Source organism: Streptomyces sp. NPDC047453 (assembly GCF_040643155.1).
GTDB lineage: Bacteria > Actinomycetota > Actinomycetes > Streptomycetales > Streptomycetaceae > Streptomyces.
Genome location: NZ_JBEYTS010000004.1, coordinates 227,214 through 271,473, shown reverse-complemented (window position 1 = coordinate 271,473; position 44,260 = coordinate 227,214). Strand labels below are relative to the sequence as shown.

Genomic DNA, 44,260 nt, shown 5'->3' with positions numbered 1-44,260 from the left:
GCGGCTGAAGCGGTTGCGGCGGATCCAGAGCGAGATGCTGAGCGCGGCGCGGCACGAGGTACTGGCGGCGCGCCGGGAGCCGGGGGCCGACCCGGAGATCGTGGACCGGGTACTGCGCCACCTGGACGTACGTAGTCTGCGGTGAGCCGCGCTCGGCGTACGGGACCGGCCGGTGCCGTCTCGGTACGCTCGTGACCATGAGTCGCAACGTCGTCATCAGCGGGGGCGGAACGGGGATCGGACTCGCCGCGGCGCGGACCTTCGCGGCCGACGGGGACCGGGTGCTGCTGCTCGGGCGGCGGGGCGAGGTGCTGCACAGGGCCGGGGTGCCGGGCGCGCTGACGTTCGCCGCGGACGTGGGCGACGTGGCCGGGGTGCGGTCGGTCGCCCGGTTCGTGGCCGACGAGCTCGGGGCGGTGGACGTGCTGATCCACAGCGCCGGAGGGTCGGGGCGGCTGGAGCCGCGGGTGGAGCGGGAGGATCCGCTCGACCTCGTCGCCGACAACTGGTTGGTCAACTTCCGGATCAACACCCTGACCGCCGTGCTGCTCACGGAGGCCCTCAAGGAGCGGCTCGCCGAACCGGGCGGCCGGGTGCTGTTCCTCAGCTCCATCGCCGCCTACCGGGGTTCGGGCAGCGGCGCCTACGCCGCCTCCAAGGCCGCCCTGCATCCCTACGCCCACGATCTGGCCCGCCAGTTGGGTCCGCGCGGGATCACGGTGAACCTGGTCGCGCCCGGGTACGTCGAGGACACCGACTTCTTCGGCGACGCGATGGACGACGCCCGCCGCGAACGGCTCGTCGCCGAGACCTCCACCGGCCGCCCCGGCACCCCGGGCGACGTCGCGGCCACCCTCCACTGGCTCGCCTCCCCGTCCGCCGCCCACATCACCTCCCAGATCATCCAGGTGAACGGCGGCGCAGAACGCGGCCACTGACCCCGCGGTGCGGCCACGGCCCGTCCCACCCGGCGGCAGACGATCAACACGACCGCTCCGCGGCGCCCGAACCCGCTCCCGGCAGCGCACACCTACCGACCGGGGGAGCCCGCGACCCGGACGCCGGACCGGCCCACCCGGTCTGCGCGGGCCGGGTGATCAGCCGGAGGCTGTTTGGGAATTGTTGAAGGCGGGGTGGGGCGTGCCGTCGTGGGGTGGTGCGGCGTTGGCCGTGGTGACGCGGGGGAGGGCGTAGGGGTGGTGCTCGGAGAGCCAGCGGAGCATCTGCTCGCGGACCACGACCCGTACCGTCCAGATGTCGTCGGCGTCCTTCGCCGTCACCAGCGCCCGTACCTGCATCGTGGTCGGCGTCGTGTCCGTGACCACCAGGTTGTAGGCGCGGCCGTCCCAGGCCGGGCACTCGCGCAGGATGTCGCGCAGCTTCTCGCGCATCGCGTCCATCGGCGCGCGGTGGTCGAGGTGGAAGAAGACGGTGCCGGTCATCTGCGGGGTGCCGCGCGACCAGTTCTCGAACGGGTTGGACGTGAAGTACGACACCGGCATGGTGATCCGGCGCTCGTCCCAGGTCCGTACCGTCAGGAAGGTCAGCGTGATCTCCTCGACCGAGCCCCACTCGCCGTTGACGACCACGGTGTCGCCGATCCGCACCATGTCGCCGAAGGCGATCTGCAGCCCCGCGAACATGTTGCTCAGCGTGGACTGCGCGGCGACACCGGCGACGATGCCGAGGAGGCCGGCCGAGGCCAGCAGCGAGGCACCGGCCGCGCGCATCGCCGGGAAGGTCAGCAGCATCGAGGCCGCCGCCACCACGATGACCACCGCCGAGACCACGCGCATGATCAGCTCGACCTGGGTGCGCACCCGCCGCACCCGGGCCGGATCCCGGTGCGCCCGGGCGTTGGCGTAGCGCGTGTACGAGGTCTCGACGATGGCCCCCGCGATCCGGATCACCAGCCAGGCCGCCGAGCCGATCAGCACCAGGGTCAGCGTCCGTCCGACGCCGACCCGGTGCTGCTCCAGCAACTGGGTCTGGTCGTAGGAGCCGCGCAGCAGGGCGGCGCACAGCACGAGCTGGTAGGGGACGCGGGCACGGCGCAGCAGGCCCCACAACGGTTTGTCGGGGTGCCGTTCGTCGGCCTTGCGCAGCAGCAGGTCGATGGCCCAGCCGATGACCAGTGTGAGGACGACCGAGCCGCCGACAACGATCAGAGGGCGGAGTACGTTCTCCATGCCTGCGAACCTAACCTGCGACGCGCGGTGTGAACATGTGTGGACGTGAAGATCGCGGGTAGGGCGGGGGTGGTGTGACGAGACTCTCTTCGGGCGGACGCGCATCGCGGTGGGCCGACGCCGTCCTGCCCGGCTGGCACCATGGGCCCATGAACATCGTGCTCTTCCACTCGACCTACGGCCTCAGACCCGCGGTACGCCAGGCCGCGGACCGGCTGCGTGCCTCCGGGCACGAGGTGTGGACGCCGGATCTCTTCGAGGGCCGTACGTTCGACACCGTCGAGGAGGGCAGGGCCTGCCAGGAATCGATCGGCAAGGACGAGCTGCTCAAGCGGGCGGTACTGGCCGCGGCGCCCTACTCTGAGCGGGGCCTGGTCTACGCCGGGTTCTCGTTCGGGGCCGCCACCGCGCAGACGCTCGCCCTCGGCGACGACAAGGCCCGCGGACTGCTCCTGCTGCACGGCACCTCGGACGTCGCGCCGAACGCGAGCGCCGAGGGCCTGCCCGTCCAGCTGCACGTGGCCGAGCCCGACCCGTTCGAGCCGGACGACTGGCTGAGCGCCTGGTACCTCCAGATGGGCCGGACCGGCGCCGACGTGGAGGTCTACCGCTACGCCGGGGCCGGTCACCTCTACACCGACCCCGACCTGCCGGACTACGACGAGGATGCCGCCGAGGCCACCTGGCGGGTGGCGCTCGGCTTCCTCGCCGAGCTCGAAGCCGACTAGGGCTGTCGGCCAGGGCTGCCGACCAGGGCTCAGACCGGATCGTAGGTGCGCTCGACCTTCTGCGTGCCGCTGCGTGTGCGGTACGAACGGGTCCAGGCCGAGGTCGCGTTCGGGCTGGTGCGGTCGGACAGCACGTAGTAGTCCATCTGCGCGCGGTCGGCGGTCAGGTCCAGCACGCCGTAGCCGTGGCGGTCGGTGTCGACCCAGTGGACGTGCCGGTTGGCGGCGCGGATCACCGGTGCGGCGATCGCCGAGACCGTGCCCTCGGGAACCTTGACGAAGTCGTCGAGGTTGTCGGAGGTCACCGAGGTGACCACGAACTCCGTGGCGGCGGACGCCGACAGCGGGTACGTGCCGGCGTCCACCGGGACGTCGTTGGCCCACGCCATGTGGATGTCGCCGGTCAGGAAGACGGTGTTGCGGATGGCGTTCGCGCGCAGATGGGCCAGCAGTTCGCGGCGGTCGTCGGTGTAGCCGTCCCACTGGTCGGTGTTGACGGCCAGGCCCTCCCGCGGCAGCCCGAGCAGCTCGGCCAGCGGCCTCAGCAGGTCCGCGGAGAGCGCGCCGATGGCGAACGGCGCGATCATCACCGAGTTGCCGACCAGCCGCCAGGTGGTGTCCGACGCCTTCAAACCGGCCTTGAGCCAGTCGAGTTGGGGGCGGCCGGTGATCGTGCGGTCCGGATTGTCGACCGAGCCGCTGCCCGTGGCGGCCTGCTGCGAGCGGAAGGAACGCAGGTCCAGCAGGGACAGATCGGCCAGCTTGCCGAAGCGCAGCCGCCGGTAGGTGGTGCCCTCGACCGCCGTGCGCACCGGCATCCACTCGAAGTAGGCCTGCCGGGCGGCCGCCGCGCGGGCGGTCCAGGTCCCCTCGGCGCCCTCGGTGTGGTTGACCGCGCCGCCCGACCAGGCGTTGTCCGCGAACTCGTGGTCGTCCCAGATGGCGATGACCGGGGCGCTGTGGTGCAGCGCCCGCAGATCGGGGTCGGTCTTGTACGTCGCGTGCCGGGTGCGGTAGTCGGCGAGGGTGAGGATCTCGTGCGCGGGGACGTGCGGCCGCACCGCCCTGCCGCGGGCCGCGAACTCCCCGGACTCGTACTCGTAGATGTAGTCGCCGAGGTGCAGCCAGGCGTCGAGGTCCCTACGGGCCGCGAGGTGGCGGTAGGCCGCGAAGTGGCCGGCCTCCCAGTTGGCACAGGAGACCACGCCGAAGCGAAGGTTGGCGTCGGCGGCGTCGGCGGCGGGCGCGGTGCGGGTGCGGGCGATGGGGGAGTCGGTGCCCCCGGCCGAGAAGCGGAACCAGTAGTCGGTGGCCGGGCGCAGCCCTCGGACGTCGGCCTTGACGGTGTGGTCGGAGGCGGCCGTCGCGGTGGTCGAGCCCTCGGCGACGACGTCGGTGAACCCCCTGTCCCTGGCGACCGCCCAGCGCACCTCGGTGTCCGGGCCGAGCCCGGAGCCGGGTTCCGCCTCGGGGACGGGGGTCACCCGCGTCCACAGCAGGATGCCGTCCGGCAGCGGATCGCCGGAGGCGACGCCGTGCAGGAAGGCGGGCGCACCGGTGGCGGCGCGTGCGGGCAGCGCGGCGGCGAGCGGGCCCGCCAGCACGGCGCCTGCCGCCGCGGCCTTGACGAACGTACGGCGGCGCGCGACCGGTGGGTCGGCGCTCTCGGGGTGGTTCTGTCGACTGGTCACGGGCGATCAGATTACTGACCGGTAAGTGCGAAGAGCGGGCGAACCGGAAAAGGTTCGCCCGCTCTTCGCACGGGATTTACGGCGGCGGCGCTGCCGCCCGCCCGGGGATCAGCCCTTGAGGGCCGCGTCCACCGCCGCGTTGAACTCGTCCACCGTCATCGGCGGGTTCTGGGTGCCGGGCGTGGTCACCTTCTTGCCGTCCATGACCAGGCTCGGGGTGCCGTCCACACCGTCCTTGTTGGTGTCGAAGGTCTTCGACATCGCGACGGCCCAGGCGTCGTACTTGCCGCTCTTGACGTCGTTGCGGAACGACGCGTTGCCCTTCAGGGCCGGCACGGTGTCCGCCACCTTGATGAGGTAGTCGTCGCTCTTGAACTTGTCGTCGGTCTCCTCCGGGTGCCACTGCTTCGAGTACAGCGCGGCCTTGTACTCGAGGAACGCCTCGGGGCTGACGTTGAGCGCGGCGCCCATCGCGCTCATCGAGTTCTTGGAGCCCTCGCCGTTGTCGTGGTTGTCGATGAAGGTGCCGCCGATGTACTGGAGCTTGAACTTGCCGTCGTCGACGTCCTTCTTGACGGTCGCGCCGACGGTCTCCTCGAACTGGCCGCAGATCGGGCAGCGCGGGTCCTCGTAGATCTTGAGGGTCTTCTGGGCCGAGCTCTTGCCGATGACCACGGTCGTGCCGTCGGTGCCGGTGGTGTTGGCCGGGGCGACGACCTTCTCGTCCTTCACGGCCTCCCAGTGGCTGGGCTTGTTGGCCTGGACGACGGCGTAGCCGATGCCGCCGGCCGCCGCCAGCACGACCACGACCGCGGCGGCCACGGTTATCTGCCGCTTGACCTTGGCTCGCTTGGCGTCGCGCTCGCGCTCGGCGCGCAGCCGCTCCCGGGCCGCCGTCTTCGCCGACTGGCTGTTCCGCTTGCTCATGATGGTGTTCTCCTGTGGGACGCGCAGCTTCGTGCGCGGGGTGCGAATGAGGGACTGGTCGTGCTCGGGGCGCCCGGGGGAGTCGCTCAGACGAGCGCGAGGGCGTCCGGGCACGGCGGTCCGCGCCGTCCCAGGGAGTGCACGAGGATGCGGGCGCGCAGCGCGGCGATCCGCGGCGCGGGACGCGTCGGCCGGCCCACCGAGCGGGCGCCGCGCACCGTGACCGCCGCCACCGCGAGCAGCAGCGGCCGGAAGGTCGTGGCGGCCACCGCGCACAGCAACTGGGCGAGCGCCCGCTCGCCGCGGCGCAGCCAGCCGGCCGCGACCAGGCCGACGCCGACGTGCGCGGCCAGCAGCAGCCAGGCCGTGGCCGGGTCGGCGTGTGCGAGCAGGGCGGTCAGCCTGCCGGTGTCGGTGCCGGTCATCTGGGCCAGCGGGGTGCCGACGTCGGTGTGCCCGCCGCACAGCACGTCGAAGCCGACCGAGCGCAGGGGACCGGCGACCGGGCCGCCCGCGGGGCCGTAGCAGAGGTGCTGGCCGGTGGTGAAGACGGTGTCGGCGGCCAGCTCCAGCGGGACCAGCAGGGCAGCGATCCGCCCGAAGCCGCGCTCGCGGCCGGCCAGGGCGTAGGAGAGCAGGAACACGGCGACCGCGACCGCGGCCACCGTGTTCAGCGGCAGCGGGATCCGTGACAGCAGCACGTGCGACGCGGTGCTGAGCGTCACGACCACGGCCGTGAACAGCGCCGCGCGCACGGCTCTGAGTTTGGTCCCGGATATGTCCATAGCGAGACAAGAGTCTGTCATGTGGGCCGGTAAGGGACCCCTAAAGGGTTCCTGTGTGCGGCCCATCCGTCACAGACCCGGAATCCCTCCGTTGCGGAGCAGGTCCACGAAGATGCGGTGGTCGTCACGCGCGCGTGCGCCGTAGGCGTGCGCGAAGTCGACGAGCAGCGGCGCGAAGCCCTCCTCGTCGCCCGCGATCGCCGCGTCGATGGCCCGCTCGGTGGAGAACGGCACCAGCGACTCGCCCGAGGTGTCGTCCGCCGCCGCGTGCATGGCGGCCGTGGCCCGGCCCAGGTCGGCGACCACCTGCGCGATCTCCTCCGGGTCGTCGACGTGGTCCCAGTCCAGGTCCACGGCGTACGGCGAGACCTCGGTGACCAGCCGGCCCGCGCCGTCCAGCTCGGTCCAGCCCAGCCACGGGTCGGTGTGCGCCTGGAGGGCGCGCCGGCAGACCACCGTGCGGTGGCCCTCGTGCCGGAAGTGGTCGTGGATCGCCTGGTCCGTGATGTGCCGGGCGGCCGCCGCGGTTCCGGCCCGCTGGATGGAGATCACCACGTCGTGCTCCAGGGCGTCGCTGTGGCCCTCCAGGAGGATGTCGTACGACAGTCCGGCCGGGCCGATTCCGTGGCGGCCGACGACGTCCTTGACGCGGTAGGACTCCGGGCGGGCCAGCGACGCCTCCGGCAGGGTCTCCAGATAGCCGTCGAAGGCCGCGAGGACCTTGTAGCGGGTGGCGGCGTCCAGCTCGACCGTGCCACCGCCGGGCGCGAAGCGGCGCTCGAAGTCGCGGATCTCGGTCATCGACTCCAGCAGTCCGGCACGGGTCAGCGAACGGGCGTCACGCAGCGTGTCCAGAAGGGGGCCGTCGGCGGTGTCCAGCGTGAAGGGCGGCACCTCGTCGCTCTTGGCGCCGGTGGCCAGGGCGTGGATCCGGTCGCGGTAGGCGGTCGCGTAGAGCGTCACCAGCTCGGTGATCCGGTCGTCACTGAGCGCCTTGGCGTACCCGACGAGGGCGAGGGAGGCGGCGAACCGCTTGAGGTCCCGGGTGAAGGGGCCGACGTAGGCCTCGTCGAAGCCGGTGGCGCTGAAGACCAGCCGGCCGTCGGCGTCCATGTAGGTGCCGAAGCTCTCCGTGTGCAGGTCGCCGTGGATCCACACGCGCGAGGTGCGGTCGTCCAGGTAGGGTCCGCCGCGCCGGTCGGCGTCCAGGTCGTGGTGGAAGAGACAGGCCGTGCCCCGGTGGAACGCGAGGGCCGAGGCCGCCATCCTCCGCAGCCTCATGCCGTACCCGGCCGGATCGTCGGCCAGGAGCTCGCCGAAGGCGGTGTCGAGGACGGCGATGATCTCCTTGCCGCGCTGCTCGTCGCTGAGCTGGGGGACCGACATCGCGGAGTGCCTCCTGGTGCAGGTGGTGCATGACGTGTGGAGTGGGTCCGGCTTGGGCGTTCCACCACACCAACGTCCGGCGGTGCGGTGGAGTGCCCGTGCTGACCCGCCTGAAGGTACGGCGCAAACACGGCCGCGTGTCAGTGCCGGGGCATAGACTTCGACGCTGTCCCCCGGACTGTCCGCAGCACGTCGTCTATGTTGTCCATGGAGGCCGAACCGTGTCGAAGCCGCCGTTCACGCACCTGCACGTCCATACCCAGTACTCGCTGCTGGACGGTGCCGCGCGGCTGAAGGACATGTTCAACGCCTGTAACGAGATGGGCATGACGCACATCGCCATGTCCGACCACGGCAACCTCCACGGGGCGTACGACTTCTTCCACTCCGCGAAGAAGGCCGGAGTCACCCCGATCATCGGGATCGAGGCGTATGTCGCCCCTGAGTCCCGGCGCAACAAGCGCAAGATCCTATGGGGTCAGCCGCACCAGAAGCGGGACGACATCTCCGGTTCCGGCGGTTACACCCACAAGACGATGTGGGCGGTGAACAGGACCGGCCTGCACAACATCTTCCGCCTCTCCTCGGACGCCTACGCCGAGGGCTGGCTCCAGAAGTGGCCCCGGATGGACAAGGAGACGATCGCCCAGTGGTCCGAGGGCATCGTCGCCTCCACCGGCTGCCCCTCCGGCGAGGTCCAGACCCGGCTGCGCCTCGGCCACTTCGACGAGGCCCTGAAGGCCGCCGCCGACTACCAGGACATCTTCGGCAAGGACCGTTACTTCCTGGAGCTGATGGACCACGGCATCGACATCGAGCGCAAGGTCCGCGACGGCCTCCTGGAGATCGGCAAGAAGCTCGGCATCCCGCCCCTGGTCACCAACGACTCGCACTACACCTACGCGCACGAGGCCGGCGCCCACGACGCCCTGCTGTGCATCCAGACCGGCAAGAACCTCTCCGACCCCGACCGCTTCAAGTTCGACGGCACCGGCTACTACCTGAAGTCCACCGAGGAGATGTACGCCATCGACTCCTCGGACGCCTGGCAGGAGGGCTGCGCCAACACGCTCCTGGTCGCCGAGATGGTCGACACCACCGGCATGTTCGAGAAGCGCGACCTCATGCCCAAGTTCGACATCCCCGAGGGCTACACCGAGGTCACCTGGTTCAAGGAGGAGGTCCGCCGCGGCATGGAGCGCCGCTTCCCCGGCGGCATCCCCGACGACCGCCAGAAGCAGGTCGAGTACGAGATGGACGTCATCATCCAGATGGGGTTCCCGGGCTACTTCCTCGTGGTCGCCGACTTCATCATGTGGGCCAAGAACAACGGCATCGCGGTCGGCCCCGGCCGAGGCTCCGCGGCCGGCTCGATCGTCGCCTACGCGCTCGGCATCACCGACCTCGACCCGATCCCGCACGGTCTGATCTTCGAGCGGTTCCTCAACCCCGAGCGCATCTCGATGCCCGACGTCGACATCGACTTCGACGAGCGTCGGCGCGTCGAAGTGATCCGGTACGTGACCGAGAAGTACGGCGCCGACAAGGTCGCCATGATCGGCACCTACGGCACCATCAAGGCCAAGAACGCGATCAAGGACTCCGCGCGCGTGCTGGGCTACCCGTACGCGATGGGCGACCGCATCACCAAGGCCATGCCTGCCGACGTCCTCGGCAAGGGCATCCCGCTGTCCGGCATCACCGACTCCGAGCACCCCCGCTACTCGGAGGCGGGCGAGGTCCGCTCGATGTACGAGAACGAGCCGGACGTGAAGAAGGTCATCGACACCGCGCGCGGTGTGGAGGGCCTGGTGCGGCAGATGGGCGTGCACGCGGCCGGCGTGATCATGTCCAGCGAGACCATCACCGAGCACGTCCCGGTCTGGGTGAGGCACACCGACGGCGTGACCATCACGCAGTGGGACTACCCGAGCTGCGAGTCGCTCGGCCTGCTGAAGATGGACTTCCTGGGCCTGCGCAACCTGACGATCATGGACGACGCCGTGAAGATGGTGAAGTCCAACAAGGGGATCGACATCGATCTCCTCAGCCTGGAGCTGGACGACCCCAAGACCTTCGAACTGCTCCAGCGCGGCGACACCCTCGGCGTCTTCCAGTTCGACGGCGGCCCGATGCGCTCCCTGCTGCGTCTGATGAAGCCGGACAACTTCGAGGACATCTCCGCCGTCTCGGCCCTGTACCGCCCGGGCCCGATGGGCATGAACTCCCACACCAACTACGCGCTGCGCAAGAACGGCCAGCAGGAGATCACGCCCATCCACCCGGAGCTGGAGGAGCCGCTCAAGGAGGTCCTGGACGTCACCTACGGCCTGATCGTCTACCAGGAGCAGGTGCAGAAGGCCGCCCAGATCGTCGCCGGCTACTCGCTCGGCGAGGCTGACGTGCTGCGGCGTGTGATGGGCAAGAAGAAGCCGGAGGAACTGGAGAAGAACTTCGTCATCTTCCAGGGCGGCGCCCGCAAGAAGGGCTTCAGCGACGAGGCCATCCAGGCCCTGTGGGACGTGCTGGTCCCCTTCGCCGGCTACGCGTTCAACAAGGCCCACTCGGCCGCGTACGGCCTGGTGTCGTACTGGACCGCCTATCTGAAGGCCAACCACCCCGCCGAGTACATGGCCGGCCTGCTGACCTCCGTCAAGGACGACAAGGACAAGTCGGCGGTCTACCTCAACGAGTGCCGCCGCATGGGCATCCGGGTGCTCCCGCCCAACGTCAACGAGTCCCAGTCGAACTTCGCCGCGCAGGGCGACGACGTGATCCTCTTCGGCCTGTCCGCCGTGCGCAACGTCGGCACCAACGTCGTCGAGTCCATCATCAAGTGCCGCAAGGCCAAGGGGAAGTACGCCTCGTTCCCCGACTACCTCGACAAGGTCGAGGCGGTGGTCTGCAACAAGCGCACCACGGAGTCGCTGATCAAGGCGGGCGCCTTCGACGAGATGGGGCACACCCGCAAGGGCCTCACCGCGCAGTACGAGCCGATGATCGACAACGTGGTCGCGGTCAAGCGCAAGGAGGCCGAGGGCCAGTTCGACCTCTTCGGCGGGATGGGCGAGGAGACCAGTGGCGAGCCCGGCTTCGGTCTTGACGTGGAGTTCTCCGCCGAGGAGTGGGACAAGACGTATCTGCTCGCCCAGGAGCGGGAGATGCTCGGCCTCTACGTCTCCGACCACCCGCTGTTCGGCCTGGAGCACGTGCTCGCGGACAAGGCGGACGCGGGTATCTCCCAGCTCACCGGCGGCGAGCACGCCGACGGCGCGGTCGTCACCATCGGCGGCATCATCTCCGGCCTCCAGCGCAAGATGACCAAGCAGGGCAACGCCTGGGCGATCGCCACCGTCGAGGACCTGGCGGGCTCCATCGAGTGCATGTTCTTCCCGGCGACCTACCAGCTGGTGTCGACCCAACTCGTCGAGGACGCCGTGGTGTTCGTGAAGGGCCGCCTCGACAAGCGGGAGGACGTGCCGCGCCTGGTGGCGATGGAGCTGATGATCCCCGACCTGTCGAACGCGGGGAGCAACGCACCGGTGATCCTCACCATCCCGGCACTGAAGGTGACCCCGCCCATGGTCAGCCGCCTCGGCGAGATCCTCAGCCACCACAAGGGCGACAGCGAGGTCCGCATCAAGCTCCAGGGGCCGAGCAAGACGACGGTGCTGCGCCTGGACCGGCACCGGGTCAAGCCGGATCCGGCGTTGTTCGGCGATCTGAAGGTCCTGCTCGGCCCGTCCTGCCTGGCCGGCTGACATGAACGAGGGGCGTACCCGTGCGCATCGGGTACGCCCTCTCGTCGATTACCGCGCTTTGTTCAACAGCCCATGGGCCGGACTCAGTTGTGGCCGAAGCGCTTCTGACGTCCCTTGCGGGCCATGGCAGTCGGACTTGTCTGCGGCCCGGGGGCATGATGCTCGGGCTGCGACTCCGACGCGGAGTGCTCCGTCTCCTGCGGGCCGTTCGCGGCCACGGACGCCTTCTGCCGGCTCCGGTCCTGCTTGCGGTTCTTGGCCATGGTGATCAGCCTCCTGTGGGGGATCTAGGGGCCAGGGCCGGGACCAGATTCACATAGGCCGACAATGAACGCATGTTGGATAATTACCGTATGTAACGCGGGGCGTCGGGGGGCGGGCGCCCGAAACGCCACGCCGAAGATCGAGTTCGGGCCGTTAACCCCGGCCGTGTCGGGCAGACTCGAAGCACATCCCGAAGCACATCCCGAAGCAACCTCCCGGAAAGAGGGTGGATCGCGTGGACCGCTGCATCGTCCTGGTGGACGCCGGGTATCTGCTGGGCGCCGCGGCCAGTCTCCTCGCCGGGGAGCCGTCACGGTCCCGGATCACCGTCGACCACACCGCCCTTGTGCAGGGGCTGCGTGAACAGGCCGAGTCCGACACGGAGCGGCCCCTGCTCCGCATCTACTGGTTCGACGGCGCGCCCGACCGCGTACCGCAGCCCGAGCACCGCCGGCTGCGCGTGATGCCCCGGGTCACGGTCCGGCTCGGCGCGCTCACCCGCAGCGACGGACGCTGGGCGCAGAAGGGCGTGGACGCCGCGATGCATGCCGAGCTGACCGAGCTGGCCCGCAACCGCGCCTGCTCCGACGTCGTCCTCGTCACCGGCGACGGCGATCTGCTGCCCGGCATGATGGCCGCCAAGGAGCACGGCGTCGCCGTCCACCTGTGGGCGGTGCAGGCCGCCGACGGCGACTACAACCAGTCCGAGGACCTGGTCGCCGAGGCCGACGAGCGGCGCGTGCTGGACCGTACGTGGATCACCAAGGCCGTGCGTGCCAAGGAACTCGGCATCTGCGCGCCACCGCCCGCGCCCCGCCCCGAGATCGCCGCGATCCTCTCCGCGCCGCTGCCCGAGTCCACGCTCACCCAGGCCGCCGAAGGCCCCGCCGAACAGCGGCAGCACCCGGCCGCCGCCGCGGGACGCGGCGGCACCGAGGAGCGGGTGCCCGCCGCCAAAGGCGTACCCACCCCCAAGGACCTCGCCGCCCTGCGCGCCCCCGGCACCCCGTCCGCGCAGCACCCCTCCACGGCGACCCTGCGCTGGTCCTCGGACCGGGGCTGGGTGGACCGGCCGGGCCTGCCCGCCGAGCCGCCCGAGGCCGCGTCCATGCCGACGCTCGCCCAGCTGACGACGGCCGAGCAGCGGTGGGCGGACCGGGAGGAGGACATCACGACCGTCGGCGGCGACTCGTACGAGGTGGGACAGGTCTTCGCCCGGCGCTGGGTGGACCGGCTGGGCGACCAGGCGCACCTTCAGAAACTGTCGTCGATGTACCCCCGGATCCCGCACCGCGTCGACGGCGAGCTGCTGCGCTACGCCGCCCGCTTCGGTCTGCTCGCGCACAAGGACGACCAGATCGACGAGCACGACCGGTACGCCATCCGGGCCGGGTTCTGGCGGGAGATCGACGTACGGACGTCCACCGAGCGCGCTCCCGCCGGCGACTGAACCGCGGACCGGGCCGGCTCGGGGCGCCCCGAGGGCGAGTGGGGCTCCACGACCCCGTACCCTCGTCCCTTGTGAGTACGCGCACGGCACAGGCACTTCGGCCCGGGGACGACGTCGTGTGCGCGGTGCGCGGACTGACCCGGACCTACCCCGCGGTACGCGGCCGGCGCGGCGCTCCCGGGACGCCCGCGGTGCTGGCCACCGACGCGGTCGAGCTCGATGTCCGGCGCGGCGAGATCTTCGGGCTGCTCGGACCCAACGGCGCCGGCAAGTCCACCCTCGTACGCCAGCTCACCGGGCTGCTGCGCCCCGACAGCGGCACGGTCGAGATCCTCGGCCACGACATCGTGGCGCACCCGGAGCGGGCCGCGCGGATCCTCGCGTACCTCGGGCAGGAGTCCACCGCCCTGGACGAGCTGACCGTCTCGCTCGCCGCCGAGACCACCGGGCGGCTGCGCGGCCTGGACCTCAGGCGGGCGCGGGCCGAGCGGGACGCCGTCCTCGACGAGCTGGGTCTCGCGCCGATCGCCGGGCGCCCGCTGAAGAAGCTCTCCGGCGGCCAGCGGCGGCTCGCCTGCTTCGCGTCCGCGCTGGTCGGCGAACGCCCGCTGCTGGTGCTCGACGAGCCGACCACCGGGATGGACCCGGTGGCCCGGCGGGCGGTGTGGTCCGCCGTCGACCGGCGGCGCGCCGAACGCGGCACTACCGTCGTGCTGGTCACCCACAACGTCATCGAGGCCGAGACCGTCCTGGACCGGGTCGCGGTCCTGGACCGGGGCCGGGTCATCGCCTGCGACACCCCGGCCCGGCTCAAGGAGCGGGTCTCCGGCGAGGTGCGGGTCGAGCTGGTGTGGCGGGAGCGGGCGCCCCTGGAAGTGGCGGAGGTCGCCGTGCTCAGGGAGCGGGCCGTGGAGTCGGGTCGCCGCTGGACGCTGCGGCTGGCGCCCGAGGAGGCCCGCGCCGCCGTCGCCACGGTCACCGGCGGGGGCGCCTTCGCCGCCCTGGACGACTTCACCCTGACCACGCCCAGCCTGGAGGACGTGTACCTGGCGCTGGGCGGCGCCGCCCGGCAGGGGCTGGTGAAGGCATGAGCGGCATGAGCCGCGTGAACGGCATGAGCGTGGGGAGCGACGGATCCGTGGAGGACTACGCGGGCGCCGGGGGGAACCCGTCCGGTGCGGGAGGCGCGACCGCGCCCGCCGCGCCGGCCGCGTTCGCCGCCACGGACAAGCGGGCCGCGTCGTTCGCTGCAGCAGGTGAGCCGGCCGCGTTCGCTGCCGGCGGTAACCCGGCCGCTTGCGCTGCCGCAGGGAAAGGGAGCAGTTCGACGTGAGTGTCGTACCCGCCGGTGTGCTGCCGGGCGCGACGGCCGTGCAGGACGGCGGCGGTGAGGCGGCCGTGCTCGGGCCGCGGGCGCGGCTGTGGCCGTCGCTGGCCGCCGTGTACCGGGCCCAGCTGTCCCGGGCGCGGGTGGCGCGGATCCCGCTGCTGTTCGTGGCGACCTTCCAGTCCGTCGGCATCATGATCATGATGCGGGGCGTGGTCAGCGGCGGGAGCGAGGCCCGGTTCGTGGTGTCCGGCGCCTCGGTCGTCGTCGTCGCCTACGTCGCCCTGAACCTGCTCGCCCAGTACTTCGGGCAACTGCGGGCCAGCGGCGGGCTCGATCACTACGCGACGCTGCCGGTGCCGCCCGCGGCCGTGGTGCTGGGCGCGGCGGCCGCGTACGCCTCCTTCACGGTGCCGGGCACGCTGGTGACCGCCGTGTTCGGGTGCGTGCTGTTCGGGCTGCCGCTCGGCAACCTGTGGGTGCTGGTGGTGGTGATCCCGCTCGCCGGTGCCGCGCTCTCCGGGCTCGGCGCGGCCTGCGGGCTGCTCGCCCCGCGTCCGGAACTGGCCACCCTGCTGGGTCAGTTGGGCATGTCGGCGGCGCTGCTGCTCGGTGTGCTGCCGCCCGACCGCATGCCCGGGGCGGTACGGCTGCTGCGCGACCTGCTGCCGTCCACGTACGGCGTGGAGGCCTACGCGCACACCTTCGCGGCCCGTCCCGACTGGGCCCTGGTGGCCGGTGACATGGCCGTCTGCGCCGGGGTCGGGGTGGTCTCGCTGGCCGTCGCCACCTGGGCCTATCGCCGGGCCGCCGTCCGGTGACGCGGCCGTCCCCCGCAACTGGCACGATGACAAGGTGACCGCTCCGTTGACTCCGCCACCACCGCCGCACCGGCGCTCCTCACAGCATTCCGGGTCCTCAGAGTCGTCTGAGTCCTCGGGGTCCTCGGGATCGGGATCCGGGCAGGCCCCGAAGCCGGGGCCGGTCTCGCCCTGGCAGTCCTGGCAGGTGCCGCCCGCCGGAGCCCGGCCGGTGAGCGCGTACGAACAGGATGGGCCGGGCTGGGCGGCCGAGATCCGGGAGGCCGTCGTCGTCATGGTCGCCGTGGCCCTCTGCGGAGTGCCGCTGGGACTGCTCTGGCTGCGGCTGGCGCCCCGGGTGCCGCTGATCGCCGATGTGTCCGGGAGCAACTGGGTCGTCTACCTCAGGGACACCGAGGGGGAGCAGGCGATCGGCGTCGACGGCACGTTCACACTGCTGGCCCTGGCCTTCGGTGTGCTGAGCGCGGTGGTCGTCTTCCTGGTGCGGCGGCGCGGAGGCGTGCCGCTGGTGGTGGCCCTGTGCGTCGGAGGACTGCTCGGGTCGCTGCTGGCGTGGCGGCTCGGGGTGTGGCTCGGGCCCGAGCAGGACGTGGTCGCCCACGCCAAGGCGGTGGGCAAAGGGGTGACGTTCCCGGCACCGCTGAAGCTCGAGGCCCTGGGGGCGCTGCTGACCTGGTCGCTGGCCGCGCTGCTCGTCCACCTGGGGCTGACGGCCCTGTTCGGGCCGCGGGACCCGGAGATGTACGGGCCTGCGGTGCACGGGGACGGGGCACATGGGCACGGGTCGCACGGAGACGGTGCGCCTGGGCACGGGTCGCACGGAGGGTCCTCGGCGCCCTAGAGCGGGTGAACCTTTCCGGTCGCAGCACTAGCCGGTCAGAGTCTGTCCGGCGGACGGGGTGTGGCGCGGACGCGGGGGGCGGGCGAGACCGGGCCGGTCAGGCGCGACCGATCGGGGCGAGGGTCGCGTTCGTGAGGCCCGCCAGGTCGCCGGGGGACAGTTCCACCTCAAGGCCGCGGCGGCCCGCCGAGACGCAGATGGTGGCGTGTGCCGGGGCCGAGTCGTCCAGGACCGTGGGGAGCCTCTTGCGCTGGCCGAGCGGGGAGATGCCGCCGCGGACATAGCCGGTGGTGCGTTCCGCGAGGGCCGGGTCGGCCATCGCCGCCCGCTTGCCGCCGACCGCGGCCGCCAGGGCCTTGAGGTCCAGGGAGCCCGCGACCGGCACCACGGCCACCGTCAGGGCGCCGTCGACGTCCGCCACCAGCGTTTTGAAGACCCGATCCGGGGAGACGCCCATCGCCTCGGCCGCCTCCTCGCCGTAGGAGGGGTGGGAGGGGTCGTGGTCGTAGGAGTGGACGGTGTAGCGCACGCCCGCCGCGGTCAGCGCCACCGTCGCCGGGGTGCCGCCCGCCCCTTTTTCCTGCTGCTTCTTCGCCTTCTTGGCCATCCCGACCCGTTCCTTCAGTTGAGACTCGTCGGGCCGCGGGTCAGCTCCGCGGCCGGCAACGACGGCAGACTACGGATGATCGCCGTCTCCCCGCGAAGGAGTTTCAGTTCGTCACGCAGCCGGGAGGAGACGTCGGGCGCCTGGAGCAGCCGCTGCTTCGTCGGAATGTCGAGCATCATCGCCGCCGCCACCAGGTACGACACCACGCTCGGCTCGTCCGGCAGTTCCGCGGCGGTCGACAGCGACCGCTCCCGCGCGCCCGCCAGCCGCTTCTGGTACTGGCGGAAGGACCGCAGCACCCCCTCGGCCAGCGCGCCCGCCTCGTCGCCGGGCTCCTCGGTCAGCTCCTGCAGTTCCGCCACGAGGTACGGACCGGAGGCGTCCACCGACAGCAGCCGGACCCGGGTGGTGCCCGTGGCCAGCACCTCGAAGGAGCCGTCGGCCCGCTCCCGTATCGTCGCCGCGTCCGCCACGCAGGCCACGGAGTGGAAGGCCTTGGCCGGATCGGGGCCGAAGCCGGCGGCGGGGCCGCGTTCGGGCAGTGCGGTCGGATCGGGCATGCCCGGGGCGCTCACGGCCACTTCGTGGCCGTCGCGGATCGCCACGACGGCGAACCGGCGCGGCTCGTCCTCGGGTGTCTTCAGCAGCGCGCGCATCATGGCGCGGTAGCGCTCCTCGAAGACGTTCAGGGGCAGCACGAGCCCCGGGAACAGCACCGTGTTCAGGGGGAAGAGCGGAAGCCGGACGGTGGTCACGGCGCAAAAGCCTAATGCTCGCCGCGACGGGCGCGTCCGCCGAGCCCGTATCGCGGGCGCCGGGACGGCCGCGCGAGCGATACCGACCCCAGGCCGGCGCGCAGTTTCAGGAAGAGGCCGAGGGGGTCGTCCGACAATCGGTCCCAGGGGAAGGAGGTGGCGTACGGGCCGATCAGGCGCAGCTGCGCGAGGGCGTCCTCGTGGCGTTCGAGCCGCAGCAGGACGCAGGTCAGCAGGTTGCGGATCTCCGCGGGCCAGGTCACGGCCGCCGGGAAGCGGGCGGAGAAGGCGATCGCCCGGTCGGCCGCCGTGTGCAGCCGGGCCCTCGGCACCCGCGGCCCGCAGCCGTCGGTCAGATAGGCGAACGCAGCCCGCGCGGGCAGCGCCTGGACGAGCGAGTCGGCCGGGGCGTCCTGGGCGGCCAGGTCGGCGAAGTCGAAGCACTCGCGGTGCGAGCCGTGCCAGGAGGCGGCCAGATAGCGCAGGGCGGCCACATGGCAGCCGTAGTGGTGCGGGGCGCGGCGGACCGCGGCCTCCCACAGCTCCTCGAAGTACCGGTGCCCGGCGCGGCTGCCGCGCGCGTGGTCCAGCGCGACCCGCCACGGCACCGGATCGCGGTCGTCGGCGCGTGCGGCGGCCGTGATCAGCGGGCTGACCCCGCGCAGCAGCTCGGCCCGCGCGGGCGAGGGCCAGGCGCGGTCGACCGCGAGCTGGGCGGCGACCAGCAGCGCGTCCGGATCGTGCGGGGCGGCGGCCCGCCAGGCGTCCAGCCACTCCGGGCGCGAGCGGGCGATGGCGGCCAGCCGCGTCGCGTACCGGTCGCGTTCCTCCCACCGGGCTCTCTCCCGGGTGCCGGCGAGCAGCGCCGCGGCGGGCCGGTACGCGCCCTGGGCGGCGGCGACCAGCGCCGGGCCGAGAGGTTCGTCCGGTGCGTCGAGGAGGACCTCGTCATCGGAGGGGAGCCCGGCGGCGGTGAGGCCTGCCGCGGGGCCGGGGGCGGTTCTTGTCATCCGGGTGGGGCGGATGAAAGCGGGCAGCGATGCCATGGTGCCGACCATTGAAAGACGCAGGTCGCGGACGCGCCAGGGGGTTCGGGCAAGGCGGGGAAAGTTGTACGGCGGATAGTCAAGGTCAAGTAAAAGGTGACGGTTTCAACAACTGCCGCCCGTCGCCGGCACCCCGATCGCCACGCCCGGTTCCATGAAACCGCCGTACCCGCTCACCGCACTGGCTCCGCCGCGGCAGCGCCTAGCTCCGCCGCAGTAGCCGGGTCGCGCCCGCCGCCACCGTCGTGGCCAGGGTCCAGCCGAGCAGGATCAGTGCCGCGGCGAGCCACTGCCAGCCGCCGCGCAGCTGCCACTCGCCCGCCTGGCCCAGGTCGACGACCGGCAGCAGCAGGTCCAGGGCGAACAGGGCGGGGTTCCACTCCGGGTGGCTGCCGGGGTCGGCCGGGGGCGGGCCCGCGCGCGCGAAGGCGAGCGAGCCGGCCGCCCACAGCACCGCCATCCACACCGCGGCCCGGCCGGGCCGGTATCCGTAGGCCACCGTCCAGTCCTGGAGGTAGCCGACGAGCTTGGCGGCGAGCGGCAGGGTCTCGCGGCGGCGGCGCTGCTTGGCGAGCAGCACCTCGCGCGCGTCCACGTCCTCGCCCGCCTCCCGCAGCACGGCGGCAAGGCGCTCGTACGGTTCCGGGTTGTACTCGGCGGTCGCCGCCGCCGCCCAGTTCAGCCGCTCGGTCAGCGGGAACGGGCCCCGCGGCACCAGGTTCTCGTAGGCGAAGCCGCCCATGTGCAGGCTGCCCGGGGCGGGCCAGCTGCTCGCCCGGTCGACAAGGGTGACGACCCGCGCCCCGGACAGCAGCACCTGCCCGCGCGGCGGACGCTCCCCGAGGAAGCGCAGCTCCGGCGTCTGCACCCGGCGCAGCGACAGCACCTGCTCGTCGGTGAGGGTGAAACGGGCCCGTTCAAGATCGACCGCGTCACCGAACCGCCCGTCGTCCAGGCGCAGCCCGCCCCGGCACTCGAACGGCTGAATCCGCGTCCCGTGCGCGGGCGTCACCCCGCTCAGCGGTCCGCCGACGCCCGCCGGGGTGAGGTACAGGGTGCGCTCCACGGTGAGCTGCGGCGCGTTCAGCGCGAACCGCTCCCGCGGGTTGGCGAGCCGCGCGCCGCGCAGGCTCAGCGACACGCCGATCTTCGCGCTGCGCAGGCTGAACTCGCCGTACGACTCCAGCAGCTCCGCCTGGAGGTCCTGGCCCACCGTCATCCCGTCGGCGGCTATCGAGCGGCCGGCGCGGTCCCGGTGGACGACCGCCTGGTTGAGCAGCAGGTCCGTGCCGATGTGCGCGTCGGTCAGCCGTATCCCGCCGGTGAACCGGCAGCGCGGCAGATGCAGGTCGCCCTCGGTGCGCACACGGGCCGCCTCCAGCCGCGGCACCGCGCAGTCCACCAGCCGCACGGTGGTGAAGTGCGCCTCCGGCAGCAGGACCTCCTGGTCGAACCGGCAGCCGTTCAGCTCCATGTACGGCAGCACCGCGCCCCCGGCGAGGTCCAGGGCGCCCGTGATCCGCAGGCCGTGGAGCTTCAGCGACGACACGCGCCCGGCGAGCGCGGGCGGCCCGTCCAGCAGCAGCCAGCAGACGACGCGTGCCCGCACCGTCCGCTCGGGCCCCCACGGATGCCCGCCGTGCGGATCGTCCACCGCGGCGTCGCCGCTGCGCAGGTCGTACACGCTGCCGTTGCGGAAGGCCTGCCACATTCCCGCCTCGGTGGCGGTCAGGTCGTCGGACAGGTCCCCGGAGTGGACGCCGGCCCGCTCGGCCACGATCCTCCCTCCCTCCCCGGCTACTCGCTGGTTGACTACGCTTCGTACAACCGGTCATGCCCGATCGGTGACGCTCTGAACACGAAACGTGAAGGGGACCTTCCGTGTTCCGTGCCAGCCACTGACACGGCGTTCTGTATCAGCCACTGATACGGACGGACGGTGCCCGCGCGCGGTCTGAGAGAATTGACACCGTGATCTCCCGAATCGATCTGCGCGGCGACGCCCTCCCCGAGGGACCCGCCCTGCGCGACCTGCTGCCCCGAGCCGACTTCGACGTCTCGGTCGCCCTGGAGAAGGTGCGCCCGATCTGCGAGGCCGTGCATCATCGCGGGGACGCGGCGCTGATCGACTTCGCCGAGAAGTTCGACGGTGTACGCCTGGAGTCGGTGCGGGTCCCGGCGCAGGCGCTCCAGGACGCGCTGGAGAAGCTCGACCCGGACGTGCGCGCGGCCCTGGAGGAGTCCGTCCGGCGCGCCCGGCTCGTCCACCGCGAGCAGCGCCGCGCCACGCACACCACCCAGGTGGTGCCCGGCGGCTCGGTGACCGAGAAGTGGGTGCCCGTCGAGCGTGTCGGGCTGTACGCGCCGGGCGGCCGGTCGGTCTACCCGTCCTCCGTGGTCATGAACGTCGTGCCCGCCCAGGAGGCCGGCGTCGAGTCGATCGCGCTCGCCTCGCCGCCCCAGGCCGAGTTCGGCGGGCTGCCGCACCCGACGATCCTCGCCGCCTGCGCCCTGCTCGGCGTCGACGAGGTGTACGCGGCCGGCGGCGCCCAGGCCGTCGCGATGTTCGCCCACGGCACCGAGTCCTGCCCGCCCGCGAACATGGTCACCGGCCCCGGCAACATCTGGGTCGCCGCCGCCAAGCGCTACTTCACCGGCAAGATCGGCATCGACACCGAGGCCGGCCCCACCGAGATCGCGATCCTCGCGGACGCCGGCGCCGACCCGGTGCACGTCGCCTCCGACCTGATCAGCCAGGCCGAGCACGACCCGCTGGCCGCCGCCGTCCTGGTCACCGACTCCGCGGAACTCGCGGACGCGGTCGAGAAGGAGCTGGAGCCGCAGGTCGCGGCGACGAAGCACGTCGAGGACCGGATCCGCCCGGCCCTGTCCGGCAAGCAGTCCGCGATCGTCCTGGTCGACGGCCTCGACGAGGGCCTGAAGGTGGTCGACGCCTACGGCGCCGAGCACCTGGAGATCCAGACGGCCGACGCGGCGGCGGTGGCCGACCGGGTGCGCAACGCCGGAGCGGTCTTCGTCGGCCCCTGGGCGCCGGTCTCGCTCGGCGACTACGCGGCCGGTTCCAACCACGTGCTCCCCACCGGCGGCTGCGCCTGCCACTCCTCGGGCCTGTCCGTCCAGTCCTTCCTGCGCGGCATCCACATCGTGGACTACACCCGGGACGCCCTCGCCGAGGTCGCCCACCACGTGGTGACGCTGGCGGAGGCGGAGGACCTCCCGGCGCACGGCGCGGCGATCAAGGCGAGGTTCGGCTGGAAGGTACCGACGAGCAAGTGAGCGGCAAGTGAGCTTCGGAATCGACGATCTTCCCGTACGGGACGAGCTGCGTGGCAAGTCCCCTTACGGCGCGCCCCAGTTGGACGTCCCCGTACGGCTGAACACGAACGAGAACCCCTACCCGCTGCCCGAGCCGCTGGTCGAGCGGATCGCCCAGCGGGTGCGCGAGGCCGCCCGCAGCCTCAACCGCTATCCCGACCGGGACGCGGTGGAGCTGCGCACCGAGCTCGCCAGGTACCTGACGAGGACGGGCGGCCACCGGGTCGGCGTCGAGAACGTCTGGGCGGCCAACGGCTCCAACGAGGTCATCCAGCAGCTGCTCCAGGCCTTCGGCGGTCCGGGCCGCACGGCGATCGGCTTCGAGCCCTCGTACTCCATGCACGCGCTCATCGCGCGCGGCACGGGCACGGGCTGGATCTCCGGGCCGCGCCGCGAGGACTTCACGATCGACCTCGCCGCCGCCGAGCGGGCGATCGCGGAGCACCGCCCGGACGTCGTCTTCGTCACGACCCCCAACAACCCCACCGGCAACGCGGTGTCGCGGGAGACCGTCCTCGCGCTGTACGAGGCCGCGCAGGCGGCCAGGCCGTCCATGGTGATCGTGGACGAGGCGTACGTCGAGTTCAGCCACGGCGCCTCGCTGCTGCCGCTGCTCGAGGGCCGGCCGCACCTGGTCGTCTCCCGCACCATGTCCAAGGCGTTCGGCGCCGCCGGCCTGCGCCTGGGCTACCTCGCGGCGCACCCGGCGGTCGTGGACGCCGTGCAGCTGGTCCGGCTGCCGTACCACCTCTCGGCGATCACGCAGGCGACGGCGCTGGCCGCCCTGGAGCACACCGACACGCTGCTGGGCTACGTCGAGCAGCTGAAGGCCGAGCGGGACCGGCTGGTCGGCGAACTGCGCGCGATCGGCTACGACGTGATCGAGTCGGACGCCAACTTCATCCAGTTCGGGCGGTTCGAGGACGCCCACACCGCCTGGCGGCGGATCCTGGACCGGGGCGTCCTGGTCCGGGACAACGGCGTACCCGGATGGCTGCGGGTCACCGCGGGAACGCCGAAGGAGAACGACGCGTTCCTCGACGCGGTACGGGAACTGAAGAAGGAACAGGAGCAGAGCGGATGACTCGCGAGGGACGCGTCGGCAGGGTCGAGCGCACCACAAAGGAGACCTCGGTCCTGGTCGAGATCGACCTCGACGGCACCGGCAGGACCGACATCGCCACCGGCGTCGGCTTCTACGACCACATGCTCGACCAGCTCGGCCGGCACGGTCTGTTCGACCTGACCGTGAAGACGGACGGCGATCTGCACATCGACTCCCACCACACCATCGAGGACACCGCCCTCGCGCTGGGCGCCGCCTTCAAGCAGGCGCTCGGCGACAAGGTGGGCATCTACCGCTTCGGCAACTGCACGGTCCCGCTGGACGAGTCGCTCGCCCAGGTCACCGTCGACCTGTCCGGCCGCCCGTACCTCGTGCACACCGAGCCCGAGAACATGGCGCCGATGATCGGCGAGTACGACACCACGATGACCCGCCACATCCTGGAGTCCTTCGTCGCCCAGGCGCAGATCGCGCTGCACGTGCACGTGCCCTACGGGCGCAACGCGCACCACATCGTGGAGTGCCAGTTCAAGGCGCTGGCCCGGGCCCTGCGGTACGCGTCCGAGCGCGACCCGCGCGCGGCCGGCATCATCCCTTCCACGAAGGGCGCGCTGTGACCGGTCTGTCGACCCTGCTGATCGTCGTCGGCCTGTTCCTGCTCGGCGGCATCATCTCCTTCGTCAAGCAGCAGATGCCGAAGAGCCTCATCGTGCTGCTGTCCATCGGCGCGGCGATGTGCCTCGTCGCGGGCGTGATGCGGCTGGAGGTGTGGAATTGAGCACCGGCGCGAAAAGGGTGGTGGTCTTCGACTACGGCTTCGGCAACGTCCGCTCCGCCGAGCGGGCCCTCGCCCGCGCGGGAGCCGACGTCGAGATCACCCGCGACTACGACGCGGCGATGAACGCCGACGGTCTGCTGGTGCCGGGCGTGGGCGCCTTCGCCGCCTGCATGCGGGGCCTGAAGGACGTGCGCGGCGACTGGATCATCGACCGCCGGCTGTCCGGCGGGCGGCCGGTGATGGGCATCTGCGTCGGTATGCAGGTCCTCTTCGCGCGCGGCATCGAGCACGGGGTGGAGGCCGAGGGCCTGGACGAGTGGCCCGGCACGGTCGAGCCGCTCCAGGCCGATGTCGTGCCCCACATGGGCTGGAACACGGTGCAGGCGCCGTCAGGATCGGAGCTGTTCGCCGGCCTGGACGCGGACGCCCGCTTCTACTTCGTGCACTCCTACGCCGTCCACGACTGGCGGTTGGAGACCCACAACCCGGTGCTGAACGTCCCCAGGGTGACCTGGGCGACGCACGGCAAGCCCTTCGTGGCCGCCGTGGAGAACGACGCCCTGTGGGCCACCCAGTTCCACCCCGAGAAGTCCGGCGACGCCGGAGCGCAGCTGCTCACCAACTGGATCGGAACCCTGTAGAGACATGGCCAAGCTCGAACTCCTCCCCGCCGTCGACGTCCGCGACGGCCAGGCCGTGCGCCTCGTGCACGGCGAGTCCGGCACGGAGACCTCGTACGGCTCTCCGCTGGAGGCCGCCCTGGCCTGGCAGCGCGCGGGCGCCGAGTGGCTGCACCTGGTGGATCTGGACGCCGCGTTCGGCACCGGCGACAACCGCGAGCTGATCTCCGAGGTCGCCCGGGCCATGGACATCAAGGTGGAGATGTCCGGCGGTATCCGCGACGACGACACCCTCGCCGCCGCCCTGGCCACCGGCTGCACCCGCGTGAACCTCGGCACCGCCGCCCTGGAGTCCCCCGAGTGGGTCGCGGAGGTCATCGCCCGGCACGGCGACCGGATCGCGGTCGGCCTGGACGTACGGGGCACCACGCTGCGCGGCCGCGGCTGGACCCGCGACGGCGGCGACCTGTACGAGACGCTGGAGCGCCTCGACAAGGAGGGCTGCGCGCGCTACGTCGTCACCGACATCGCCAAGGACGGCACCCTTCAGGGCCCCAACCTGGAGCTGCTGAGGAACGTCTGCGCGGCGACCGACCGCCCGGTGGTGGCGTCGGGCGGTGTCTCCTCGCTCGACGACCTGCGGGCGCTCGCCGGCCTGGTGCCGCTCGGTGTCGAGGGCGCCATCGTCGGGAAGGCCCTGTATGCGAAGGCGTTCACCCTGGAAGAGGCCTTGGAGGCAGTGGCGTCATGACGTCGGAAGCCGTACGGCGCGTGCAGAGCGGAAGTCCTTGGGAAGAGACATTCGGTTACGCGCGCGCCATAGCGGCGGGCGACCGGGTCCTGGTGGCCGGCACGACGGGCTTCAAGGGCCGTGTGCTGTACGGGGAGGGCGATCCGTACGAGCAGGCGAAGGTCGCGTTCACCAGCGCGCTGGAAGCGATCGCCGAGTTCGGACTGGGCCCCGAGTCGGTGGTCCGGACCCGGATGTACCTGACCCATCTGCGGGACGTGGACGAGGTGGGCAGGGCCCACAAGGAACTGTTCGACTCGGTGCGTCCGGTCTCGACCCTGCTGGTGGTCGAGGGCTTCGTGGATCCGCGCATCCTGGTCGAGATCGAGCTAGAGGCATACAGAGGAGCCGTGGATTCATGACCCTGGCGGTCCGAGTCATCCCCTGCCTGGACGTGGACGGCGGCCGGGTGGTCAAGGGCGTCAACTTCCAGAACCTGCGTGACGCCGGCGACCCCGTCGAGATGGCCAAGGTGTACGACGCCGAGGGCGCCGACGAGTTGACGTTCCTGGACATCACCGCGTCCTCGGGCGACCGGGAGACGACGTACGACGTGGTGCGCCGCACCGCCGAGCAGGTGTTCATCCCCCTGACGGTGGGCGGCGGCGTCCGCACCACCGAGGACGTGGACAAGCTGCTGCGGGCGGGCGCGGACAAGGTGGGTGTCAACACGGCCGCGATCGCCCGCCCGGACCTGATCAGGGAGATCGCCGAGCGCTTCGGCCGCCAGGTGCTGGTCCTGTCGGTGGACGCCCGCCGCACTCCCTCCGGGAGCTTCGAGGTGACCACCCACGGCGGCCGCCGGGGCACCGGCATCGACGCGGTGGAGTGGGCGCACCGGGCGGCGGAGCTGGGCGCGGGCGAGATCCTGCTCAACTCGATGGACGCGGACGGCACGAAGGACGGCTACGACCTGGAGATGATCGCGGCCGTCCGCAAGCACGTGACGGTACCGGTGATTGCCTCGGGCGGCGCCGGCAAGCTCGCCGACTTCCCCCCGGCCGTCACAGCCGGCGCGGACGCGGTCCTGGCCGCCTCGGTCTTCCACTTCGGCGACCTGCGCATCGGCCAGGTCAAGGAGGCCCTGCGCGGGGCGGGCCACCCCGTCAGGTAGTCGCGAGGCAGGGCCCCGGCCGGTTCCGGCCGGGGCTTTCTCGTGCGCGGATGCAAAAGAGAAGTTGCGCAAAATGTGTTGTGCAGTTTTTCTTTCGTATCTAGCCTGTCGGCATGGCAGATGCGCAGAACCGCCGGATCACGGACGTGGGCACCCTCAAGGCGCTCGCGCATCCGCTGCGGTTGAAGCTCTACCGGGCGCTGTACCTGGAGCGCGTGGCGACAGCCTCGCGGCTGGCCGACATCGTCGACGAGGCCGTGTCCCTGGTCAGCTACCACCTGCGCAAACTCGCCGAGCACGGGCTGATCGAGGAGGCCGAGGCGCAGAGCGCCGACGGGCGGGAGCGCTGGTGGCGCCCTGCCGCGGAAGTCGTCAGCATCCACGACGAGGACTACCGGGACGCGCCCGAGAGGACGGCCGCGCACACCGCGGCCTCCCGGCTCTTCTACGAGCAGCGCGGCGAGCTGTACCGGCGCCACCTCGACGAGCGGGCCCACTGGAGCCCCGAGTGGAACAGCGCGTCCTTCGATTCCGAGTACCTGGCGCGGCTGACCGCGCCGGAGCTGGCCGATCTCGCCCGCGAAATGAACGCCTTGATCAAGAAGTACGAGGCGAAGGGGCGCGCCGCAGAAGAGGCCGGCGACACCGAAGAACGCGAGCACGTCGCGTTGCACCTGTACGGATTCCCGTTCCGCGTCTGAGAGAGGCCACCCCCGTGACCACCGTCTCCGCGGCATCCGCCGAGGCCCTCGCCGTCGAGCGTCCTGCCCACCGTGACGGCAACGTCCTGCGGTGGCTCGGTGCCTACACCGCCTCGATGGTGGGCGACAACATCTACTATCTCGCCCTGTCCTGGGCGGCCGTCCGTGCCGGGTCGCCCGCGCAGGCCGGAGTGGTGATGGCGGTCAGCGCGCTGCCCAGGGCGCTGCTGATGCTGGGCGGGGGAGTGATCGCCGACCGGCTCGGGCCGCGCAGGGTCGTCATCGGCAGCGACGTCGTGCGGTGCGCGGCCGTGCTCGGCGTGGCGGCGCTGCTGTGGCTCACCAGTCCCGGCCTGTGGCCGCTGGCCGCGCTCGCCCTGGTCTTCGGCGCCGTGGACGCCGTGTTCATGCCCGCCGTGGGCGCCCTGCCCGCGCGCGTGACCAGCCGGGGCCAACTCGCGCGCGTGCAGGGCATGCGCGGGCTGGCGATCCGCTTCGCGAGCGTCGTCGGCGCCCCGCTCGGCGGTCTCGGCGTCGCCCTCGGTGGCGCCGCCGCGGCGTTCGGGTTCGCCGGGCTGCTGATCGCCGTGTCCGTGCCGCTGCTGGTCTCCGTGCGGATGAGGGATCTGCCGCCGGACGACACCGCCGGCGCCGGCGACTCCACCGCCTGGCGTGACCTGGTGGGCGGCCTGCGGTACATCCGCCGCCACCGCGTCCTCGCCCCGCTGATGCTGGCCATCGCCTTGGGCGACCTCGGCTTCGTCGGCCCGCTCAACGTGGGCCTGGCCCTGCTGGCGGACCAGCGCGGCTGGGGCGCCTCCGGCATGGGCTGGGTGCTGGCCGGGTTCAGCACCGGGGCCGGAGCCGCCTCCCTGCTGCTGACCGTCCGGGGCCGGCTGCCCCGCGCGGGAAGCCTGGCCGGCTGCTCGATCTTCGCCGGCTCCGCGGCCATCGGCGCCCTCGCCCACGTACCGAGCGTCCTCGGCGCCGCCGCGGTGGCCGTGCTGGTCGGCCTCCTCACCGGCCTCAGCGGTGCCGTGTGCGGGGCGCTGCTGCAGACCCAGTCCGAACCCGCCTACCTCGGACGGGTCACCGCCGTCGCCGGACTGGTCAGCCTCGGCTTCGCCCCGCTCAGCATGCCGCTGTCCGCCGCCGCGATCGGAGCCTGGGGAACCGGCCCGGTGTTCGTCGCCAGCGCGGTGGTGTGCGCCCTGGGCGGGGTCGTGGCCCTGGCCGCCCCCGCCCTGCGCCGCGCCGAACTGCCCAACTGACCCCGCCGAGGCGGCGCGGCGGGGTTCAGAGCCCCAGCTGCTTCGTCTCCGTCAGCTTCGTGATCGCGTCCTGGTCGCCGACCGTCTCGACCCGGGCCGTGCCCTGCCGGCCGAACGCGAACAGCAGCAGCTCCGACGGCTCGCCCGTCACCGTCACCACCGGCGTGCCCCGGTGCGCGACGGCCGTCCGGCCGTCGGGGCGGCGCAGGACCAGGCCGGTGGGGATGCCCCGGCCCAGCAGCCGCGCGGTGCGCTCCAGCCGGGACCACAGGGTCTCCTGGAAGACCGGGTCGAGCTCGCGCGGCGTCCAGTCGGGCTGGGCGCGGCGCACGTCCTCGGTGTGGACGTAGAACTCGACGGTGTTGGCCGCCTCGTCGATCTGCTTGAGCTGGAAGGGTGAGAAGCGGGGCGGGCCGGTACGGATCAGCTGGATCAGCTCCTCGTACGGCTTGGCCGCGTACTCCTCCATCACTTTCTGGAGGCGGGGCGCCAGCGGCTTGATCAGCACGCCCCCGGCCGCGTCGGGACGCCGCTCGCGCACCACCACGTGCGCCGCCAGATCACGGGTGAGCCACCCCTCGCAGAGGGTGGGCGCCTCGGGACCGGCGGTCTCCAAGAGATCGGCGAGAAGGAGCCGTTCACGCTTGGCAAAGGTCGACATGTGGTCAGCCTACGACCACGTAGCGAGTCCGCCCACCCGTCGACCGAACACGCCGCGGCGCCGAGCCGCCCCGGGGCCCGGTGCCCGGAGGACCCCCGTCGCGCCGCGGCGCCCAGCCAGTGGAACGCCGCCCCGTCCGCCGGTCCCGCGCGGCACAATGGCACCCATGACCAGCACGCCCGGTACGCCCACGCCCAGCAGCCTCGACCAGGAGATCGCCCGCCGCCTCAAGCGCAGCGCCGACGGGCTCCTGCCCGCCATCGCCCAGCAGTACGACACCGGCGAGGTACTGATGCTCGGTTGGATGGACGACGAGGCGCTGCACCGCACGTTGACCACCGGCCGCTGCACCTACTGGTCGCGCAGCCGCCGGGAGTACTGGGTCAAGGGCGACACCTCCGGGCACGTGCAGCACGTCAAGTCCGTCGCCCTGGACTGCGACGCCGACACCGTGCTGGTCAAGGTCGACCAGGTGGGCGCCGCCTGCCACACCGGCGATCGCACCTGCTTCGACGCCGACGTCCTGCTGAAGGACGCCGGTTCCCGCGCGACGGCCGAAGGTCAGTAGGGTCAGCCGCCATGGACCTCGAGACGTTCCGCAAGCTCGCCACCGACCGCCGCGTCATCCCGGTCACCCGCAAGCTCCTCGCCGACGGCGACACCCCGGTCGGGCTCTACCGCAAGCTCGCCGCCGAACGTCCGGGCACCTTCCTGCTGGAGTCCGCGGAAAACGGCCGGTCGTGGTCCCGGTACTCCTTCGTCGGAGTCCGCAGCGACGCCACCCTCACCGAGCGCGGCGGGCAGGCCCACTGGCTCGGCGCCCCGCCCGTCGGCGTCCCCGCCGAGGGCGACCCGCTCGCCGCCCTGCGCACCACCGTCGAGACCCTGCACACCCCCCGCGACCTCGCCCACGACCTGGGCCTGCCGCCCTTCACCGGCGGCATGGTCGGCTACCTCGGCTACGACATCGTGCGCCGCCTGGAGAAGATCGGCCCCGGCGAGCGCGACGACCTGCGGCTGCCCGAGCTGACCATGCTGCTCACCTCCGACCTCGCGGTCCTCGACCACTGGGACGGCACGGTCCTGCTGATCGCCAACGCGATCAACCACAACGACCTGGACACCGGCGTCGACGAGGCCTACGCCGACGCGGTGGCCCGCCTGGACGCCATGGAGGCGGACCTGTCCCGCCCGGTGGTCCAGCCGCCCGCCGCGCTGCCGCCCTCCGAACTGCCCGAGTACACCGCGCTGTGGGGCGGCGAGGACTTCCGGACGGCCGTGGAGGACGTCAAGGAGCGCATCCGCGCGGGCGAGGCCTTCCAGGTCGTCCCCTCGCAGCGCTTCGAAACGCCGTGCACGGCGAGCGCGCTGGACGTCTACCGGGTGCTCAGGGCAACCAACCCGTCGCCGTACATGTACCTGTTCCGGTTCGACGGATTCGATGTCGTCGGGTCCAGCCCGGAAGCCCTGGTGAAGGTCGAGGACGGGCGCGCGATGGTCCACCCCATCGCCGGCACCCGGCCGCGCGGCGCCACCCCGCAGCAGGACCAGGCCCTCGCCGAGGAACTGCTCGCCGACCCCAAGGAGCGCGCCGAGCACCTGATGCTCGTCGACCTCGGGCGCAACGACCTGGGCCGGGTCTGCGAGCCGGGCTCCGTGGAGGTCGTCGACTTCATGTCCGTCGAGCGGTACTCGCACGTCATGCACATCGTCTCCACCGTGACCGGACGCGTCGCGGCGGGCCGCACCGCCTTCGACGTGCTGACCGCCTGCTTCCCGGCCGGTACCCTCTCGGGCGCCCCGAAGCCGCGGGCCATGCAGATCATCGACGAACTCGAGCCGTCCCGGCGGGGGTTGTACGGCGGCTGCGTGGGCTACCTGGACTTCGCCGGCGACTCCGACACCGCCATCGCCATCCGCACCGCCCTGCTGCGTGACGGCACCGCCTACGTCCAGGCGGGTGCCGGAATCGTCGCCGACTCCGACCCGGTGGCCGAGGACACCGAGTGCCGCAACAAGGCGGCGGCCGTCCTGCGGGCGGTGCACACCGCGAACCGGCTGGGTCAGTAGGGCGTTTCTCACGCTCGGCACATGAACCCCGGATGACGCCACGCCCGCGGTCCGAGCGATAGTGGAGTACGTGACTGCCCTACCTCACCCCCGTTCCGAAGCCGCCGCCCCCGCCCGGTCCGGCCGCCGCAGCCTCGCCGTCGCCCTGCTGTGCGGCGCGCTCGGCGCGGCCGTGGCGCTGCTCGCCACCCGGCAGCGCTGGGCGGAGGGCACCGCGACGGTGGCCGGCGGCGCCTTCCCGCTGACCGCCAAGGGCAGCGAGGTCACGGGCGTGCCCGCGGCGCTGGCCATAGTGGGCCTGGCCGCGCTGGTCGCCGTCTTCGCCGTCCGCCGCTCCGGCCGTGTCCTGGTCGCCGTGCTGCTCGCGCTCTCCGGCGCGGGCACGGTCGCCGCCGCCCTGCTCGGCGCCGGCGGCGGCAGCGCCCTCGACGAGAAGGCCGCCCAGGTCTCCGGCGACACCGCCGCGACCGCCGCCGCGCTCAGCCACACCGGCTGGCCCTACGTCGCCGCCGTCGGCGGGGCGCTGCTGCTCCTGGCCGGCCTGCTCGCCCTGCGCTACGGCCGCCTGTGGCCGGCCATGTCCGGCCGCTACGAGCGCTCCGGCGCCCCCCGCTCCCGCGCGACCCGCCCGGTCGACCCCGACCGCCCAGAGGACCTGTGGAAGGCCCTCGACCGGGGCGAGGACCCGACCGGCTCCGGACCCGCCTGACCGCCGCCCGGCCGGGCGCGCTCTCCGCCGTGCCCGGACGGCGGTCGCGAGGTGCCACCCCCGCTCACGTCGTGTGCACGCGTACGGGACAATGGAGCCGAGCGTCCGGCTCAGACAAGAACACAGCAACGAGGAGCAAGTCATGGCGGGCAGCAGCCACGGTCACACCCCGGCCGCCTGGACCGGTGTCATCATCGCCTTCATCGGTTTCTGCGTCGCGGGCGCCTTCATGGTGATGGCTCAGCCGGTCGGCTTCTGGGCCGGCATGGGGATCGTGCTGGCCGGCGGCGTCGTCGGCGGCATCATGCGCATGATGGGCCTCGGCCAGAAGAACGAGCACCCCGTGCACCAGGTCGGCCCGCGCGAGCCGGCCCGCGCCGAGGGCTGAGGTCCGCACGGGGCGGACCCGTACCACCCGACAGCCCAAGGGGCGGCCCGGTGCCGCCCCTCACGCGCGTGTGTGCCCGGTCCGGGGCAGAATGCGAGGCGTGAACCCCGACAGCCGGAGGGTGACGCACGGCCGGACGCCCATACCCCGCCCGCGGCGCACCCAGGAAGCAACCGCCGTCCCCACGCACGCCACGGCCGTGCTCAGACGGCTCGCGGTCCCGGCCGGGGTTCTGACCGCCGTCGCCGGCGCCTTCGCCTACGTCGGGGTCGTGGACCCCAACCAGCCCGGCCACTACCCGGTCTGCCCCCTGCTGCGCTACGCCGGTCTCTACTGCCCCGGCTGCGGCGGGCTGCGCAGCGCCCACGCCTTTGTCCACGGGGACTTCGCGACGGCCCTGCACGACAACGCCCTGGCCGTCGCGGGCTACCTGGTCTTCGCCGTGGTGTGGACGCTGTGGGTCCTGCGCGCCGTGCGCGGGCGGCCGCCGCGCCTCGTACTCGGGACCGCGCACCTGTGGAGCCTCGGTGCCCTGCTGCTGGTGTTCACCGTTGTCCGGAACCTGCCGTTCGGTGGCTGGCTCCATCCTTGATCGGGCCCGGTATGTCCAGGTAGTGGGACCGCCGTCCACCGGATGCGAGGTCGGCGCCCGGCTCCGGATACCATCGCAGTAACCACCGGTTCTGCCCGCCTGATCGGTTCGCGGCGGACCACCGGGGGCCGTTCGACCCGCTGGAACAGTCCACCGTCTGGAAGGGGGCCGCTCGCGTGAGTGTGCTCGACGAGATCATCGACGGAGTCCGTGCCGACCTTTCGGAGCGGCAGGCGCGCGTCAGCCTCGACGAGCTCAAGGAGCGCGCGGCGAAGGCGCCCGCGGCCAAGGACGGGGCCGCCGCGCTGCGCGGCGACGGCGTCAAGGTGATCTGCGAGGTCAAGCGCTCCAGCCCGTCCAAGGGCGCACTGGCCGCGATCGCCGACCCGGCCGGGCTCGCCGCGGACTACGAGGCGGGCGGGGCCTCCGTCATCTCGGTGCTGACCGAGCAGCGCCGCTTCGGCGGTTCGCTGGCCGACCTGGAGGCGGTCCGCGCGCGCGTGGACATCCCGGTCCTGCGCAAGGACTTCATCGTCACCTCCTACCAGCTGTGGGAGGCCCGGGCGTACGGCGCCGACCTCGCGCTGCTGATCGTCGCCGCCCTGGACCAGCCGGCCCTGGAGTCGCTGATCGAGCGCGCGGTGTCCATCGGACTCACCCCCCTTGTCGAGGTCCACGACGAGGAGGAGGTCGAGCGCGCGGTGGCCGCGGGCGCCAAGGTGATCGGCGTCAACGCGCGCAACCTGAAGACGCTCGAGGTCGACCGCGACACCTTCGAGCGGGTGGCCCCGGAGATCCCGGACGATCTCGTCAAGATCGCCGAGTCCGGCGTGCGCGGCCCGCACGACCTCATCGCCTACGCCAACGCCGGCGCCGACGCGGTCCTGGTCGGCGAGTCCCTCGTCACCGGCCGCGACCCGAAGACGGCGGTCGCCGACCTGGTGGCGGCCGGGGCACACCCGGCGCTGCGGCACGGGCGGAGCTGAGCGAGCCGCTCACCCGAGTGGCCGTACGCCGGTAGTGTGTGCCCCGATGACCCTCCCGATCGCCGAACCCTCCCGGGACCCGTACGCCCGCCTCGCGCGCGGCTGCCGGCCCCGTGGCTGCCGCGCGCCCGCACGCCGTGTGCACGGCCGCAGGGTGCGGTACGTCATCGGCGACGAACCGGGCCAGGTCAACGGCATGCGATGGCGTCGCCCGCGTGCGCGCCACCAGCGGTGAGCTGAGCAGCGTCGTCCGGCCCAGGCCGGTCGCCCCGCCTCCGCCGCTCCCGGCCCGTGTCGCCGTACCGCGACCGCGGTCCGCCCGCCGGCCGAGTGGCCCGCCCGCCGACGCCGTGCCCGCACACCCGGAGCACGGCACGCGCAAGCGACCACCGTGACCCTCAGACCCACCGATCCCGGGGCAGACGCCCCTGTGAGGTATCCGCATGCCCAGCGATTTCTTCATTCCCGACCCGGAGGGCCAGGTGCCGAGCGCCGAAGGCTACTTCGGCGCGTTCGGCGGCAAGTTCATCCCGGAGGCGCTCGTCGCCGCCGTGGACGAGGTCGCCGTCGAGTACGACAAGGCGAAGGCCGACCCCGAGTTCGCCCGCGAACTCGACGACCTGCTCGCCCACTACACCGGCCGCCCCAGCTCCCTCACCGAGGTGCCCCGCTTCGCCGAGCACGCCGGCGGCGCCCGCGTGTTCCTCAAGCGTGAGGACCTCAACCACACCGGCTCCCACAAGATCAACAACGTGCTCGGCCAGGCCCTGCTCACCCGGCGGATGGGCAAGACCCGGGTGATCGCCGAGACCGGCGCCGGACAGCACGGCGTCGCGACCGCCACCGCCTGCGCGCTCTTCGGCCTCCAGTGCACGATCTACATGGGTGAGATCGACACGGAGCGGCAGGCCCTGAACGTGGCCCGGATGCGCATGCTCGGCGCCGAGGTCGTCGCCGTGAAGTCCGGCAGCCGCACCCTGAAGGACGCCATCAACGAGGCGTTCCGCGACTGGGTCGCCAACGTCGACCACACCCACTACCTGTTCGGGACCGTCGCAGGACCGCACCCCTTCCCGGCCATGGTCCGCGACTTCCACCGGGTCATCGGCGTCGAGGCGCGCCGCCAGCTCCTCGATCGCGCCGGGCGCCTGCCCGACGCCGCCATCGCCTGTGTGGGCGGCGGCTCCAACGCCATCGGCCTCTTCCACGCCTTCATCCCGGACACCGGCGTCCGCCTCATCGGGTGCGAGCCCGCCGGGCACGGCATCGAGAGCGGCGAGCACGCGGCCACCCTGACCGAGGGCGAGCCCGGCATCCTGCACGGCTCCCGCTCCTACGTCCTCCAGGACGACGAGGGCCAGATCACCGAGCCGTACTCCATCTCCGCCGGCCTCGACTACCCAGGCATCGGCCCCGAGCACTCCTACCTCAAGGACTCCGGCCGCGGCGAGTACCGCGCGATCACCGACGACGCGGCCATGCAGGCGCTGCGCCTGCTGTCGCGGACCGAGGGCATCATCCCCGCGATCGAGAGCGCGCACGCGCTGGCCGGCGCCCTGGAAGTGGGCCGGGAACTGGGCGAGGACGGACTGATCGTGGTCAACCTCTCCGGCCGCGGCGACAAGGACATGGACACCGCCGCCCGCTACTTCGGCCTGTACGACACCGACGCCGAGGTGGCCGCCGACGAAGCCGACACCGCCGAGATCGAGGGGGACGCCAAGTGAGCGGGACTGCATCGACCGGTGGACAGGGCCGGCTGCTGGCCGACACGCTGGCCGCCGCCAAGGCGGAGGGCCGGTCCGCGCTCATCGCCTACCTGCCGGCCGGGTTCCCGACCGTGGACGGCGGCATCGAGGCGATCAAGGCCGTCTTCGACGGCGGCGCGGACGTCGTCGAGGTCGGGCTGCCGCACAGCGACCCGGTCCTGGACGGTCCGGTCATCCAGACCGCGGACGACATCGCGCTGCGCGGCGGCGTCAGGATCGCGGACGTCATGCGGACGGTGAAGGAGGCCCACGCGGCCACCGGCAAGCCGGTGCTCGTCATGACGTACTGGAACCCGGTCGACCGCTACGGCGTCGAGCGGTTCGCCGCGGAACTCGCAGAATCGGGCGGGGCCGGCTGCATCCTGCCGGACCTGCCCGTCCAGGAGTCGGCCCTGTGGCGGGAGCACGCCGAGAAGCACGGCCTGGCGACGGTGTTCGTCGTCGCGCCCAGCAGCAAGGACGAGCGGCTCGCCGAGATCACCGCGGCCGGTTCCGGATTCGTCTACGCCGCCTCACTGATGGGCGTCACCGGCACCCGTGAGTCGGTGGGCACGCAGGCCCAGGACCTGGTGGAACGCACCCGGGCCACCGGCACCGGCCTGCCCGTCTGCGTCGGCCTCGGCGTCTCCAGCCGCGCCCAGGCCGCCGAGGTCGCCGGCTTCGCCGACGGCGTGATCGTCGGTTCGGCCTTCGTCAAGCGGATGCTGGAGGCCCCGGACCCTGCGGCCGGAGTCGAGGCCGTCCGCGCCCTCGCGGGCGAGCTGGCGAGTGGGGTGCGCGGACAGGCGTAGCGACGGCCGCGGCACATCCTTCGATCGCCCGAACGGGTGGTCCTGGCACCGGGGAGGCGCAATGCGCCTCCCCGGTTCGTTCAGGGGGTGTGAGCGAGAAGAACCATCAGGGAAAGCGCACCGCCCGGCAGCGTCTTACGGCCGAGCGGGAGAAGCAGAAGAACGCGGAGAGGCGACGGCGCACACTGATCGTGGCCACGACCGTCGTGTGCGTCCTGGGCTTGGCGGCGGTGATCGGCGTGGTCGCCGCCAACTCCGGCAAGCACAAGAGCAGCAGTTCGGGCCCGGTCGTGGGGCCCTCCGGCGCACGGGGCAAGGACAGCCTGGCGATCCCGGTCGGCCGGGACGCAGCCAAGTCGACGCTCACCGTGTGGGAGGACTTCCGCTGCCCGGCCTGCCAGGTCTTCGAGACGATGTACCGGCCGACGGTCCACGAGCTGGCCGACGCCGGCAAGCTCAAAGTCGAGTACCACCTGGTCAGACTGATCGACGGCAACCTCGGGGGCACCGGCTCGCTGCGCTCGGCCAACGCGGCGGCCTGCGCCCAGGACGCCGGCAAGTTCCCGGCCTACCACGACGTGCTCTACCAGAACCAGCCCAAGGAGTCCGACGACGCCTTCGCGGACAACGGCAAACTCATCCAGCTCGCGGGCAAGGTGAGCGGCCTGAACACCCCGGCCTTCGACAAGTGCGTCAAGAACGGCACGCACGACAGCTGGGTCGACAAGTCCAACCAGGCCTTCAACGCCGGCGGCTTCTCGGGCACCCCGACCGTCCTGCTGAACGGGAAGAACATCCTCCAGGACCGGACGATGACACCGGCGAAGCTGAAGCAGATGGTGGAGGCGGCCGACAGGAAATGAGTGAGGCACGAGCCGCCCGTTATGGACCCGTAGCCGAGCTGCTTGCCTTGGCCCCGCTCCGGCTGCGGTAGCGTCGACCCTGCCATGGAACTTGCCTACATCCCCAGCCCGTCGCGCGGTGTGCTGTACCTCGGTCCCATTCCGCTGCGCGGCTATGCCTTCAGCATCCTTGTCGGTCTCTTCGTCGCCCTCTGGATCGTCGACCGCCGGTGGGTCGCGCGTGGTGGGAAGAAGGGCACCGCCTGGGACATCGCCGTCTGGGCCGTCCCGTTCGGCCTGCTGGGCGGTCGCCTCTACCACGTGATCACCGACTACGAACTCTATTTCGGTGAAGGCCGGAACTGGGTCGACGCCTTCAAGGTCTGGGAAGGCGGACTCGGTATCTGGGGAGCCGTCGCGCTGGGCGCGCTCGGTGCCTGGATCGGCTGCCGGCGCCGGGGTATCGCGCTGCCGCCGTATGCCGACGCGGTGGCTCCCGGCCTGGCGCTCGCACAGGCGTTCGGGCGCTGGGGCAACTGGTTCAACCAGGAGCTGTACGGGCGGGAGACGGACCTTCCGTGGGCCCTGCACATCACGTCCTCGGCGGACGGCCGGGTGCCGGGGTACTACCACCCGACGTTCCTGTACGAGTCGCTGTGGTGCGTCGGCGTCGCGCTGCTGGTGTTCTGGGCGGACCGCCGTTTCAAGATGGGTCACGGTAGGGCGTTCGCCCTCTACGTCGCCGCGTACTGCGCGGGCCGGTTCTGGATCGAGTACATGCGGGTCGACGAGGCCCACCACATCCTGGGCCTGCGGCTGAACAACTGGACCGCGTTGATCGTCTTCATCGCGGCCGTGGTCTACATGGTCCTCTCGGCCCGGCTCCGGCCCGGCCGGGAAGAGACGGTCGAGCCGGACGCCACGGACGGCACGGACGGCGGCACGCAGGACGCCGAAGAGGGCGCAGGCGCGGAGGGTCCCATTGTGCTGGACAAGGACGCTCCGGAGGCCGCGAGTAAGGAAACGTCCATTTCCGGTCAGGATCCAGTGGCTGATGAGGCTCCAGTGATGTCAGGGGAGAAGCAGCGGAAGCCCCGCTCGTAGAGCAGTCCGCCTGCTGAACCCGGGGGCGTCACTGTCGTGGCAGGTCCCGAACAAGCCAGATCCCAAGGCGCACCTTCTCTCCAACATGCCGAGATGGCAGCATCGAAGCAGTTCTGTTGCTGCTTACACGGGGGGAGCCGTGCTAGTAACTCATCAGCAGGAAAGCGCCCCGACAGGTTTGTGCCAATGCAGTTGTGGAGTCCTGCAAACAGCAGGAGAAAATCCGGAACTTCGGAGACTGACCCGACGTGAGCGAGATGTCCTTCTTGCGTTGGGCACCGGCGATGGCAACCGCATGGTCGCCAGACAGCTGGGCATCGCCGAAAGGACCGTCAAGGGTCATGTGGCGAGAATCGTTGAGAAAATGGGCCTGGCGTCACGCATGCAGGCGGTGGCCGTGGCCGTTCTCTATCACCGTCAATTGTGCCCGCACCGCGGGCACACCCTCCCTTTAGTGCCCCCTCCCTAATGTTCCGTAGCGGCGGAACGCATGTGCTGCCAGCCTGGATTGGTCCGTTGATCAGTTCGCTGCCGTGAGGCAGTCGGCACCGTCCAGGAGGGGAAGCATCACATGAGGATTGCCAGTAGGAGAGTCGCGCTGGGCGCAGTCGCGGCACTGACGATCGCCGGAGTCGGTCCCGCGGTCGCCGCCTCCGCGGCCGCGGACGGGACGCAGGCTGCGACCAAGGCCGCCAAGGCGGACGGCGTCGCGCTCTACGAGGGGCTGTTCTTCGGGCAGGGAGAGGTCGCCAAGGCGCACCCGGAGCTCGTCCTGGCCCGTGGCAAGACGCGGTCCGCCGAGTCGGCCAAGGTGGCCGACCGGGTGGTCGACGCCATCAAGGCCAAGGACAACGGCTTCTTCGACCGCTTCGCGACCGACATGCAGAGCGGCAGCGCGATCCAGGTGAACCGCGTACTGGCCGAGGCCAACACCAAGACCGTCGGGGCGATGCAGACCGAGTTCGGTGACCCGGCGAAGGCCGACGACAACCTGGGCGCCCAGTGTGTGGTGCTCGTGGTCGTCCTTGGTGTGGGCAACTTCGTCTACTTCGTCAACGCCTACGAGTCGGCGAACGTGGCCTATCAGGTCAACTGGGTCGACAGCGCCAGCCCGAAGGCCGGGGACACCATCAGCCGTGAGCGCTGGGTGTACCGGGCTGCCGACGCGCTCCGCGCCTGACCGGACGGGACGCGGGATCGGCGTGTGAGGACGGGCCGGCCCTCCCCGTGACGGGCCGGCCCGATCCGCGCGCTCCCGGTAGGACGAAGGGGAAGGAATCAAGGAATCGTGCCGGAGCAAGTGCGCCGGACCGCGGCTGACGACGCGGCGGACAAGGGCGCCCCCGACGGCCGCCGCGACCGGATGGGCAAGCTTCTCATCGCGGTGGTCGCCTTCTGGACACTGGTTGGCGGGTACATACTGCACACCCAACTGCCCAGCAACGCGGTCCTGTTACCGGCCCAGCAGAGCCTGGAGCGGACCATCCGGGTGGTCACCCCCCAGGGGTGGGCCTTCTTCACCAAATCGCCCCGCGATCCCAAGATCGTGGCTTGGGCGCGGGGCTCCGACGGATCATGGCACAACGCCATGCTCGCACCGCATTCGGAACCCCGTAATCTCTTCGGGCTGAACCGCGCGTCGCGGGCTCAGGGAATTGAGCTCGGTCAGCTCCAGGCGCGGGTGAAGCCGGATTCTTGGGCACCGTGTGAAGATGGTGTGCTGGCCGAGTGTCTGGCCGAATTCTCGAACCCGATCACGGTGCGGACTCCGGTACCCGAGCCGCAGTTGTGCGGTCCCGTCGGAGTAACTCAGCAAGAAGTTCTGCCATGGGCCTGGTCCGATTCCGAAGGGAAGATGGAAATGCCGGGCAAGGTGGCGGTCCTGGAGGTGGAATGCTGACCGCAAGGTTAGGGGAGTTCGCTACCCGAATAGGTTCGGTTTCGCCTTGGACCAATGTGTACGGAGTCGCCAGGACCCTGCTCGCCCTCGGCACCCTGAGCACGCTCGCGGCGACCGGCACCGATTCACTCTTTCTGCCCGCCCAGGGCGTTCCCGACCATCCCAAGTGCGACGGCGCCTCCGCCATCGGAATCTACTGTCTCGTTCCCGGATCGAGCGCCGGACTGGAACTGGGCCGGGTCATTTCGCTGGCCGTCCTCGCCCTGGTGGCCATTGGCTGGAGACCACGCCTGACCGCGCTGCCGCACTGGTGGATCGCGTTCAGCTTCCAGGCCAACGTCACCGCACCCGACGGCGGCGACCAGATCACCGCCGTCATCGCCCTGCTGCTCCTGCCCATCGCCCTGACCGACCGGCGGCGATGGCACTGGCAGGCACCTCAAGCCATCGCGGAGGCCGACGGCCGTACGACGGGCATGGCGCTGATCGCCTGGTCCGCCTCGCTCGTCATCCGGGTCCAGGTGGCCGGCCTCTACCTGCAGTCCTCGGTGGCCAAGCTGAGCCACACCGAGTGGGCGGACGGCACCTCGCTCTTCTACTGGCTCCGTGACGCGTACTTCGGAGCACCGGGCTGGATCGCGCCGCTCACGGACGCCGTCACCCGCACCAGTCTGGGCGTCGCGGCCTTGACCTGGGGGCCGCTCGTCATCGAGTTCGCCGTGATGCTCGGCCTCTTCGTCAAGCGGTCCGTCCGCCCGTACCTCCTGGTGGCCGGACTGGTCCTGCACGCGTTCATCGGGCTGCTGATGGGCCTGGGAAGCTTCGCGCTCGCCATGTTCGGATGCCTGGTTCTGCTGTTGCGGCCGCTCGACGAGACCTTCCACTTCCCGGACCGGTTGGCCGGTCTGTGGCACGACCTCAGGAACGGCGGACGCCTCACCCGCGCGGAGAGGACGGCGGACGACACCGACGACGAGGCCGACCGGCACCCCGTGGCCGTGGCACGAGGAATCAGCGATCCGGCGAAGGGCTGACCGCATGGCGGAGCAGGACAGTCAGGGGCGGATCTACCGGCCGCGCGGCTCACTGGGATGGCTGTGGCTGGCGTTGCTGGCGGTGCTGCTGTTGGCCTCCGGCTGGTTCGGCGGCGGGAGCGCGCGCGTGGTGGGAACGGTGATCGGCGTTGCCGTGGCCGTGCTCGCGCTCTGCTTCCCCGCCATGCGTTACACCGTGGACGGCGAGAGCGTCAGCCTCACCTACGGCCCGCTGCTCGGTTACCGGATCAGCCGCTCGGACATCGTCGCCATCAGCCGCGCCGATCTGACCCCGACACTGTGGGCGGCCGTGCGGCTGCCCGGGATCGCCCTGTACACGGTGCGGTACTCCGGCGTCGGTGCCATCCGGATGTGTTCCACCCGGGTGGCTCAAGGGGTCCTCGTCATCGAGACCCGGGACGGGCGGCGCTACGGCGTCAGCCCGGAACAGGAGAGCGGATTCGTTGCCGAGGTGACCGGCGGGTCCGCGGACCGGGCTGAATGACGATCGTGCCGATGGCGGTGGCGACCGTGCTGGTCACGGCCGCCACCGCGGTATGGCTGCTGCGCCATCTCGCCGGCGGGGACCCGCGTTGCTCCTGGCTGCTGTGCTGCGGCCTCGGATCCAGCGCGCTGGTCAGTCTGTTGGTGAAACGGCCGCTCGCCGAGGCCGTCGCGTCGGCCGGCGGCACTGCGGCCGAGGTCGGTGCGGCCTCGCCCGTGTGGTTCCTGGCCTTCGCGCTGCTGCTGCCGCCCGTGACCGAGGAAACGGTCAAGGCGCTGCCCGCGCTCCTGCCCCGGGTGCGGGATCTGGCACGGCGCGACCGGCTGCTCACAGGACTGGCCCTGGGGACCGGGTTCGGTATCGGGGAAGCCGCGTTCGTCGCCTGGACCGCCGTCCGCGGAGGCGATCACGCGGGCACCGCCTGGTGGGCGTTCTCGGGTTTCGCGGTGGAGAGGCTCTTCGCCTCGCTGGGGCACGGGGTGATGACCGCCGTGGTGCTCTGGGGCTTCGGCGGACCGCGCCGCAGACGGGTCTTCGGCTTCGCCGCCGCCGTGGGTCTGCACACACTGCTGAACCTGGGTGCGTTCATCGACCAGGTGGCGAAGGTGCCGCCGCGCGTTCTGGCCCTGTGGTTCCCGGCCGGCCTGCTGCTGCTCGGCGCCGTGTTCGAGGCGCTGCGGCGCCGTGCCGCACCCGTCCCGGGGACAGTCGGCCACGACGGGCGATGGGTTTCCCTCTTCCGGACCGACGACCGACCCTGACGCCCCTCGAAAGAGGCCGTACGCGGACGAGGCCGCCCGGGATCGCGGGGGCGCCCTCGTCGTGTCAGCACCGCCGGGCCAGTGCGAGGGTGCGCCGGGCCGCCGCCACGACCGCCGCGTCGATGAAGCGGCCGTCGGGGAGGGCCTGCGCGCCCCGGTCCGCGGTGGCCGCCTTGATGACCGTCTCGGCCTCCTCCAGTTCCCGGTCGGTCGGCAGGTAGGCGCGCTCGATGATCGGGAGCTGACGCGGGTGGATGGCCGCGCGGCCGAGGAAGCCGAGGGCGCGGCCGTGCGCGCAGGAGGCCGCCAGGCCCTCCAGGTCCCGGATGTCGGGGTGGACGGACTGGGGCGGCGGGGCGAGGCCGGCCGCGCGGGCGGCCACGACGACCCGGGCGCGGCACCAGTCCAGGCCGGAGTCCTGCCGTACTCCCAGGTCGGCACGGAGGTCGGCCTCGCCGATCGAGACACCGCGCAGCGAGGGGTGCGCGGAGGCGATGGCGTAGGCGCGCTCGATGGCCAGCGCGGTCTCCAGGAGGGCGTACAGCGGGGGCCCCGAACCGTCCGCCGGCGGCGGGCCCTGTACGGTCTCCGTCCGCGCCGCGACCCGGGCGACCTGCCCGGCGCACGTCACCTTCGGCAGCCGCAGCCCGGCCAGACCCGGCCGGGGTGCCACCGCCGCCAGGTCCGCGGCGGCCAGCGGACCGTCGACCGCGTTGATCCGCACGTGCACCGGGACCGGCGGCGGTTCGGTCAGCAGCTCGGCGGTGGCCGCACGGGCGTACTCCTTGCGGTCCGGGGCGACCGCGTCCTCCAGGTCGACCACCACCACGTCGGCGCCGGAGGCCAGTGCCTTGGCCACGACGTGCGGGCGGTCACCGGGGGCGTACAGCCACGTGATCGGGCAGAAGGCGGTCGCCGTCACAGGGCGCCCTCCGCACGCAGCGCGGCCAGTTCCTCCGGGGTGAGGCCGAGTTCGGTCAGGACCGCGTCCGTGTCGGCGCCGTGCGGGCGGCCCGCCCAGCGGATCGCGCCCGGGGTGGCGGAGAGCCGGAAGAGGACGTTCTGCATGCGCATCCGGCCGAGCTCCGGGTCGTGCAGCGTGGTCAGGGTGCCGAGGGCCCGGTACTGCGGGTCGGCCATCACGTCCCGTACGTCCTGGATCGGCGCGATCGCCGCCTGGGCCTTCTCGAAGGCGGCCAGGACCTCGGTGCGGGTGTGCCGGGCGATCCAGCCGCCCACCGCCTCGTCGAGCACGTCGGCGTGCGCGGCCCGCTCCGCGCCGGTCGCGAACCAGGGCTCGTCGATCAGCTCCGGGCGGCCCACCAGCCGCATCACGCGTTCCGCGACCGACTGCGCCGAGGTGGAGACCGCCACCCAGGTGCCGTCACTGGTGCGGTAGGTGTTGCGCGGGGCGTTGTTCCGGGTGCGGTTGCCGGTGCGGGGCTGGACGTAGCCGAGCTGGTCGTACCACAGGGGCTGCGGGCCGAGGACGGTCAGGATCGGCTCGATGATCGCCATGTCCACGATCTGGCCGGCCCCGGTGCGCTCCCGCGCCGCGAGCGCGGTCATCACCGCGTACGCCGTGGCCAGGCCCGCGATCGAGTCGGCGAGCCCGAACGGCGGGAGCGTCGGCGGTGCGTCCGGCTCGCCGGTGATCGCGGCGAACCCGCTCAGCGCCTCCGCCAGGGTGCCGAACCCGGGCCGGGAGGCGTGCGGGCCGAACTGCCCGAACCCGGTGACCCGGGCCAGCACCAGGCGCGGATTGGCCGCCGACAGCTCCGGCCAGCCGAGCTCCCACTTCTCCAGGGTGCCGGGCCGGAAGTTCTCCACGATCACGTCGGCGGTGGCGGCCAGCCGCAGCAGGGTGCGGCGGCCACCGGGTTTCGACAGGTCA

The 44,260-nt window shown here is 71.9% G+C and carries 48 protein-coding genes (1 of these 48 running past the window's edge); 34 read left to right on the top strand and 14 right to left on the bottom strand.

What is annotated here, in order from left to right; translation table 11 throughout:
- Positions 1 to 197 precede the first annotated feature (197 nt).
- Positions 198 to 938: an SDR family oxidoreductase gene (locus ABZ818_RS06770; RefSeq protein WP_361411649.1), complete on the top strand. Its 741-nt coding sequence runs from the start codon at positions 198 to 200 to the stop codon at positions 936 to 938.
- Between the two features lie 159 nt (positions 939 to 1,097).
- On the opposite strand, the gene ABZ818_RS06765 is transcribed toward ABZ818_RS06770, so the two are convergent.
- Positions 1,098 to 2,189 (bottom strand): mechanosensitive ion channel domain-containing protein, encoded by a 1,092-nt coding sequence (locus ABZ818_RS06765; RefSeq protein ID WP_361411647.1) that lies wholly within the window; start codon positions 2,187 to 2,189, stop codon positions 1,098 to 1,100.
- A gap of 149 nt (positions 2,190 to 2,338) precedes the next feature.
- On the opposite strand from ABZ818_RS06765, the gene ABZ818_RS06760 reads away from it, so the two are divergent.
- The gene (locus ABZ818_RS06760; RefSeq protein ID WP_361411645.1) at positions 2,339 to 2,917 is read left to right on the top strand and encodes a dienelactone hydrolase family protein; all 579 of its coding nucleotides are present in this window, start codon (positions 2,339 to 2,341) and stop codon (positions 2,915 to 2,917) included.
- Between the two features lie 29 nt (positions 2,918 to 2,946).
- On the opposite strand, the gene ABZ818_RS06755 is transcribed toward ABZ818_RS06760, so the two are convergent.
- From ABZ818_RS06755 to ABZ818_RS06740, 4 genes are all read right to left on the bottom strand, one after another.
- Positions 2,947 to 4,608 carry an alkaline phosphatase D family protein gene (locus ABZ818_RS06755; RefSeq protein ID WP_361411643.1) on the bottom strand — a complete coding sequence of 554 codons (1,662 nt, stop codon included), beginning with the start codon at positions 4,606 to 4,608 and terminating at the stop codon, positions 2,947 to 2,949.
- A 108-nt stretch (positions 4,609 to 4,716) separates the two neighbouring features.
- Complete coding sequence (locus tag ABZ818_RS06750) at positions 4,717 to 5,535, bottom strand: thioredoxin domain-containing protein (RefSeq protein WP_361411641.1); 819 nt, start codon at positions 5,533 to 5,535, stop codon at positions 4,717 to 4,719.
- An 86-nt stretch (positions 5,536 to 5,621) separates the two neighbouring features.
- Entirely contained in the window at positions 5,622 to 6,320 is a 699-nt protein-coding gene (locus tag ABZ818_RS06745; RefSeq protein ID WP_361411639.1) for a hypothetical protein, read from the bottom strand.
- A gap of 69 nt (positions 6,321 to 6,389) precedes the next feature.
- The gene (locus ABZ818_RS06740) at positions 6,390 to 7,706 is read right to left on the bottom strand and encodes a DUF2252 family protein (protein ID WP_361411637.1); all 1,317 of its coding nucleotides are present in this window, start codon (positions 7,704 to 7,706) and stop codon (positions 6,390 to 6,392) included.
- A 221-nt stretch (positions 7,707 to 7,927) separates the two neighbouring features.
- Between ABZ818_RS06740 and dnaE the strand changes: the two genes are divergently transcribed.
- Positions 7,928 to 11,467, top strand: a complete 3,540-nt coding sequence (gene dnaE / locus ABZ818_RS06735; protein ID WP_361411635.1) for a DNA polymerase III subunit alpha — start codon at positions 7,928 to 7,930, stop codon at positions 11,465 to 11,467.
- Between the two features lie 83 nt (positions 11,468 to 11,550).
- On the opposite strand, the gene ABZ818_RS06730 is transcribed toward dnaE, so the two are convergent.
- Complete coding sequence (locus tag ABZ818_RS06730; RefSeq protein ID WP_361411633.1) at positions 11,551 to 11,730, bottom strand: hypothetical protein; 180 nt, start codon at positions 11,728 to 11,730, stop codon at positions 11,551 to 11,553.
- A gap of 236 nt (positions 11,731 to 11,966) precedes the next feature.
- Between ABZ818_RS06730 and ABZ818_RS06725 the strand changes: the two genes are divergently transcribed.
- From ABZ818_RS06725 to ABZ818_RS06710, 4 genes are all read left to right on the top strand, one after another.
- Positions 11,967 to 13,181, top strand: a complete 1,215-nt coding sequence (locus tag ABZ818_RS06725) for an NYN domain-containing protein (protein WP_361411631.1) — start codon at positions 11,967 to 11,969, stop codon at positions 13,179 to 13,181.
- 116 nt (positions 13,182 to 13,297) lie between these two features.
- Positions 13,298 to 14,272: an ABC transporter ATP-binding protein gene (locus ABZ818_RS06720; protein ID WP_361411671.1), complete on the top strand. Its 975-nt coding sequence runs from the start codon at positions 13,298 to 13,300 to the stop codon at positions 14,270 to 14,272.
- 238 nt (positions 14,273 to 14,510) lie between these two features.
- Complete coding sequence (locus ABZ818_RS06715) at positions 14,511 to 15,329, top strand: ABC transporter permease (RefSeq protein ID WP_361411629.1); 819 nt, start codon at positions 14,511 to 14,513, stop codon at positions 15,327 to 15,329.
- A 34-nt stretch (positions 15,330 to 15,363) separates the two neighbouring features.
- Positions 15,364 to 16,170, top strand: coding sequence for a hypothetical protein (locus tag ABZ818_RS06710; RefSeq protein WP_361411627.1), 807 nt, complete (start codon positions 15,364 to 15,366; stop codon positions 16,168 to 16,170).
- Positions 16,171 to 16,267: 97 nt separating this feature from the next.
- On the opposite strand, the gene ybaK is transcribed toward ABZ818_RS06710, so the two are convergent.
- From ybaK to ABZ818_RS06690, 4 genes are all read right to left on the bottom strand, one after another.
- A complete protein-coding gene (ybaK, locus tag ABZ818_RS06705) occupies positions 16,268 to 16,777 on the bottom strand; it encodes a Cys-tRNA(Pro) deacylase (protein ID WP_361411625.1) in 510 nt (169 codons plus the stop codon).
- Positions 16,778 to 16,791: 14 nt separating this feature from the next.
- Complete coding sequence (locus tag ABZ818_RS06700) at positions 16,792 to 17,532, bottom strand: LON peptidase substrate-binding domain-containing protein (RefSeq protein WP_361411623.1); 741 nt, start codon at positions 17,530 to 17,532, stop codon at positions 16,792 to 16,794.
- An 11-nt stretch (positions 17,533 to 17,543) separates the two neighbouring features.
- Positions 17,544 to 18,590, bottom strand: a complete 1,047-nt coding sequence (locus tag ABZ818_RS06695) for a hypothetical protein (protein ID WP_361411621.1) — start codon at positions 18,588 to 18,590, stop codon at positions 17,544 to 17,546.
- A gap of 190 nt (positions 18,591 to 18,780) precedes the next feature.
- Positions 18,781 to 20,355, bottom strand: a complete 1,575-nt coding sequence (locus tag ABZ818_RS06690; protein ID WP_361411619.1) for an oxidoreductase — start codon at positions 20,353 to 20,355, stop codon at positions 18,781 to 18,783.
- A 194-nt stretch (positions 20,356 to 20,549) separates the two neighbouring features.
- Between ABZ818_RS06690 and hisD the strand changes: the two genes are divergently transcribed.
- From hisD to ABZ818_RS06640, 10 genes are all read left to right on the top strand, one after another.
- Complete coding sequence (gene hisD / locus ABZ818_RS06685) at positions 20,550 to 21,875, top strand: histidinol dehydrogenase (RefSeq protein ID WP_361411617.1); 1,326 nt, start codon at positions 20,550 to 20,552, stop codon at positions 21,873 to 21,875.
- 7 nt (positions 21,876 to 21,882) lie between these two features.
- Positions 21,883 to 22,998: a histidinol-phosphate transaminase gene (locus tag ABZ818_RS06680; RefSeq protein ID WP_361411615.1), complete on the top strand. Its 1,116-nt coding sequence runs from the start codon at positions 21,883 to 21,885 to the stop codon at positions 22,996 to 22,998.
- Positions 22,995 to 23,597: an imidazoleglycerol-phosphate dehydratase HisB gene (gene hisB, locus ABZ818_RS06675; protein ID WP_225074245.1), complete on the top strand. Its 603-nt coding sequence runs from the start codon at positions 22,995 to 22,997 to the stop codon at positions 23,595 to 23,597. The genes ABZ818_RS06680 and hisB overlap by 4 nt, the downstream gene beginning before the upstream one ends.
- Entirely contained in the window at positions 23,594 to 23,758 is a 165-nt protein-coding gene (locus ABZ818_RS06670; protein WP_172632997.1) for a hypothetical protein, read from the top strand. Before hisB ends, ABZ818_RS06670 begins: the two co-directional genes overlap by 4 nt.
- Positions 23,755 to 24,399 (top strand): imidazole glycerol phosphate synthase subunit HisH, encoded by a 645-nt coding sequence (gene hisH, locus ABZ818_RS06665; protein ID WP_361411612.1) that lies wholly within the window; start codon positions 23,755 to 23,757, stop codon positions 24,397 to 24,399. The genes ABZ818_RS06670 and hisH overlap by 4 nt, the downstream gene beginning before the upstream one ends.
- A 4-nt stretch (positions 24,400 to 24,403) precedes the next feature.
- The gene (gene priA / locus ABZ818_RS06660) at positions 24,404 to 25,129 is read left to right on the top strand and encodes a bifunctional 1-(5-phosphoribosyl)-5-((5-phosphoribosylamino)methylideneamino)imidazole-4-carboxamide isomerase/phosphoribosylanthranilate isomerase PriA (protein WP_361411610.1); all 726 of its coding nucleotides are present in this window, start codon (positions 24,404 to 24,406) and stop codon (positions 25,127 to 25,129) included.
- Entirely contained in the window at positions 25,126 to 25,530 is a 405-nt protein-coding gene (locus ABZ818_RS06655) for a RidA family protein (protein ID WP_361411608.1), read from the top strand. Before priA ends, ABZ818_RS06655 begins: the two co-directional genes overlap by 4 nt.
- Positions 25,527 to 26,282: an imidazole glycerol phosphate synthase subunit HisF gene (gene hisF / locus ABZ818_RS06650; RefSeq protein ID WP_361411606.1), complete on the top strand. Its 756-nt coding sequence runs from the start codon at positions 25,527 to 25,529 to the stop codon at positions 26,280 to 26,282. The genes ABZ818_RS06655 and hisF overlap by 4 nt, the downstream gene beginning before the upstream one ends.
- Before the next feature lie 113 nt (positions 26,283 to 26,395).
- The gene (locus ABZ818_RS06645; RefSeq protein ID WP_361411604.1) at positions 26,396 to 26,983 is read left to right on the top strand and encodes a helix-turn-helix domain-containing protein; all 588 of its coding nucleotides are present in this window, start codon (positions 26,396 to 26,398) and stop codon (positions 26,981 to 26,983) included.
- A 14-nt stretch (positions 26,984 to 26,997) separates the two neighbouring features.
- Positions 26,998 to 28,254, top strand: coding sequence for an MFS transporter (locus ABZ818_RS06640; protein WP_361411602.1), 1,257 nt, complete (start codon positions 26,998 to 27,000; stop codon positions 28,252 to 28,254).
- 25 nt (positions 28,255 to 28,279) lie between these two features.
- Here the strand turns inward: ABZ818_RS06640 and ABZ818_RS06635 are convergent, their stop codons facing one another.
- Entirely contained in the window at positions 28,280 to 28,915 is a 636-nt protein-coding gene (locus ABZ818_RS06635) for a TIGR03085 family metal-binding protein (RefSeq protein WP_361411600.1), read from the bottom strand.
- Positions 28,916 to 29,081: 166 nt separating this feature from the next.
- Between ABZ818_RS06635 and hisI the strand changes: the two genes are divergently transcribed.
- From hisI to lgt, 11 genes are all read left to right on the top strand, one after another.
- The gene (gene hisI, locus ABZ818_RS06630) at positions 29,082 to 29,483 is read left to right on the top strand and encodes a phosphoribosyl-AMP cyclohydrolase (RefSeq protein ID WP_361411598.1); all 402 of its coding nucleotides are present in this window, start codon (positions 29,082 to 29,084) and stop codon (positions 29,481 to 29,483) included.
- 11 nt (positions 29,484 to 29,494) lie between these two features.
- Complete coding sequence (locus tag ABZ818_RS06625; protein WP_361411596.1) at positions 29,495 to 30,985, top strand: anthranilate synthase component I; 1,491 nt, start codon at positions 29,495 to 29,497, stop codon at positions 30,983 to 30,985.
- Between the two features lie 61 nt (positions 30,986 to 31,046).
- The gene (locus ABZ818_RS06620; protein WP_361411594.1) at positions 31,047 to 31,694 is read left to right on the top strand and encodes a TIGR02234 family membrane protein; all 648 of its coding nucleotides are present in this window, start codon (positions 31,047 to 31,049) and stop codon (positions 31,692 to 31,694) included.
- 142 nt (positions 31,695 to 31,836) lie between these two features.
- Complete coding sequence (locus tag ABZ818_RS06615; RefSeq protein ID WP_361411592.1) at positions 31,837 to 32,082, top strand: HGxxPAAW family protein; 246 nt, start codon at positions 31,837 to 31,839, stop codon at positions 32,080 to 32,082.
- A 91-nt stretch (positions 32,083 to 32,173) separates the two neighbouring features.
- Complete coding sequence (locus tag ABZ818_RS06610; protein WP_361411590.1) at positions 32,174 to 32,674, top strand: DUF2752 domain-containing protein; 501 nt, start codon at positions 32,174 to 32,176, stop codon at positions 32,672 to 32,674.
- A gap of 176 nt (positions 32,675 to 32,850) precedes the next feature.
- Positions 32,851 to 33,660, top strand: coding sequence for an indole-3-glycerol phosphate synthase TrpC (gene trpC / locus ABZ818_RS06605; protein WP_361411588.1), 810 nt, complete (start codon positions 32,851 to 32,853; stop codon positions 33,658 to 33,660).
- Between the two features lie 46 nt (positions 33,661 to 33,706).
- Complete coding sequence (locus ABZ818_RS06600; protein ID WP_361411586.1) at positions 33,707 to 33,895, top strand: hypothetical protein; 189 nt, start codon at positions 33,707 to 33,709, stop codon at positions 33,893 to 33,895.
- A 208-nt stretch (positions 33,896 to 34,103) separates the two neighbouring features.
- Entirely contained in the window at positions 34,104 to 35,387 is a 1,284-nt protein-coding gene (trpB, locus tag ABZ818_RS06595) for a tryptophan synthase subunit beta (RefSeq protein ID WP_361411584.1), read from the top strand.
- Entirely contained in the window at positions 35,384 to 36,220 is an 837-nt protein-coding gene (trpA, locus tag ABZ818_RS06590; RefSeq protein WP_361411582.1) for a tryptophan synthase subunit alpha, read from the top strand. The genes trpB and trpA overlap by 4 nt, the downstream gene beginning before the upstream one ends.
- 89 nt (positions 36,221 to 36,309) lie before the next feature.
- The gene (locus tag ABZ818_RS06585) at positions 36,310 to 37,083 is read left to right on the top strand and encodes a thioredoxin domain-containing protein (protein ID WP_361411580.1); all 774 of its coding nucleotides are present in this window, start codon (positions 36,310 to 36,312) and stop codon (positions 37,081 to 37,083) included.
- An 84-nt stretch (positions 37,084 to 37,167) separates the two neighbouring features.
- On the top strand, positions 37,168 to 38,166 hold the full coding sequence (gene lgt, locus ABZ818_RS06580; protein ID WP_361411579.1) for a prolipoprotein diacylglyceryl transferase: 999 nt from the start codon (positions 37,168 to 37,170) through the stop codon (positions 38,164 to 38,166).
- A 142-nt stretch (positions 38,167 to 38,308) separates the two neighbouring features.
- Here lgt and ABZ818_RS06575 read toward each other — a convergent pair whose 3' ends face one another.
- Complete coding sequence (locus ABZ818_RS06575; RefSeq protein WP_361411673.1) at positions 38,309 to 38,509, bottom strand: hypothetical protein; 201 nt, start codon at positions 38,507 to 38,509, stop codon at positions 38,309 to 38,311.
- On the opposite strand from ABZ818_RS06575, the gene ABZ818_RS06570 reads away from it, so the two are divergent.
- From ABZ818_RS06570 to ABZ818_RS06545, 6 genes are all read left to right on the top strand, one after another.
- Entirely contained in the window at positions 38,462 to 38,635 is a 174-nt protein-coding gene (locus ABZ818_RS06570; protein ID WP_361411669.1) for a helix-turn-helix transcriptional regulator, read from the top strand. The genes ABZ818_RS06575 and ABZ818_RS06570 overlap by 48 nt on opposite strands.
- A 102-nt stretch (positions 38,636 to 38,737) precedes the next feature.
- Positions 38,738 to 39,346 carry a hypothetical protein gene (locus ABZ818_RS06565; RefSeq protein ID WP_361411577.1) on the top strand — a complete coding sequence of 203 codons (609 nt, stop codon included), beginning with the start codon at positions 38,738 to 38,740 and terminating at the stop codon, positions 39,344 to 39,346.
- Between the two features lie 108 nt (positions 39,347 to 39,454).
- Positions 39,455 to 40,066 carry an SdpA family antimicrobial peptide system protein gene (locus ABZ818_RS06560; RefSeq protein WP_361411575.1) on the top strand — a complete coding sequence of 204 codons (612 nt, stop codon included), beginning with the start codon at positions 39,455 to 39,457 and terminating at the stop codon, positions 40,064 to 40,066.
- Positions 39,994 to 41,100 carry a sporulation-delaying protein SdpB family protein gene (locus ABZ818_RS06555; RefSeq protein WP_361411573.1) on the top strand — a complete coding sequence of 369 codons (1,107 nt, stop codon included), beginning with the start codon at positions 39,994 to 39,996 and terminating at the stop codon, positions 41,098 to 41,100. Before ABZ818_RS06560 ends, ABZ818_RS06555 begins: the two co-directional genes overlap by 73 nt.
- Positions 41,101 to 41,104: 4 nt before the next feature.
- Complete coding sequence (locus ABZ818_RS06550) at positions 41,105 to 41,605, top strand: PH domain-containing protein (RefSeq protein ID WP_361411571.1); 501 nt, start codon at positions 41,105 to 41,107, stop codon at positions 41,603 to 41,605.
- Positions 41,602 to 42,366 carry a PrsW family glutamic-type intramembrane protease gene (locus tag ABZ818_RS06545; protein ID WP_361411569.1) on the top strand — a complete coding sequence of 255 codons (765 nt, stop codon included), beginning with the start codon at positions 41,602 to 41,604 and terminating at the stop codon, positions 42,364 to 42,366. Before ABZ818_RS06550 ends, ABZ818_RS06545 begins: the two co-directional genes overlap by 4 nt.
- A gap of 64 nt (positions 42,367 to 42,430) precedes the next feature.
- Here ABZ818_RS06545 and ABZ818_RS06540 read toward each other — a convergent pair whose 3' ends face one another.
- Positions 42,431 to 43,288 (bottom strand): CoA ester lyase, encoded by an 858-nt coding sequence (locus ABZ818_RS06540; protein WP_361411567.1) that lies wholly within the window; start codon positions 43,286 to 43,288, stop codon positions 42,431 to 42,433.
- A protein-coding gene (locus ABZ818_RS06535) for a CoA transferase (protein ID WP_361411565.1) crosses the window boundary here: on the bottom strand, positions 43,285 to 44,260 show its 3' portion. The gene runs 242 nt beyond the window's last position; only the last 976 of its 1,218 coding nucleotides appear in the window; its start codon lies off the right edge, out of view; it ends in the stop codon at positions 43,285 to 43,287. Before ABZ818_RS06535 ends, ABZ818_RS06540 begins: the two co-directional genes overlap by 4 nt.

What these genes read in the sequence shown, in the direction of transcription:
- ABZ818_RS06770 (WP_361411649.1), top strand. Translation starts at nt 198, where the DNA reads ATGAGTCGCAACGTCGTCATCAGCGGGGGCGGAACGGGGATCGGACTC.
- ABZ818_RS06765 (WP_361411647.1), bottom strand. Translation starts at nt 2,189, where the DNA reads ATGGAGAACGTACTCCGCCCTCTGATCGTTGTCGGCGGCTCGGTCGTC.
- ABZ818_RS06760 (WP_361411645.1), top strand. Translation starts at nt 2,339, where the DNA reads ATGAACATCGTGCTCTTCCACTCGACCTACGGCCTCAGACCCGCGGTA.
- ABZ818_RS06750 (WP_361411641.1), bottom strand. Translation starts at nt 5,535, where the DNA reads ATGAGCAAGCGGAACAGCCAGTCGGCGAAGACGGCGGCCCGGGAGCGG.
- ABZ818_RS06745 (WP_361411639.1), bottom strand. Translation starts at nt 6,320, where the DNA reads ATGGACATATCCGGGACCAAACTCAGAGCCGTGCGCGCGGCGCTGTTC.
- ABZ818_RS06740 (WP_361411637.1), bottom strand. Translation starts at nt 7,706, where the DNA reads ATGTCGGTCCCCCAGCTCAGCGACGAGCAGCGCGGCAAGGAGATCATC.
- ABZ818_RS06730 (WP_361411633.1), bottom strand. Translation starts at nt 11,730, where the DNA reads ATGGCCAAGAACCGCAAGCAGGACCGGAGCCGGCAGAAGGCGTCCGTG.
- ybaK (WP_361411625.1), bottom strand. Translation starts at nt 16,777, where the DNA reads ATGGCCAAGAAGGCGAAGAAGCAGCAGGAAAAAGGGGCGGGCGGCACC.
- ABZ818_RS06695 (WP_361411621.1), bottom strand. Translation starts at nt 18,590, where the DNA reads ATGGTCGGCACCATGGCATCGCTGCCCGCTTTCATCCGCCCCACCCGG.
- hisB (WP_225074245.1), top strand. Translation starts at nt 22,995, where the DNA reads ATGACTCGCGAGGGACGCGTCGGCAGGGTCGAGCGCACCACAAAGGAG.
- priA (WP_361411610.1), top strand. Translation starts at nt 24,404, where the DNA reads ATGGCCAAGCTCGAACTCCTCCCCGCCGTCGACGTCCGCGACGGCCAG.
- ABZ818_RS06655 (WP_361411608.1), top strand. Translation starts at nt 25,126, where the DNA reads ATGACGTCGGAAGCCGTACGGCGCGTGCAGAGCGGAAGTCCTTGGGAA.
- hisF (WP_361411606.1), top strand. Translation starts at nt 25,527, where the DNA reads ATGACCCTGGCGGTCCGAGTCATCCCCTGCCTGGACGTGGACGGCGGC.
- ABZ818_RS06645 (WP_361411604.1), top strand. Translation starts at nt 26,396, where the DNA reads ATGGCAGATGCGCAGAACCGCCGGATCACGGACGTGGGCACCCTCAAG.
- ABZ818_RS06635 (WP_361411600.1), bottom strand. Translation starts at nt 28,915, where the DNA reads ATGTCGACCTTTGCCAAGCGTGAACGGCTCCTTCTCGCCGATCTCTTG.
- hisI (WP_361411598.1), top strand. Translation starts at nt 29,082, where the DNA reads ATGACCAGCACGCCCGGTACGCCCACGCCCAGCAGCCTCGACCAGGAG.
- ABZ818_RS06625 (WP_361411596.1), top strand. Translation starts at nt 29,495, where the DNA reads ATGGACCTCGAGACGTTCCGCAAGCTCGCCACCGACCGCCGCGTCATC.
- ABZ818_RS06615 (WP_361411592.1), top strand. Translation starts at nt 31,837, where the DNA reads ATGGCGGGCAGCAGCCACGGTCACACCCCGGCCGCCTGGACCGGTGTC.
- ABZ818_RS06610 (WP_361411590.1), top strand. Translation starts at nt 32,174, where the DNA reads ATGCGAGGCGTGAACCCCGACAGCCGGAGGGTGACGCACGGCCGGACG.
- ABZ818_RS06600 (WP_361411586.1), top strand. Translation starts at nt 33,707, where the DNA reads ATGACCCTCCCGATCGCCGAACCCTCCCGGGACCCGTACGCCCGCCTC.
- trpB (WP_361411584.1), top strand. Translation starts at nt 34,104, where the DNA reads ATGCCCAGCGATTTCTTCATTCCCGACCCGGAGGGCCAGGTGCCGAGC.
- lgt (WP_361411579.1), top strand. Translation starts at nt 37,168, where the DNA reads ATGGAACTTGCCTACATCCCCAGCCCGTCGCGCGGTGTGCTGTACCTC.
- ABZ818_RS06570 (WP_361411669.1), top strand. Translation starts at nt 38,462, where the DNA reads ATGGTCGCCAGACAGCTGGGCATCGCCGAAAGGACCGTCAAGGGTCAT.
- ABZ818_RS06575 (WP_361411673.1), bottom strand. Translation starts at nt 38,509, where the DNA reads ATGACCCTTGACGGTCCTTTCGGCGATGCCCAGCTGTCTGGCGACCAT.
- ABZ818_RS06565 (WP_361411577.1), top strand. Translation starts at nt 38,738, where the DNA reads ATGAGGATTGCCAGTAGGAGAGTCGCGCTGGGCGCAGTCGCGGCACTG.
- ABZ818_RS06555 (WP_361411573.1), top strand. Translation starts at nt 39,994, where the DNA reads ATGGGCCTGGTCCGATTCCGAAGGGAAGATGGAAATGCCGGGCAAGGT.
- ABZ818_RS06550 (WP_361411571.1), top strand. Translation starts at nt 41,105, where the DNA reads ATGGCGGAGCAGGACAGTCAGGGGCGGATCTACCGGCCGCGCGGCTCA.
- ABZ818_RS06545 (WP_361411569.1), top strand. Translation starts at nt 41,602, where the DNA reads ATGACGATCGTGCCGATGGCGGTGGCGACCGTGCTGGTCACGGCCGCC.